The organism is Candidatus Buchananbacteria bacterium CG10_big_fil_rev_8_21_14_0_10_42_9 (genome assembly GCA_002773845.1).
Taxonomy (GTDB): Bacteria; Patescibacteriota; Patescibacteriia; order Buchananbacterales; family 21-14-0-10-42-9; genus 21-14-0-10-42-9.
In genome coordinates this window covers 1-43,126 of record PEZZ01000034.1, presented here as the reverse complement: position 1 = coordinate 43,126, position 43,126 = coordinate 1, and the positions used below count along the sequence as shown (strand labels likewise).

Here is a 43,126-nt window from a genome sequence, read left to right as displayed (position 1 = left end):
CAATTTTAAAACCTTGCCGAAAAGCTCGATAGGTTGTTTCAATTTGAAAATTGTAACCAACCGAGGCTAGCCGATCAAGATTAATAGCCTCCAAAACTTTTCGCCGGTAACACTTAAACCCACCGGTTATATCATGAAAAGACAAGCCTAAAATAAAACGCGCGTACCAATTACCATAGCGACTTATAATGCGTCGCAACCAACTCCAATTTCTAGTGCCACCCCCCAAAACGTATCTTGAGCCTAAAACTAAATCATATTTTTTAGCCGCTTCAATTAGCTTGGGTAAATATTTTGGATCATGCGACCAATCGGCGTCCATAGTGCAAATCAAATCATAACTATTCGCCAAGGCGTACTTAAATCCAGCTACATAAGCCGGGCCAAGTCCTTGTTTTTGAGGCCTAAGTAAAAGGTTGATTTGATGATGATTTTGTTTATAATGGTTTACTGCGTCAAAAGTTTTGTCCGGCGAATTATCGTCAACCACCAAAATGTCTAAATTAACATCCAGCGCCAAAATACTATCCAGCAATCTGATAATGTTTTTAGCTTCATTGTAAGTTGGGATAACAACAAGGCTTTTCATTAAACTACTTCAACTTAAAAACTTTAAACACTACTTCCCCTTTATAATTCTTGATCTCCGTAGCCGGTACTGTGGCTGCGGATTCTATATTTTGAGCTAGGGTATCGGCGGCAGTAAAGTTATTTTGATTTGTCGGCAATCCATCTGGCACAGCGTAAACAAACCACAAGCTCTTGGCTCGAGTAGCATTAAAAAAATCCTCCACGCTAATTCGCTGACCTTGGGTCAGTTGGCTAAGGCTAGTAAAATCTAATATCGGCACATCATAATAAACCATATAACGGGTAAAGTACCACGTCCTGGCAAACCAATTTGCGCGCTCATCAATTAATATAATGTCTCGCGAGGTACTATCAACGCCCAGTAAATCTTCTAATGTGGTCGGACGGCTAGGTGATGCCAAGGGTTCATAAATTTGGTGCCGCAAATACTCATCAAGATCATAAAATCCTGTATCAAAAAATCGATCAGTGGCGTAATGCGTGCCAAGCTGACCGGCTGGATTTTTAACCAAATTGGTATTTATCGCGTAGGCAAATTCAAGAGTCAGACTGGATAACAAAAAAGCCACCAAAACTACCGCCGCTAACATTGAACGACGAACTATTCGCCAAACCTGATTAGCAATGACGGCTAAACTGATTGTAAAAAACGGTAGCACTATTGGTAAAAATCGGGGGCTAGCTTGATTAAAGAAAAACATAACTATTAAAAACAATAAATTCAGCGCCAAGAAACGTTTAAAAAATGAAACCTTACGGTCAGTGGCTTGCCAAATTATTACTACCGCCGATGCAACAAAGGCCAGCAACAGCGGCAAAGACATCATCCCGCTTAAGGTGTTCCCAAAAGCATACAAGTTACCCAAAATGTCAAAGCCCGAACCTCGGCTAGATAAAACGGCATAATCGTCTGGGCTCATGCCCACAATTGAAGATAATGCCGCGTCAAAGTGGCCGCGAGTTTTAAATACCATCACATTATAAACAATTACCGGCGAAAGAACAGCTATAATAATTCCAGCCGCTAGTAGCATCCTCTTTTTTATAAACAACGCCGGCTTGTAAAGCAATATAAAAACAAAAACAGCCGGCAGTAAAAAAAGCGCGGTATACTTACTCATCAACGCAAACCCAGTCGCCGCGGCCCAGCCATACAGATAGCCCCTTTGTTTGGTTTGCCAATAAACCAAAAACCAATAAATGCTTAAAATGATAAAAAATAGCTCCACGGACTCTAGGTAGCCGGTACGGGCAGTCCAAACCGCGTATGAACTTAAACTAAAAAAGCCGGCCCCCATTAAAGCCTCCGTTTTATTGCGAAACCGCAAAAGTATCAAATGAATAATTATTGTGGCGCCTAGTCCGGCGAGCAATGAAGGTAGTAAAACGGCTAAACTGCTTTGTCCGAACAGGCGCATAGACAGATGCATGAGGGCAAACACAAGCGGCGGTTGGTCGTGAAAAGATAAATTGCCCCACCAAGGAATTTGTCCAAACCAAATTATGGGTGAGCTTTGGCCACCACCCAAATAATCAACCCAGCCCAAAGCTCGAAAGGCATATAAAGCCGCATCGCTTGCGACCGCCGTAGTTGAAATGCCCCAAAATCTCAAAACTAAAGCCATTAAAAAAATAAAGATAAAGATTTTATGTTCAGACCAAATTTTTTTAAGCATAAGCGACTATGGCTGTTTAAAAATTTTTCTTACCCGCCACAACTGTTGGACGTATTCTATCACTAAGTTTACCACATTTACTTTGCTGGCTTGATTTTGATCATCAACCCAAGTAATCGGAAGCTGTTTAATTTTCAAATTATGGTGTTCGGCCCGCAACATAAGTTCTGAGTCAAAAAACCAATCCCGGCTTGAAACTTGAGGCACAATCTTATCTAAAACTTTTTGATTAATAGCTTTAAAGCCACAAGGTAAATCATCTATGTGAGTTTGCAATAACAACTTTGCTAACTTGTTGTAACCAAACGAAAATATTTTACGCGTACTGCCACGTTTAACTTTTGACGAACGGTGATGCCGGTTGCCAATTGCCAGGTCATAATTTTCTTTGTCAATAGCATTAATTAATTTTGGCAAAGCCTTCAAGTCGGTAGCTAAATCAGCATCCATAAAACAATAAACATTGTTGTCTGAAAATTTACTAGCGGAATGTTGCCACGCATCTTTTATCGCCCCGCCCTTGCCCTGCGTCGGAATGAACAGGTATTCCACCGGCTTTAAGTTAAAAGCTAATTTTTGACCTATGGCCTGAGTTCTGTCTTGGGAATTGTTATCCGCGATAACAATAAACCAATTTGTTAAATTTTGTTTACAAAAATTATTTAGCTTTATGATATTTGCTTCTAAAATTTCTTCCTCGTTAAACGCCGGTATGACAATAATAATCATAGCCTATAAAACTTGATAAACAGCACTTTCTTGATTTTGAAATACCCGTTTAAAATGAAAATTGTTTTCTATATTTTGTTGCATGGCTTGATGGCCTAAACGATCGATAAACACGTAATCAGCGTTAAAACTTTGACTAATTATATCATACAAACGCTCGGTTGCCCCGCCGGTTGTAACTTGTTGCCAATCCCAATATTTATCCGGATTGGTTTGAAACAAAAACGTTGGGTCAAGGCCAACCAAGTAATAATTATGGTGATTGTGATAAAAAAGAATCGGAAACTCATCCCAGTCGCTATGAAATACAATTGTTTGGGGTTTTGAGTTATGCTCTAACCAGGCTGACGCTTCCTTAAACTTATCAAAGTTAAAAGAATGGTGATATTGCGTGGAAATAGTATAAACATCGCGCGTAATTATATAGGGCACGCTCATGGCCAAAAAAACTACTGCCAACATTGAGGCTAGTTTGTATTTGCCAAAAAATTCAGCCAGTAGTTCAAATTCGCCGGCAAAACGTTTTTCTTTAATCGCTTGAGAAATGACCCACCCCGCCCAAAAAATTGCAAAGGGTACAAAATATTCAACATTGCGCCTTGATTTTAATGTCAGAATATAAAACACTATCATAACCACAAACAAAAACCATTTAATATCTTTGGCTTGGCGAACCGTAGGGAAAAAAACCAGCGCCACAATCATAGTTGAAAAAACTAAGCTAATATTACTTAACAAATTAAGCGGCTTGTAGCCGTACCACTCGCCGCCGACGCCGATAGTCGATTTATAATTAATGACTGCGATTTCCCAAATTTGGGTTAAATAAAAATTAACATTTTGGGGAAAGTAAGGGTTAATTATCAAGCCAGCAGCTAAGCCTAAAAAAGTTAGGCCCAAAGCTTTAATGGCTCGCTGTAATGATTGACTGTCGCGATTAACAAATACCATCACCGCCGAATAAATTAAACTTAGCAATAAAAGTATCGGCCAACCGCCATAGAGCCAAACATAAATCCAACTTAGCGCCAAAAGCCAAGGCCATTTTTGTTTTAGTAACAAATATAAATAAATAAATAAGAAAATGAAGGCTAAATTTTGAGCTTTAGCTAAGTTAATCCTAAACACAAACGAATTTGCGGCCAGCAACAAAAGCGTAAACCAAAAAGCGCCAATAACATTAAAGCGTTGAAGCAACCAATAAAAAACTACTATGACTAAACTAGCGAACAGTATGGAAGCTATTTTCATGCCGACTAGAGGCGGAAAAAATTTAACGAAAGGAATCAATGCGACATGATACAGTAAATGATGGTCGGTAAATTGACCGGCTAAGCTAGTCGCCGAAAGCCACGGCAAGCTATTTAAAGGCCCAAGTTCTGATGTCAAAAGAGAAATTTTGACGTGATAAAAAGAATCAGGATCGGCAAAATGAGGCGAGGCTTGGAAAAATGATGATAAAATCAAAGCTACTAAAAACACCGCTAGGTAAGATAGAGGGTGCCGGTTAAACAGTTCAAACTCTAAAAAAAATTTTTTGACTTTTGGATACATCAACTTAAACTAAAAAGGTCTTTGCCAAGCATGGGCACAAAGACCTTTTGTTTTGGTTTTAAAAATTAATTAACTCGGCCAAAATCATCTTCAAGGCGCTCAATGTCTGCTTCGTCAAATTGTCCAAAGGCAATTTCTAAAATTTTAACGTCTGCGTCTTTGCCAAAAAATCTATGCTTTGCCCCGGCCGGGATAAAAATTTCTTCTCCGGCGCGGGCTTCAAAGTCTTCCTCGCCAACTGTCGCCACCCCTCCGTCATTTAATGGCACCCAAAGTTCGGATCGGTTTTTGTGAGTTTGTAAGCTAAAACGCTTGCCTTTTGCTACCTCTAAAATTTTAACGGTTGTTGGCTCATTTAAAGTAAATTGAGAAAACCCGCCCCAAGGTTTATTGGTGTGCGATGTTTGACCTTGGCGTTTAACTTCTGGCATACAAAAAACAGCCCTTTTGCGACAGGCTGCTTAGTTAAAAAAATAATTAAGCAATGTGGCAGCGCTTAAATTGGTATTTGTTTTTAGCATAGACTCATCTTAGACTATTTATTTGAATAAATCAAGGGTTTAAAAGTAATTATTTATCTTGAAAATTAAGGGTAAATATGCTATAGTATCAATTGTTTTAAATAAATTTTTGGCATGTCCGGTCATTCTAAGTGGGCAAAAATTCATCGTCAAAAAGGTGCGGCTGACGCAAAGCGAGGCGCCCTTTTTACGCGTTTAGGCAACGCGATTACGGTTGCCGCCAAAGAGGGCGGAGGCGATCCGGACATGAACTTTAAGCTGAAATTAGCGATTGATAAAGCTAAGGGCGGAAATATGCCAAAGGACAATATTGAACGCGCCATCGCGCGCGGCACCGGCGATAGCGGCGGAGAAGCTTTAGAAGAGGCTTTATACGAAGGTTTTGGCCCGGGTGGATCTGGCATTCTAATACAAGTCGTAACCGACAATAAAAACCGCACCGTGGCTGACATTAAGCATATTTTAAGTAAGCACGGCGGCAACCTAGCGACTAGCAATGCGGTGGCTTGGCAATTTGAAAAGGTAGGTGAAATTGAACTCAAGCAGCTTAGCGACGAACTTGAATTGGAACTAATTGATCAAGGCATCAAAGATTTAGTTCACCACGATGAGGGCGTCACAATTTACACTCAACCGAATGATTTAAAAAAAATTCAAAACTTTTTAGCTGAAAAAAATATTGGCGTTGAAGAAGCTGAAATTGTTATGCGGCCAAAGGACTCAAAAAAAATTGAGGACAATAAAGAAGCAAATCAGCTAGAAAAATTATTCGCCGCCCTTGACGACAACCCGGATGTCAATAATGTTTTTACGAACGTGGAGCTTTAACGCATGCCCACGGGAACAAAAATCATTTTAGGCGTTGATCCGGGGTTGGCTAATACCGGTTACGGCGTAATTAGTGTCACTGGCAATAAATTAAATCATTTAGAGCATGGCGTAATAATAACCAAAAATTCCGACTCCTTAGCCAAAAGACTTTATCAAATTGCAAGCGGCGTTGAAAAAATTATTATTACCCATAAGCCCAAGTTACTGGCAATTGAAGAAATATTTTTTGCCAAAAATGCCAAAACGGCCATGCTCGTCGGACAAGCCAAAGGCGCAATATTATTAACTGCCGAACGGCACCAGCTAAAAACAGTTGAGCTTACTCCGCTTCAAATTAAAATGGCTTTAATTGGTTACGGCAAGGCCGACAAAAATCAAATCCAACAAATGATCAAAACGCTATTAAAACTAAAGCAAGTGCCAAGCCCGGACCATGCGGCTGACGCTTTGGCTTGTGCGGTGTGCGGTATTCATAAAACTAAGACATATGACTCAAAAAATTAAAGACCTGATTGCCAAAAGCCGGGAGATTTTACTTGACTCGTCTTTATCCAACGGCGCTATCATTGCCGCCAACTCTGATATGGAATACTATCCGCGCCAAGCCAAAGACTACCACTATGTCTGGCCTCGAGACGCCGCTTATATTTGTGTTGCCGCCAAACTGGCTGGCATTACTAACATTCAAGAACCGTTTTTCAAGTGGCTTGAATATCGGCCCCAAGATTTTAAAAAGCGGGGAAAATTATACGCCAACTACTCAACTAACGGTAGAATTAGGGTGCGACAATATCAACCGGATCAAGCCGGCTCAATGCTTTGGGCCATTTATGATTTTTACTCTGAGCATTTAAGTGAGGCCGCCAAACAAGAAAATTTAATTCGCCGATTAGCGGATGGCATTTCTGACAGCTGGAAAAGAACTTACTTTTTTGATAACACCGTTGACCTGTGGGAAGAAGGGCATAGGCAAACATCAACCAAAATGGAAAACAATCACACTTATAGCCTGGCCGCCTGCGCCCGGGGATTACTTTGCGCTGACATGATGCTAAAAGGTGATCGCTGGAAAGAGACTGCCCACCAAATGATTGAACGAATTAATGATGCTTATAACGAAAAACATAAATACTTTTTACGAACCCACGGTAAAATTGACGATTTAAACGTTGACGCCTCAATGCTTGGCATCGCTTATCCTTTTAATATTATTCCGGCCAATGACCCGCGCATGCTAAATACCGCCAGTGCCATTGAAAATAATATAGTGGTTAATGGCGGCGTGCATCGCTACCAGTTTGATTACTACGACGGCGAAGGCTCGGCTCAAGAAGGTGGCGGGGCGTGGCCGCTGTTAAATTTTTGGTTAGCCACTTACTATCAATTAGCCGGACAGCCAAAAAAGGCTGAACAATATTTCAATTGGGTAATTAACCGGCTCGACAACGACCTGTTAATTCCAGAACAGATTTTTGAAGATTTTCGCAAAGGCATTAAGCCGCTCGCCTGGTCTCACGCTATGTTTATTATTGCCGCCGCCAATTTAGGTTATTTAAAATCTGATGGCCAAAAATAAACTTTCAATTGTTCACATTACTTCCGAAGTTTCTCCATTTTCGCAAACCGGCGGTTTGGGGGATGTGGCCAGGTCGTTGCCCAAAGCAATTAAACGGCTTGGGCATGAGGTCATGGTCATTACGCCTTTATACGAACAAATTATTGACGCCAAAAAACAAAAATTGAAATTGTTGTTTGAGGAGGTGGCGATTACTTTGTCTGAAGGCATAGAGACAAAAGTTAACTTTTGGGTAGGCGAACTTATGCCCGGGCTGAAAGTTTACTTCGTCGCCAACAAGCAATACTTTGGGAGGAAAAAAGAATTGTATGGTTCTAAGCACGAAAACGCCCGCTTTATGCTGTTTGATTTGGCGGCGCTTAAGCTGTTGCGGCTGTTGCAAAAAGAGATAGACATTATTCATTGCCATGATTGGCCCACCGGGTTAGTGCCTTACTTTTTAAAAAAGCGATACCAAAAAGATCCGATCTTAAAAAACGCGGCTACTATTTACACTATTCACAATATGACCTTTCAGCTCGGTCAGCCGTGGTGGTTGATACCGCGGCGCTACCGCGATGATGGGTACGGCCGCATGCCGCCGTTTAAACATGGGCCAAAACTTGAGCGCGTTAATTTCGCCAAACGCGCAATTATTAACACTGACATGATTAACACCGTATCCGAACAATACGCCAAAGAAATTTTAACTAAAGATTTTGGGCAAGACTTACATATTATTTTGAAAAATAGAAAAGATCGTTTGTTTGGCATTGTTAATGGCATTGATTACAAAGATTATAACCCCAAAACCGACCCTGGGCTTTACCGCAACTATGACGCCAAAAGTTTAGACAAAAAATATCTCAACAAAACTTACCTGCAAAAATACTTTAAGCTACCACAAAATAAAGATGTGCCATTGGTCGGCATGGTTACTCGGGTGGCTGAGCAAAAAGGTTTTGATTTGCTATTTAAAATTATTGACACGGTGCTAAAAATGGATGTGCAAATTTTTATTATGGGCACGGGCGATAAAAAATATGAGGCCACGCTAAAATCACTAATGAAAAAATACCCAAATAAATTTAGCGCCAATTTAGAGTTTGACGCCAAGCGCGCGACTTTAGCCTATGCCGGATCCGACATGTTTTTGATGCCGTCACGTTTTGAACCATGCGGACTCGGCCAACTTATTTCGTTGCGTTACGGTTCGGTGCCAATTGTCAGAGCCACCGGCGGGCTGGTTGATACCGTGACTGACTTTGACGCCGCTACCGGGCATGGCGATGGCTTTGTATTTATTGATTACAATGCCCAGGGGTTACTAGTTGCCTTAACTCGCGCCTTAGAAACTTATAAACATAAAAAACAGTGGCGTAATTTAGTGCTAAACGGCATGGCCATTTCGTCGTCTTGGCAGGTACCGGCCGAAAAGTACGTCGAACTTTATCGTCGAGCGATTCGATTTAGCCAGCATAACGGCAAATCAAACGGTAAAAAATAATATGTATTGGGCCAACTTTTTACATTTACACCAGCCGCCAAATCAAACCAGGGACGTGCTGCGACAACTGGTTAAAGAAAGCTACCAGTTTATCATCAAAACTTTAAACAAAAGCAGCCAGGCCAAATTGACCGTTAACATTTCCGGCAGTTTAGTTGAACTACTTGTTAACTACAAATTTAACAAAGTTCTGGAAGGTTTTATTGAGCTTGCCAAGCAAGACAAAATTGAACTCACGGGCACTGCCAAATATCACCCCATCTTGCCGCTTTTGCCAAGCGAAGAGATTGCGCGGCAAATTAAACTTAATGATAAAACCCTGCAGACATACTTTGAGTCGGCTTACCAACCGAAAGGATTTTACTTACCCGAAATGGCATACAGCAAAGAGGCGGCCAAAGTGATAGCTGACCACGGCTTTGAGTGGATATTGTTAGATGAGATTTCTTACAATGGCAAACTTGGCGCGGTTGACTTTGACCAAAAATACCAAATTAAAAATATTGGGCTAACAGTTGTTTTTAGAAATCGCAACTGGTCAAAATCATTTCCGCCCACAACCGTAATTGATTTAAATAAACAAGAGTTGCCACCCCGGTTTGTGGTAACCGCCACGGACGGGGAAATGTACGGCTATTGGCATAAAGATGACTGGAAAGCTTGGCCGTACGCCTTAGGCTTGCCCAACGTTAAATCAATAAGCATGTCGCAGCTAATTAGGTTGTATAAAAATAGCGAGAAAATCACCCCGGTTAAAAGCAATTGGGAATCAACCGAAGACGAACTTAAACGCAATCATCATTTTGCTCAATGGGACGACCCGCACAATTTAGTTCAAGTTAAATTAAATGAGCTGCGAGAGTTAGCGATTAAACTGGTAAGTAAACACGAGCGCGACAGCAATCACGATTGGGCCAGGCGGCATTTGGATCGGGGGCTGTGTAGCTGTGCTTGGTGGTGGGCGGCGGGACGACAATTAGATGCTTTTAGTCCCGTCAGCTGGAATCCAGACGAAATAGAAAAGGGGTTGCAAGAGCTAATCAAAAGCGTTCGCTCGTTAAAGGGTGCTTCACCCTACGAAAAAATTAAAGCGGAAAAATTGTATCATTCAATTATTACTTTGGTATGGCAACGGCACTGGGAAAAACAATCCTAAAAAACAACTTTAAAGTTGACACATTTTTTGATCAGGCTAAAATGCTGGATTATTTTGATCGACGCTTAAATGACGAGACAATTGCCGGACCGCTAAAATTATCCTTGAAAAGGTTTAAAAAATACAACCGGCGGGCGGTCGTCAGATATGAATTATCCAATGCGAACAAACAGCAATTAATAGTATTTTGCAGTGCCGCGGGGGACGGTTCGCGCAAAAAAACTTTTGAAATTTTAAAATACTTTTTTGATCATAACATTACTACCCAAAAACCGCTATGGTATGACAAGCGCCTCAAAGGGATGTTTTATATTTCGGCTGAAGGGGATAATTTGTACCAGTATATCCAAGGGCAAAAGAACATCGACGCTTGGGTTGAGAAAGCTGGGCTTAAGCTCAGCCAAATTCACGGCTTAAAGCCGTTGCGAAAATTAAAATTGAAAAAGATAGATTTTAAAAATCAAATTGACCCGGAAAATGTTTTACGACGTTATAAAAAAAATTGGCCTAAAGAAACATCGCAGGCCATTGCCTTTAAAAAAAGGCTATTTGCTGAAATTGACAAGATCAAACCGGAGAAAAAAACTTTATGCCATGGCGATTTTCATCCCGAAAACATAATTATTCAAAAGCAAAACCATAAAATCATAGACGTGATTGATTTTACCGACACTGGACTGTGCGATCCGGCCTACGATTTGGGGTCATTTATGCAGCAGCTTGATTTTATGAGCCGAATTTACACGCCTGCCGCTAAAATAGAAAAATTACAACAGCAATTTTTTAACACCTATTTAAGCAACCGGAATATTGCGGCAAGTGATGAGCTAATTTACAAAATCACGCTGTTTCAAATTTTAACGGCGCTAAAAAGTGCCATCTTTTTTATGCCGTCTTTAAAAAAGCCAAAAAAAACGGCGATTAATTTTCTGCTCCAAGAAATTGAAATTTTATTTAAAAAAATTAGTTAGCCCTACCCGATTTAAGGCGAGCGTTGTATAATTTAAAAAATATGGCAAGATCAGAAATTTATTTAGGGGTTGATGTCGGTGGCACAAAAATCCACGCTGGCTTAGTGTCTCAAACCAAAGTAATCAAACAAATACGCGTTGCTACTGGCGTTAACCAAGGCCGCCCAGCCGTGATTAACAATATCAAAAAAACAATTTCCGAGCTTAACTCAAGCCAAGTTAAGGGAATTGGTGTAAGCATTGCCGGCTCTATATCGGCTGATCGCGGGTCTGTTTTATTTAGCCCAAACTTGCCTAAAAATTTTAAAAATGTGCCTTTAGGAAAAATTTTGAAAAAAACTTTTAAAAAAGAAATTAGAATTGAAAACGATGCCAATTGCTTTACCTTGGGCGAAGCGATTTTTGGGGCTGGTAAAAAATATGACAATGTTGTCGGCTTAACCTTGGGCACCGGCGTGGGCAGCGGCTGGGTGATGAATAGTAAAATTTACAGCGGGGCACAACACTTAGCCACTGAACTTGGCCACACGACAATTGTCGACCATGGCATTGAGTGCAACTGTGGGCAAAAGGGCCACTTGGAAATTTACGCCTCAGGTTCGGGCATGATTAAACTGTACAAGCTAGTCGCCGGCAAAAAAGCAGACGCTTATGAAATTGAAAAAAAAGCCAAACGGAAAGACCGCCAAGCCACACAAGTTTTTCATATCATGCAAGAAGCTTTAGCGGTTGGTTTAGCAAATATTATAAACGGGTTAAACCCTGGCATTGTCGTGCTTGGCGGCGGCCTAATTCGTGTGCCTTTATTTTGGCGCCCAGCCATTGCTTTAGCGCGCAAAAAACTAATTTACCAACCTTCAAAAAGGATCCCGATTGTCAAAGGCAAGCTCGGCGAAAACGCCGCCGTGCTTGGAGCGACATTATTGTTTAAACAATAACATTACCGCCGTGCCCATTCCTCAACTGTCAACTAAAACTCATTCGCCTAAAAACTGGAGCAAAAAACCATTGCGCTCCCGAACTAGCCGCAAGCTGCCAAAAATCACCGGCCATAAGCCCTTCAAAAAACCGCCTAAAATTCCCACGGAATGGTTGGTGTTGGCCATCAAAGGCGCAGCAATACTTTTTGCCGGAGGAGTTATCCTGTTAATCGGCGCATTTATTTGGTACGGCAAGGATTTGCCTCCGCCCGGTGGAATTATTGACCGTGAAGTTCCGTTATCTACTAAAATCTACGACAAAACCGGCGAAACCGTTTTGTTTGATATTTTCAAAAACCAACAACGCACCCAAATTGAACTAAGCGATATTCCAGACTACGCCATTGAAGCGACTATTGCCGCAGAAGACAGAGATTTTTATACTCACTCTGGCTTTAGCGTCCGCGGCATAGTTAGAACTATGATTACTAACATTTTACGCAATGAACGCGCCGGCGGATCAACGTTAACCCAACAGTTAATTAAAAACGCGATATTAAGCCCGGAAAAAAAGTACTCCCGGAAAATTAAAGAGTTAATATTAGCCATCCAATTGGAGCGAAAATTTACCAAGGATGAAATTTTAAGGTTGTACTTTAACGAAATACCTTACGGCTCGGTTGCCTACGGTATCCAGGCGGCGTCTGAAACCTACTTTAACAAACAAGCTAAAGACTTAACCTTGGCCGAAGCGGCAATTTTAGCCGCCCTGCCTCAGTCGCCAACTTATTATTCACCTTATGGCAGCCATTACGATGAGCTAATTAGGCGCCAACATTATGTTTTAGATGCCATGGTCGACGAAGGCTATATTGCCAAGCAAGAGGCCGAAGCAGCTAAAGAACAAGAGCTTAGCTTTCGCAAACGTGAGGAAGGGAATATTACCGCACCGCATTTTGTAATGTATGTCCGCGAATTATTAACCGCTAAGTATGGTGAACGACTAGTTGAGCAGGGGGGGCTTAAAGTAATTACCACCCTTGATTTATCCAAGCAAGAAAAAGCCGAAAAAGCGATTGAGGAGGGAATTGAAAAAATACGCAACTTAGGCGGATCAAATGCTGCGCTGTTGTCGCTTGATCCAAAAACCGGTCAAATTGAAGCCATGGTAGGCTCGGTAGATTTTTTTGACGAAGAAATTGATGGCCAAGTTAACATTACCACCCGCTTACGCCAACCAGGCTCTTCTTTTAAACCAATAGTTTACGCCGCCGCATTTAAAAAGGGCTATACCCCCGGCACTATTTTGTATGACGTTGTTACGCCATTTTCAACTGACATTGAAGGCACATATAAACCTAAAAATTACGACTTAAAAGAGCATGGGCCTGTCACTATCAGAAAAGCCCTGGCTGGCTCACTAAATATCCCGGCCGTTAAAGCAATTTATTTAACCGGAATTAATAATGTGCTGGATTTAGCCGAAGATTTAGGTTACAGCTCGCTTGATAACCGATCTCGCTTTGGCTTGTCGTTGGTACTTGGTGGAGGAGAGGTGCGCATGATAGAACATTTAAATGCCTATGCCGCCTTTGCTCGCGAAGGCATTCAACACGAGGTCAGCGCTATTTTAAAAGTTGAAGACAAGGATGGTAATGTGCTTGAAGAATGGGAAGATAAAAACCAACGTGTTTTAGAAGAACAAACTGCCCGCCAAATAAATAACATCTTGTCGGACAACAACGCCAGGGCTTACGCTTTTGGTGAAAACAATTATCTTACTTTAGGTAGTCGGCCTGTGGCCGCCAAAACCGGTACCACTAATGACTATCGCGATGCCTGGACTTTGGGCTACACACCATCAATTGCCGCCGCGGTTTGGGCTGGTAACAACAATAATGACGCGATGAACCTTGGTGCGGCAGGCGGAGCGGTATCAGCGCCAATTTGGCGAAACTACATGCAATTAGTGTTGGGCGACACGCCCGTTGAATACTTTAAAGAGCCTAATCCGGTTGTGACTGGCAAAGCTGTTTTGGACGGAGAATCATCATCTGGCCCTGGAATTCCGGTTAAAATTGATAGATTTTCAGGCAAGCTTGCCACCCAATACACGCCTGAACACTTAGTCATTGAAAAAAAATTCACCCAAGCTCACAGTATTTTATTTTACATCAATAAAGACGACCCCCAAGGCGATACACCGCCAAACACCAATGACCCGCAATTCGCAAACTGGGAAGGGGCGATCCAACGCTGGCTAGACGAGCAAGGCTTAACTAATGAAACCCAACCAACCGAATATGATGATGTTCATCTGCCAGAATACATTCCCTCAATTATTATTGAAAGCCCAACTAACAACAGTAAAATCTCGAGCCGAGACATAAATGTGCGAGTTAACGCCAGCGCGCCGCGAGGAGTCAGCCGCGTGGAATATTATTTGGAAGATCATTTAGTTGGCACTTCACGTTTACACCCATACGAACTTGACACTTATCTTGGCGCCCCGGCGATAACTAGCGGGTTTTACACCTTAACCGCTAAAGTCTTTGACGATGTAGACAATACGGCTAGCGACCAAATTAGCTTGAATTTACTTTTGCCAAGCCTGCCTGTCACAATTAATTTAACTGAGCCGGCTTCCGGCACGGCCGCAACCGAATCAGACTTCCCGCTAAATATTGCCGCGACCTTATCTAGCCTGGGCGGCATTAAAGAGGTTACCTTCTTTTTTACTAAAACGGGCGGCGCACCGTCGTTTATTAACACCACTAAACAAGTTTCCTCAAGCCCGGTTAAAACTATTTGGCAAGAGATACCTCCGCCAGGGGGGTATGAAGTGTATGCCGTGGCTTTAGACGAACAAGGCCGCCGGTTTGAAAGCCGCCGGGTTAATATTACAATTTCTAAACCTGAATAATACTTATGATATCAACCATCTTTTTTGACTTTGATGGTGTTTTGACCACGGATAAAAACGGCTGGTACACAACATGTAAAAATATTCAAAAGACAATCCCCAAAACAAAACTTCAATCCATTATTGATTGCTATTTAAAGCATACGCCAAATTTGAGTCGCGGTGAAATTAGCCATCAAGAAATGTGGCCAGACTTTTGCGACTGTGTGGGCGAAAATATTGATATTAATATTTTACCTCAAGCCTTGGCCAACGCGCCTAAAAACGAAAAAATGCTTGGCTTGTGTAAAAGGCTAGGCCAAACCTACCGGCTTGGAATTATTACTGACAACAACTTGGCGCGCTTCAATTTACTCAAAACAAAATGGGGCTTATCAAGACTATTTAAAGTTATTTGCTTGTCGGCCGAGCAAGGTGCGCTTAAGACAGACCAGGACTTATTTGAAAAAGCTCTTGAGCTAGCAGGCGTTAAAGCAAAAGATAGCGTGTTTATAGATAACCACGAAAAAAATCTCACTATTCCAAGGCAAATGGGCTTTAAGACTTTTTGGCATGACCATGAGAAAAATGATATTAATCTTTTGGTCACTCGACTTCAAGCCTGGGGTATAAAAATTTAACCTAAAACAAAAACAACCTGCGGATACGTCATCCCCGCGAAGGCGGGGATCTAGTTTTAAATTCTGGATTCCGGCCCACAGGCCGGGATGACAATGCAGATTGCCTTTGTGGTGGCTCTGAACGAATGACTGTCTAAGAGCCGTTGTCCTCGGTCTCGGCCCTCCTAAGCCGATACTGAGAGCACGCGTCAACCACGAACAGCAACGACGCGATTTGTTGAATTGCCAGCAGGGGTTTGTCTTGAATGGTCATTAGAACAGCGTTAGAACTGTTCATGACCATAAACCCGAAGAAGCCTCTTGGGTTTTGGTGCGCGAGTAGGTAGGTGCCAGTCAAAAATCCTACTGACACTCCCAGCTCCAGCCACTGTGTAATACTTGTGACCCCACCAAAGTCGTACAGACTAGAGGTAAAAGCTACCACCCCAAAACTGCACCTAATCCATAACGTACCTCCTCTCAGGTAGCAGACCCCGCATCATAAAATAAAAACTCCCCGCTGTCAACTTAAACAAAAACAACCCAAAAAAGTAAAGCCCCCTGTTAAGGGGGATTTAGGGGGTTCAATTAACGCCCCCAACCACCACTTTAATTACTCTTGAGAGATCTCTCGGCTACGCTCGAGATGACCGATAGGCTGCTTTTTATCAATTATTGCTTAATCGGCATGATGATATAAATGTATTGCTCGTCGCTGCTTGGCCTTACTATGACTGGGCTTGACCCATCTATTACCTCCACCACAACCTCAGAAGTGTCAATTACCTGCAGCACGTCTAATAGATAGCGATAATTTAACACGGTGGAATTACCCTCTCCGCTTACTTCTGTGTTAATATCGGTAGTGTTTTCGCCCAACTGGTTATTAGACGAGGTGATAGTGATTTTGTTGTCTTTGGCTGAAAAATCTAAAGAGATATCAAAAATACCAGAGCGGGTAAATAAACTCGCGGCCTTAACCGCTTTAATTAGATCCACCCGGCTTACAGTTGTCTTGGTTTTACCCTTGTCTGGGATAATTTGTTTATAGTCAGGATACTGCCCTTCAATTAACCGTGAGGTGATATCAATTTCGCCAACATTAAATAAAATCTGGTTGTCGTTAAGATATATTTTCACTTCTTCCACCTCTTCAATTGCGATATCGCTTTTAACACTACCTAAAATGCGAAGTAACTCTAGTATGGTGCGTACCGGCACAATCACCGATTTATTACTACCCCCTTTTTTAACTTCTAAAACGCGTTCTGCGAGCCGATAACTATCAGTCGCGGCTAAGGTTATGTTTTCTTTACTAAACTGCATAAAAACGCCTGAAATTTCTGGCCTGGTTTCATTCACGGTAATAGCAAACGCCACTTCTGACAAAGCTTGACGAAGATCATCAATACCTACAATTATCGGGTTTTCCTTTACCACGTCAGGGATAACTGGAAAATCTGTTGCTGATAAGCCTTTGATTTTAGTTTTATTTTTTTTACATTGGACCGATAAGGTATCCCCCCCAACCACCTCCAGGGTAATATTTTCCTTGGGTAAAAAACTAATGTAGTCGGTTAATAGGCGTGACTGGGTGGTAGTTTCGCCCTTAGACTCTACCTTACCGCGCACCTGGCAACTCACCGCAATCTCTAAATTTGTAGCCATTAGTATAATACCGTTATCAGTGCTTTTGATTAAGACGTTATTTAGGATTGGCAGGTTAGCGCTTTTGGCGGCGATATGCCCAGCTATGGATAATCCGTAGAGCAAATTTTCTTGGGTACATATTAATTTCATTTTATCGTTTATTTATTTAATAATATTAATAATATAACTTGTGGAAATATGGATAAGTTTAAAAATTGTTAAATATACTTCGGATAATTTTAAAAAACCACTTTTTTAATTCCGGACAAACTGCGTAAACATGTGTGTGAGAAGTGCGGGTGGAATGTGGTTATTTTTAAGAGTTTTATTTTGGTGTTGATGAGCTGTTGAGTACTTTTTTTGTTTTTAATAATGTGTGTGTAGTTTGTTAAAGGTTTATACCTAAGCCATCCACATTATATCCAAAAGTTTTTTAACTATAAAGACGTTCGCGGATAAAAGTGATGTCTTGTTTTATTTTTTCATCCTCATTAACCGCTTTGGATATTTTGGAATAAGCGTGCATGGCGGTGGTGTGGTCACGATTGCCAACAAATTGTCCGATCGACGGGTAGGAGGTGTTAATTTCTTCGCGCATTAAAAACATGACAATTTGGCGTGGGACGGCTAAGTTTTTTTTGCGGCAATCACCCAATAAATCATCTATTTCAATGTCGTAAAAATCAGATACCGTATTAATAATTTGCTTGGGCGTGACAGTTTTTTTGGCTGGAGCGGCGGTAAGGCTAGCTAAAATAGTTTTTGCGCTTTCTTTATCTATTTTTTTCTTATATAGCTGTTGGTGGGCCATTAGTTTGTTTAACGCACCTTCTAGTTCGCGAATATTATTTTGAATGTTAGAGGCTAAAAAGTTGATTACCTCGTTAGACAAATTAAAATTTCTTTCTTGGCATTTGGTTTCTAAAATCGCGATACGAGTTTCAAGGTCGGGGATGTTGACATCAGCCATCATGCCCATCTCAAAGCGTGAAACTAGCCTATTTTCTAGTCCGGGTATGGCTTTGGGGGGGCGGTCTGACGACATTACAATTTGTTTGTTGTTTTGGTGGAGTTCATTAAAAGTGTAAAAGAAGGCTTCTTGGGTGCCGTCTTTGCCGGCTAAGAATTGGATGTCATCAATTAAAAGCACATCCACAGAGCGGTATAAGTCTTTAAATTTGTTGGGGTTAGTTTTAACTGATTGAATAAAATCATTGGTAAATTTTTCGCAAGTGACGTATAAGATTTTTCGCTTGGGACTTTGCGTTTTTAAAGCGTTGCCGATAGCTTGCATTAAGTGAGTTTTACCAAGCCCCACGCCGCCGTATAAGAATAAGGGATTATAAGAACCGCCCGGGCGTTCAGCAATTGATTGGCAAGCGGCGCAAGCCAGTTCATTGGATTTACCAACCACAAAGGCAGAAAAGTTAAACCGAGGATTTAATCCGTCCTGTTCAATAACGGTGGCGGTGTCAGTAGCGGTGGCAGAGGAAGCTTCAACCGTCGCCACCCCTGCGTCGCCGTCTTGTCGAGGCATGGTGTTTTCGCTGAATTCTGGTTTTTGGGTTTCAACTTTATAAACCACTTCTCGTACCTCATTGTTAGTGATTTTTTGAAGCGCCCTGATAATAACCATGTGATATTTTTTCTCAAGCCATGCTTTAGTAAAGGTATTGGGCACTGCGACAGTAAGCCGGCCGCCGTCGTAAGCGGTGATAAATGTATTTTTAAACCAGGTGATAAAATTAGCCTTACTGAGCACTAGCTCCAGCTCGCCCAGGGTGGCTTGCCAGAGTTGTTTTTTATTCATGGTCATAGTTAATATAGGCTAGACTTAGCAAAATATTTAGGGGGTGTTAGATGATTACACAGTATAGCATGTGCATACGTTTTGCAACATATCCCCAGCGACTTGTAATGTTATCAAAGTGTTGATAAATTGTGAATACCAATTTAAAATAAATATAGGTAGTGGCAAAAATGTTTTGGATTGACGTTAACGCTTAATTTTAGTACAATTGACCGCACTTGATCATTTGATTATGCCTAAACGAACATACCAACCAAAAACCAGAAGACGCAAGCGTAAACATGGATTTAAAAGCCGCATGAGCAGCCCGGGCGGTAAGCGCGTATTAAAAAGAAGACGCACTAAGCGCCGGTCCAAGCTAAGCGCTTAGGTTCATGTTGGAAAAGGATCTTCGGTTAACGGCGGATAGAGACTTTAAAAAAGTTTTTGCTCGTGGCCACGGGGCGAGGGGCAAGCATTTAGCCATAAAAGTATTGAAAAACAGCCTGGCGGCAAGCCGTTTTGGTGTGGTTGTATCAAGCAAAGTGGCTAAAAAGGCGGTTGCTAGAAATAAATTAAAGCGGCAGTTGCGGGTAATTATTTATAAGCATCTAACACAAGTAAAAACAGGCTTTGATGTGGTGGTGGTAGCCAGGCCGAGCGCGGTAAGCGAGCCTTATCAAGCTTTAAGCGAAGAGTTAGAATATTTATTTGCTCGCGCCAAGTTAGTTAAATGATTACTTTTAAATTTACTTCTCAATTTATCGCGTTAAGGGCAATTCGCCTTTATCAAAAAACATTATCTTTTGACCATGGCTGGCTTCGCGGCTTGTATCCGGACGGGTTTTGCCGTTATTACCCCAGTTGTTCGGAGTACACTTATCAAGCGATTGCTCGCCATGGAGTTTTAAGGGGGTCTAAAATGGGTTTGTGGCGGATTTTAAGATGCAACCCATGGTCACACGGCGGGAATGATCCAGTAAAATAACATGTTTCAAATTTACCAAACATTTTTTTATCAACCCATATTTAACCTCCTGGTATGGTTAGTAAATGTTATTCCGGGCAACGACATCGGAATTGCCATTATTTTACTAACCATCATCATTAAGGGGGTTCTATTTCCATTTTCATTAAAATCTATCCGGTCGCAACGCACGTTACAGCAACTCCAGCCAAAAGTTGAGGCGCTGCGTAAAAAATACGGCAATAAAAAAGAAGAGATGGCTCAAGAGCTGATGAAATTATACCGGACCGAAAAAGTAAACCCGCTATCCTCGTGCTTGCCGCTTCTAATTCAACTGCCTTTTTTTATTGCGGTTTACCGTGTGTTTATTAGCGGTTTGACTAACGGTAGCTTTGATTTGCTTTATCCGTTTATTGAAAATCCAGGCACAATAAGCCCAGTGACTTTAGGATTTTTTGATTTGTCTAAGCCAAATATTATTTTAGCCTTAATTACTGGCGCGGCTCAGTTTTTCCAAACTAAAATGATGGTTGGTAAGCGCCAACCTAATATCCCTGGCGCCGGGGACGAGCGAACGATGGCGGCGATGAATAAACAGATGACTTATATGATGCCGGCAATTACGGTCATTATCGGAATTAGTTTGCCGGCTGGTTTAATTTTATATTGGTTTGTAACCACCTTGCTAATGATTGCGCAACAACATTACACTTTTAAAACCCATCCAGCTGAAAAACCAGCAGTCGTTGAGGGCGAGGTAGTTGAGATGGTGGAAAAGAGTGAAGGGAAAGAAGAATAATATGTTAGAAAACCAGGACTTAGTGAATTTGCCAGTGGAAACCCAAAGCGGTGAGAGCTTGGGGCATATCAACCATTTTGAAATTGATCCGGCTACGCAAGAAGTTGTAAAATATTACGTCAAAGCCGGGCTGATTAAAAATTTGTGGAAAGATCAGCTTGTGATTGACCGGTCGCAAGTGATTTCAATATCTAAAGAAAAAATGGTGGTTGAAGACACAACCTCAAAAGTCACTCAAAGTAACCCAAAGCTAGCGCCAACAGGGTAAAGAGTTTTTATACATCATAGAGCTATACAAAATTCCGGCATAAATATGCACGATTTACACAAAAAGTGGGCACATAGATGGCTGAATCCGCAATCAGAGGCACGTCCTTCCCCTATACAGGGAGTTGGGGTTTTCGCTAAGGATAAAATTTTAAAAGGAGAGGTCGTGGGTGTGCTGGGCGGTGTTATTGTTCATAGAGATGAAATTGAGGAGTATAGATCGATCATGACTCAGGTAGGTATACAAATTGATGAGGATTTTTTTATAGTTCCAACAACTCGCGAAGAGCTTGAGCGCTTTGGAGTTTTTAATCACTCCTGTGAACCAAATGTTGGTTTTTCAAACTCCATCACCCTTGTGGCAATAAGAGACATAGAGCCCAAAGAAGAACTTGTTTTTGATTATGCTTTTTGTGAAACGGCGGAGGAGAATTTTAACTGTAATTGTGGTTCCTCGTTTTGCAGAAAAGTAATTTCTTCTCAGGATTGGAAGAACAAGGAAGTTCAAAATAGATACAAGGAGTATTATTCCCCTTACTTAAGGGATAGAATAAGCTAAACTAATTTTAAAGCTTTTTCCGCTAAAGCTTCGGTTTAGATTGTCAGATTTGGCCTTATAGAAATAAAAACCCCCGGCTGAGGGTCTTTTATTTTTTATCATTAATTAAAAATCTCTTTTTTTGCTGACGATTATTTTACAAAAGATAAAGAGAGCTGGTCAGGCTCTCTCTTGCGTTATTGCGCATGTTTTAAGACCGCTTTTTTGCAGCTTTTTTCTTAGCTGGCTTTTTGTCTGTTTTTTTGGTGCGGCCCTCCGTTAGCTTGTATAAGCTTAGAGATCCTTTCCTGCCGACGCAACCATCACCGTCCCCCATGGCGGTCATCTGTTCCATGAACCGCTCTGGTTGTGAATTACTCCCTCAAGCTCTGTGCCCTTGGCGCAACTCACGTCACCTGGGCCAGCGGTCAAGAAGCTACATGTTTTGCTTGGGTCATCACAGCCGAACTTGCAGACTTCTTTGACATGTTTGGCGGTAAGCTGTTTATTTGCTTCCTTTTTTACAGCTTCGTAGACACCTTTCTTCTCCAGCAGGGGGACGATGGCATCCTTCATTGGTTGATCGAATCCTTCGTAGCCGGAGCAAGCCGACGCAATGTCAGCCAACCGTGTTGGGCTTAAGGATTCGAGCAACCCTTCAGGGAGGTCGTTTTGGCAGGCCATTACTGCCAAGGTAAACCCAATCTCCCCTGCGAGCTTATCAAGGTCGGCTCCGATCCTTTTGACAACTTCCACGGGGCCATGCCTTACATCTCTGTAGAAGAAATCTTTTGTGCCGACGGGGCACAGACGTAGCAGTACACCCTCAAAGTAGATTGCCAAGACGCATGCCGTCACCTCTTTTTTTCACTTACATCTTGACGAGTTACTTTGACGAAGTCGCCGACGCAATACTCTTGAGAGTTTTTCTTTGCTGCATTTTTTTTGGCCACCCAGTCCACCTCCTTCTCTAAATCTAGATGCGTATGTCACCACACCATTATGATGACAGGTTATTTTTATTAAAATTTATTAAAGTGTAAATATGATGATTCATTATTTATAAGAGAATTTATTTAAAATAAGCCAATATTTTTATAATAAAAATAAAGTGTAAGTAATTATTGACACAAATTAAGGATTGTGCTACAAAAAGCTTAGGCGTTTTTATTTATACATTAAAGTAGTTATGAAAAATTTAGTAAGCGATTCAGGTCTGGATGATAATGAAGCTAAGATATATCAGGCGCTGTTAGAGCTTGGGCCTTCAACAGTTAGTCAGGCAACTAAAAAAGCCGGCATTACTAGAACTTTTGGCTATCAAATATTAGAACAGTTAAGTGTCTATGGTTTGGTTAATAAAGTTTCTAGCGAAGGCAAAAAGATACGGTATAGCGCTGAGCACCCTCGACGCTTAGTCCAATTTGTACAAAACAAAAAAAACCAATGGGAGAAGAGATTAGAACGAGTTGAACAAGAACTGCCGGAGCTGGTTTCTTTATATAAATTAATTGATAAACCAATTGTTAGGTATCAAGAAGGCATTGAGGGGTTAAAAGCGATTTATAGCGAATCGTTGGAGACAAAAGATGAAGTTTTATCTATTGCTGACATTGAAGGCTGGAACATGCCTGAATTTAGGCAATGGGGTAAGGACTATAATAAAGAGCGGAGTCGGAGAAAAATTCATGAACGTATGCTACTGCTAGATACGCCTCAAGGACGAGAATGGATGAAAGATTATCGCGGATCTTTTACTTACACTCATTATAAATGGATCAAGGCAGAGCAGTTGCCAGGTATAAAAGAGTTTAGGGGTGAGATTAACGTATATGAAAATAAGGTTGTATTAGCATTGCACCAACAACCAAATATTATGGGCGTAATGATAGAAAGCTTGGCCCTAGTTAACTTACTTAAAGGTTTGTTTAATTTAGCTTGGGAGCAAGGAGTGTCCCCAAAGAAAAATTAAAAATCTCTTTTTTTACTGACGATCATTTTTATTTTTTGGGGAGCGGCTTCAATTTTGACTGGAGTTTTAAAAATTTTTCCGCCATCAGCGGTAATAGAGGCGGTTTTAGGGCCGCGGATAAAAATTCTTTTGAACGGAAAAATGCTTTTAGCAAATTCGGTTCTAAACATGCCTTTGCGGCTGGCGGTTTCTACGAGTAAGTCTAAATAACCATCTTGCGGGTTGAAATGGTTTTGGCCGGCGGCTACATGGGCCGGGCGTAAATTGCAGACATTAATTTTACTGCCGGCATGCTCGGTAGAAACAGCAAATTTATCGTCAAATTCAATTACTGCCTGGCCGTCGGAAATGGTAGCTTGAGAAACAAAATAATCATTATTAATTTTGCCCAAATCAATTTTTTGAATAATTCTAGTGGAAATAGTTTTGGTTGCATCTTCTACAGAGTTAATGCCTAGGTCATGAGCAATTGTGTTGTTTGGCCCAAACGGAACAATACCAAGCACTACTGGCCTGCCAACGATGGCGTTGATGACTTGGAATAAGGTTTTGTCGTTGCCGACCGCTACCACAGTTTTAACGCCGACGCGAACCTCTTCTTCAATTAGTTGTTTGAGGTTTTTTAAGGGCGACAGACGACTAATTTTCCCGCCAATGCCAAGATCTGTCAGTTGCATTTCCATTTTAATAAGTTGCCGCTGATATTTTTTTTCACTCAAGAGACTGTCGTATAAATAAAGATACATAAATTACAGACGCCCGGATTTTAGGCAAGGGGGTCGGGAGGGGTGGCTTCAGCCGCCTTGTTTGTTTTCGAAGCCTTGCCTTTTTTAGTTTTGCCAGAAGTAATTTCACTAGCCTCAGGCTTAGATTTTTTTTGCTCCCCGATTTGGACCTTGCCGTTGACTACCGCCCCGGAAGCAATTGAAGCGGTTTTGCATTTAATATCGCCGAAGACTCTCGCAGAGTTGCTTAAGTCAAGGGAGTCTTGAATCTTAACATTGCCTTGGATTTCCCCGGCTATGTTAGCACTGCCGGCCGACACATTGGCAAAAATTTTAGCATTACTGCCAACTTGTAAATTTCGGTCAGTTTTTAAATTTCCGGTTACTTGGCCTTCAACGACAACATTGCCGGCGGCTTCAAAATCGCCTTCAACTTTAACCGAAGGGCCGATTACGGTATCGACCTCGCGACCCGCTTCATCACCTTTAAACATAGGAGTACATTTAATAGTAATTTTATCTTCATTATTGTAGGCGTTCAGTCATTTTCTGTCAATTTGGTGTCTTGACCCCGTCAGACGGGGTTGACGCGGCGGGCTAGCTGTGATAGCATGCGGTCACTAATAACTAAGTGAAAATAGTGTGCCAGTAAAAAAAGCAGCCATGAAAGATTTGCGCCAAAGTCAAGCTCGGGCAAGCCGCAACAAACAGGCAAAAGAAAATATTGCTTATTTATTAAAGCGTGTCCAAAAATCAGTTGAGGCCAACGACCTTACTAAGGCTGAAGAATATGTGAAGCAAGCGGTCAAAGCGATTGATAGAGCGGTTCAAAAAGGCGTGATGAAAAAAAATACCGGTGCCCGCAAGAAGTCTAGATTGATCAAGTCAGCCAAGCCGCAGGCAAAAAAGTAATTACATTTCAAGCCCGCTATCCGGCGGGTTTTTTGATTATATTTAAAATTATTTTTCCCCCTCACGCACAGTGGGCAAGCATTATTAAAATAAGTGCTAACGTATAACTATTACGCCAAAATGAGCAGATCAAGTAATGCTTGCGGTGAAGTGGCACTGTTTTTTAGGGCTTGGTCGGTTTCTAGTAGCCGATTATAAATAAGCTTTAATTCTTCCAAGCTAAAGTTAGATACTTGTTGGAGTGATTTTTTTACCACAAACGGGTGGAGCTTAGTTGTTTTGGCAATAGCCTTTTCATTTAGATTTTCGCCCGCGAGAGATTTTACGGCCAATAAATTTTTAAATTGCCAGGTGATGGTAGCAAGTAGCGACAAATGATTTATGCCTAAGTGGAATTGGTCTTCTAAAAGCTGTAAGGCTAAGGCGTGCTGACGCTTGCCAATAGCGTCGGTCATATTAAAGACATTGTCGTCAAAAGAACCTATGCTTAAAAGCTCAATTTCGGTTTTGGTTATTTTCTTGCCAGCTGCGTAAGCTTTAAGCTTTTCCATTTCATTAACCAATCGCCACAAATCATTGCCAACCCAGTCAAGCAATAAATCTAAAGCATTAGATTCAATTTTTAAGTTTTTATCTTGGCAATATTTACTGAGCCAGCGTTTTAGCTCATGGGGCTCTAAAGCGCTAAATTCTTGGCTTAGTTTTTCATTTTTTAAATTGTTTAAAAGTTCTTTGCCGGGCTTATGTAAAGGGGTTTTAATTTCTCCGTCCCAAAAAATCAAAATGTTTTCGCTTTGCCGCCGCAAGGCATTTAGAATAGCTTCACAATTTTCCTTGTTTGGCCTCAGGCCAAAAAAGTCCTCCACAATTATCATGCGGCGCTTAGCTAAAAAAGGCGCGGTTAAATAAGATTGTTGGATTGTTTGAGCTGTGGCATTTTTTCCAATTAAAATATCAATATTTAAACCAGACTTATCCACGTCGGCGATAAATTTAGCTTTAAGCTCGTGTAGTTTTTGGCGCGACCGGTAAGTGTCTTCGCCGTATAAGAAAATAAGCATAAAATAACAAATGGCTTAGCAAATAGTATTATAAGCGTTTTTCCATGTAAATAATATCGCCCATCTTTCTAGTTGTGGCAAACCCATTTTTTTCATAGAATTTTATTGCACCGCTAAAAGATTCTGTTGTGTTTAATTTAAGTGTTTTTATTTGTTTTCCTGACAATAGTGAATGACTGCATTAAGAAGGCTTAAGCCCAATCCCATACCACGACAATCCTTGTCTACGTATAGCCTTTCAGTTCTCCTTGGGCGCCTTTTTTCTTTAGGGCTACCGTCCCAATAATTGTATTGTCGTTCGGTATGACCCAAAACATACCTCCAGTCTTCAAGTAGTGTTCTGTTGGGTCGTCCAAGTCTTTATCAAGTTTTTTGTTATATTGATAGCCATATTCTTGAAGCACTTTGGTCACCAGACTAGCCACACTAGGTTGATCAGAATCAGAATATTTTTTTATTTGATACTTTTTCATTGTTTAATTTGACAGCAGGCTCCCTCTCTTTAAGAGAGAGCTCGCCCGACCTAATGGCTTCATAACCACCCTGGCGGGGGAGTAAGAGCGAGGTAATGCATTATACCCCCTCACCTTTGTCCTCTCCCTCCAAGGGAGAGGAGACTATTTATCTACTTTAATTCGCCCCAATTTTGACCTATTTGAACGTGCGTTTCGATGGGGCAACGGAGCTTATAAATATTTTCCATTTTGTCGGTAATAAATTCAGTGACTTTGGTAAGATCATTGTTTGGCACCTCAAAGACTAATTCGTCATGAACTTGAAGTAACATTTTAGCGTCGCGGCTGATTTTGGGCAAGCCTTTGTATATTTCTATCATGGCAAGCTTCATTAAGTCAGCGGCGGTACCTTGAATCGGGTGGTTAACGGCGGCGCGTTCAGCGGCGGCGCGAACTTGGTTTTGGCTGGAACTGATTTCAGGAAAAAATCGTCGGCGGCCAAAAATAGTTTCAGCATAACCTTGTTTGCGGGCAATTTCTTTGGTTTCTTCTAGATAGTTGTGAATGGGCGTGTGCAAATTAAAATAGCGATCAATAAAATCTTGGGCCTGTTCGCGGGGAATGTCTGCGTATTTGGATAAACTTACATAACCCATGCCGTAAATTATGCCAAAGTTAATCGCTTTGGCGGCGTAACGATCTTTTTTGGCCACCTTATCTAGCGGTATTTCATTAATGTCGGCGGCAGTTCGCGTGTGAATATCTTCCCCTTTTTTAAATGAATTAATCATTTTGGCGTCGTTAGCCAAAGATGCGATAATGCGAAGTTCAATTTGGTTGTAATCAGCAGATAATATTTTTTTTCCGCGTCCGGCGACAAAAGCTTTACGAATTTCACGGCCGATATCGGTTCGCATGGGGATATTTTGTAAATTGGGATTGGATGAAGATAGCCGGCCGGTAGCAGCGATAGTTTGATTAAATTGCGTTCGTACTCGGCCGTCGTCATTGACTAGTTCTGGCAAAGCGTCTAAATAGGTGTTTTGCAGCTTGGTTAATTCGCGATATTGGCTAATTAAATCTATAATCGGGTGCTGGCCGCGCATTTTTTCTAATTCAGCGGCCGCCGTAGAGATTCCAGTTTTAGTTTTGCCTAGCCCTTCGGTTGAAATTTCAAGTTTTTCAAAAAGGATTTCTTTGAGTTGCTGCGGTGAACTAATGTTAAATTTAGTGCCCGCCATTTTATAAATTTTAGTTTCTAAGGTTGCAATTTTTTTTGAAAAGCTGCTCGACATTTTTTTCAGAAAGCCGACATCAATTTCAATGCCAACGCGTTCCATGTCCGCGAGTACGCGCACTAGCGGCACTTCAATTTTGAATAAAATGCCTTCGTTATTGCTTTGCCTGAGTTGTTTTGCCAGAGGTTTAATTAAGCGATATGTAAAATCAGCGTCCTCACAAGAATAGTCAGACATTATTTCAATCGGCACAACCGATAAATCTACAGTTTTGTCTTTGGGCGATAATTTTTTACCGGCGATTTCTTCAAGCGTAATCATTTGATGGCCGAATTCAGTAAAAGCTAAATTATCAAGTTTTAATGCGCGGTTACCCGGGTTGGATAAATAGGCGGCAAGCATTGTGTCAAAATGCACTCCTTGCACTTTAAGGCCATGGCTTTCAACTACTTCCAAGTCGTATTTAATGTTATGCCCGACTTTTTTAATTTTTGAATCGTTAAAAATTTTATTTAGCGCGTCTAAATTTTTTTGGATAATTTGGTTGGTCAGATAATAACCTTTTTTGGCTTGCCATGAAAAACTGATGCCTAGCAGATCGGAGAAAAAAGGATCAAGGTAGCTTGTTTCGGTGTCAAAAGCAAACAATTTTTGCCCGGCCAGCTCTTTATAAAAATCATCAAAGTCTTTTTGGCTGTTAATTAAAGTGTAGTCAAACTGTTTAACCCGCGACTTAGTGTCAACCATTTTACCGAGCATTAGTTGGGTTTGCCGTGTTTTTGGCTGGCTAGATTTAGGCAGTTGATTAATTAATGATTTAAACTCAAATTTTTGAAAAATTTTAACTGCCTTATCAACATCAAAATCTTTAGTAATAGTTTCATTTAAAGAAAATTTTATCGGCACGTCGGTTTTGATGGCTGCCAATTTTTGTGACAAGTAGGCATCTTTTTTGTACTCTTTTAAAAGCTCGCGAACACGGTCTTTGATTTTAGGCGAATCAATGTTTTTATAAACACCGTCTAAATTTTTAAATTCGCTAAGCAAAGTAATGGCAGTTTTTTCGCCAATGCCCTTGACGCCCGGAATGTTATCAGACGGATCGCCCCGCAAAGACTTAAAGTCAATTAATTGTTCAGGGGCAAGCCCGCCATATTTTTCTTTTACTTGTGTTGGCCCGTAGTCAATGGTGTCGGTAGCGCCTTTTTTCACGGTCATTACTGTGGTTTCGGCATCAACTAATTGCAGCGCATCCATATCACCGGTGACAATTATTTTGTGAATACCTTTAGTCTTGGAGTGTTTAACAAGCGTGCCGATTAAATCGTCTGCTTCAAACCCCTGTTTTTCAAAAATGGGTATATTAAAAGCGCGGACAACCTCGCGAACCAAATCAAATTGGGCTATTAGCTCGTCGGGCGGGGCTTCCCGATGCGCTTTGTATTCTTTATATTCTTCATGTCGATGCGTTGGCCCTTTTAGATCAAAAGTTAAAACTAAATATTCGGGCTTGATGTCTTTGATAACTTTAAGCAGCATGGCGGTAAAGCCATACACAGCATTAACTAGCGTACCGTCTTGAGTGGTTAGTGGCGGCAAGACATGCCATGCCCGGTGAATTAAGGCATGGCCGTCAATTACCACGAATTTTTTTATTTTCGCCATTCCTTGTAGAAGAATTTCGAAAAGGGCTATGCCCTTCTCAATTATTTAATCCTTTCAATAAAACCATATTTATGTGTTTTTTCTCCCTGTAACATTTTGATCAAAGCATTCGAAATTTTTCTACAGGGCATTGAGTTATTATAGTACACCTGTCATTCCCGCGAAAGCTTGTCCTCGTGAAAACGGGGGCGGGAATCCAGTATTTTTTGGGGTCCCCAATCGGGGTCTGAGACGACATGGAAATATGGTACAATACTACTGCTTTTAGCAGCTATTTATTTTTTCTATGTATTTAAAGAAATTAGAAGCTCACGGATTCAAATCATTTGCTAACAAAATCACGCTTGAATTCCCTAAGCCTGAAAAAAAGCCGGGCGGAAGCCACGGCATCGCTGCGATTGTTGGGCCAAACGGATCGGGTAAGTCTAATATCGCTGAGGCGGTACGGTGGGCTTTGGGTGAACAAAGCATTAAAGCGTTGAGGGGCAAAAAAGCTGAAGATGTGATTTTTTCAGGTTCGGACAAAAAATCGCGTATGAGCATGGCCGAAGTGTCATTGTATTTTGATAATGCGGATAAACAAATCCCAATTGATTATCATGAGGTTGTTCTTACCCGGCGCGTGTATCGCACGGGCGAGAGCGATTACATTATCAACAAGAACAAAACTCGGCTTTCAGATATTCAAATATTGCTTGCCAAATCTAATATTGGCCAGCGCAGTTACAGTATTATCGGACAGGGCATGATTGATTCAATTTTAATCGCCACGCCAACTGAACGCAAGGAATTTTTTGACGAAGCCGTTGGCGTCAAAGAGTTTCAGATGAAACGCGACCAATCGCTCAAGAAATTAGAGCGCACATGGGATAATTTAATGCAAGTGGAAGCGATTTTAAATGAAATTGAGCCACGCTTAAGGTCTTTAACTAGGCAGGTTAAGCGGCTTGAACAGCGCGAAGAAGTTGAAAGGAATTTGCGTTTGTTTCAGCATAGTTATTTTGGTGCGCTTTGGAGGCAGCTACAAAAAGAACGATCTGAATTATCACCGGACGCAAAAAAACATGCCGAGGGATTAAAAATAAAACAGGCTAAGCTGGATCAGATTTCAAACAAACTGCAGCGGTTAGAAAAAGCCGACACCCCAAGCGACGCGATTATGAGTTTACAGCAAGAGTACCAAAAGAAGCTAGAGTCTAAAAATAAATTACGCGAAGAGCAGTTAATTTTAGAAAATAAGATTGTAATTGCCAAAGAGCGGGTTAAGATGGAAACGTCCGTTATGCCAACAGCGGAAATTATTTCACACTTGGAAGAAATTGAAGCCGAGCATAAGTCGTTTTTGGCCATAGCGTCAGATAAAACCCCGCTGCAGGCGATAAAAGAAAAGGTTGAATCAATATATTTTAAAGTCAGCAATTTATTAAAGTCCTTAAAGAACCCAAAAGCCAAAGCCGTTAATGGCGGCGTGGACCCGGCGTTAGAAAAACAGAAGCACAAAATTGACGCTGAGTTAAAAATCCTAGAGGATGAGTTAAGCAGTTTCCAAAAGCAAATTGATGAAGCCTCAAAACAACAATCTTCAGACAAGGGCGCTGTTTTTGATTTGCAACGAGAGTGGCAAGTGATTCAGCGAGAATTAAATTCGCTTAATGCTAAAGCGTCTGACGTGCGAGTGGCATTAGCCAAAGTGGAAACGAGGATTGAAGATTTGGAGCGAGAAATAAAAGAAGAAACCGGAAGTTTAGATTGGCTAAAAAATGAAGGTTCAACCACGCCGAAAGAAAGCGAGCTTAGCGAAATTCATAAATTGAAGCATCAATTGGAACTAATTGGCGGGATTGATCCGGAAACCGTTAAAGAATATAAAGAAATTAAAGAGCGATATGATTTTCTGTCTGGCCAAGCGAACGATTTGAAAAAGTCGTCTAATGAATTAGAGCAGGTGATTTTGGATTTAGATGATACTATTCACCAACACTTTAATAAAGCGTTTAAGACAATTAATGAAGAGTTTAATAAATTTTTCAGAACGCTGTTTAATGGCGGAAAAGCAGAATTACGATTAATTAAAGAAGAGCCGTCAAATAAAAAGACTCGCTCAATAGGCTCCGGGCCAGAAGCCGGGGAAGATGAATTAGAAGACAGCCAAGCGATAGCAGTAGAAGGCGATGATGAAGCGAACGAGATAAAAGCGTTTATTAAAAAAATTCAAAGCGGTAAAACCATTAAAGGCATTGATATTATAACTACGCCACCGGGGAAAAAATTAGCCGGCATTGCGATGCTATCCGGCGGCGAACGGGCGATGGCGTCAATCGCTTTAATTTGCGCGATAATTTCAAACAACCCGTCTCCGTTTGTGGTGTTGGATGAAGTTGATGCGGCGCTGGATGAAGCCAATTCAATTCGTTACGCCGCGATTTTAGATGAGTTATCACATAAAACCCAATTTATAACTATTACGCACAACCGCGCCACGATGGAAAAGGCAACCATGCTGTACGGGGTTTCCATGGGCGAAGACGGTGTGTCTAAATTACTTAGCATTGATTTTGAACAAGCTGAAAAGCACGTGAATCGATAAATTAGACCCTCTCCTAGCAGGAGAGGGTTAGGGTGAGGTAGAAAATAATTTATTCAACCCTCACCTTCTTCCTCTCCCAATCATGGGAGAGGATTATTTGGTAAATAATTCAATTAAAACAAAAAGGCCTGTTGATAACGCAGTGGCCTTGAACTGCGTTGGCGGCCTACTCCTTGGCCACCTCGTACTCGATCACGACGCCCGTGACCACACCCTCTGAGTTGGTTAGCGGGCGAACCCGACGGCCCGACACCGCCGGACTGGCGAGGAACTTGTTGGCGTCATTCTCCACGCTTCGAGGGCTGCTTGAGTGATGGATGATTTTGATTTGCAAAACAAAGCCTTTCCGCGCCCCTGAGGACGTAATTTTTGCCGCCAACCATTTGGCGACATATCATTATAGCTCTAAATTAACAATGCGTCAATCGTTAATCTTGACATTTATCACCTTATCCATTATTCTACGCGTACCGCCTTGCCCCGTTTGACGGGGTCTGGCAATTCATCACGCTCTATTAGATGATAATTAAGAATTTCACATGCTAGTAATCAGATTCAGCCGCATGGGTAAGAAAAAACAACCGACTTACCGTATTGTGGTTTCGGAAAAAACCAAAGATCCCTGGGGCGACAATTTGGAAATTCTAGGGAATTATAACCCCAGATCCAAAGTCACTGAAGTGAAGAAAGATCGGATTTTGTATTGGATTAGCAAAGGTGCTAAACCCTCCCCGACCGTGCACAATCTTTTAATTGATCAAAATGTAATTGAAGCTGAAAAGCAAGTCGCGAGTTCCGGCAAGAAACGCCGCAAGAAAGCGGAAGCTGAAAAAGCGGCTGAGGCGGCAAAGAAACCGGAAGGCGAAGAAGCCAAGCCAGCTGATGACAAAGTCAAGACTGAAGATAAATCAGCAGAAGACAAGCCTGCCGAAAAAGCACCTAAGGAAGAAAAGAAAGATGAAGCGCCCAAAGAGGACAAGCCAGTTGAAAAATCAGAAGAGAAAAAGGAAGAATAATAATGTCATTCCGGACTTGATCCGGAATCTCTATTCAGATAGAGATCCTGAAACAAGTTCAGGATGACAATTGTCTTGACAAACAAATTGTTTTTAGATATCCTGTAGGGTATTCTTTTGCTGAAATGGTAAAGGAAGCACATTAATAAATAAGTACATACACAAATCGTATGGCTGAGAAAGACCAAGAATTTGTTGAATACATTGTCAAAGGTATCGTCGGACACCCTGGTGATGTAAAGACAGAACGCACCGTTGATGAAATGGGCGTACTTATTACCTTACATATCAATCCAGAAGATATGGGGTATGTAATTGGCCGACAAGGCCAAACCGCGCGAGCTATTCGCACCTTACTCAAAATTGTAGGTGCCAAAGCCAACGCGCGAGTTAACCTCAAGATCGCTGAACCAGAAGGCAGCACTCGTCCGCAACGAGCAAAAGCTGACATTTCAGCCGACACGGAGACTTCAGTTGTAGATAATCTTCAAATCTAATTTCTCTTATAAAGAGTCTTAAAGCCCCGCTTAGCGGGGTTTTTTAGTTTATGGTATAGTTTAGCTATGCCAAAAAAGAAGTCCATTCAATTTGACATTGTTACAATTTTCCCAAACGTATTTAGTGAATATTTTAATTCAACCATTTTAGCGCGGGCACAGAAAAAAAAGTTGATTAAAATTAACATTTTAGACTTGCGAAAGTTCGCTAAAAAATCTGATCCGCATAAATCAGTTGATGACCGCCCGTACGGCGGAGGGCCGGGGATGATTTTAATGTTTGAACCAATTGCCAAGGCGCTAAAATCAATTAAGCGCACAAAGAAAGCGCGAATAATAATGACCGCACCAGAAGGCAAAAAGTTAACCCAAAAAGAAGCTAAGCGCTTGTCGCAATATGACCAGCTCATAATTTTATGCGGGCGATACGAAGGTTTTGATTCGCGGGTAGAAGAATTAATTGATGAAAAAATTTCCATTGGAAAATATGTGCTGGCTGGCGGGGAATTGCCGGCCATGGTAATTACTGAAACCGTCGCGCGGCACGTGCCCGGGGTGGTTGGGCACGATGAGGCGTTGACCGAAGAAACGTTTTCCAAAGGTGATGATTACGTTGAGTACCCCCAGTACACAAGACCTGAAACCGTTAAGCACGGCCGAAAAAAGCTAAGCGTGCCAAAAGTGTTGCTTTCAGGCGACCACGCTAAAATAAAAGACTGGCGGGATAAGAATAAGAAAAAATAAAAGTGTTGTCATTCCGGCCTTGAGCCGGAATCTCTATCTATTAGAGGTTCTGTAACAATACTCAGTCAAGCCGAGCGCATGGTTTGGGACGACAAGAGAGGGGGCTGCTAAAATACTGTCGTCCTGAATTTAATTCAGGACCCAGTTGTTTTCATCTCCGCTTAGGTGAGGATTTTAGTTAAAAATTCTTTGCCACAGTGATTTGAAGAAATTGCCTATACCATGGGCGATTTTTTTTAATGAGATTGTTTTTTCCGCGCTTGATATTTCTTCGGCGTACTCTTCCCCTAAAACTTGAGAGATTACAATATCGTCGTTACTTCTGGGCAACAGACGAAAGCCGGAGCGCGTTTTATCTACAATGCCAGTGATAGAAACCATGTCGCCAACCTCTGGTTGTTGTGTAATGTTAGTAGTGGATTTTATAACCACTCGAATTTCGCCGGTTTCATCGTCAACCCAAAATGTGCCTTTTTTACTTTCTACTACCTCGCCGCTAATTGAAATTAACTGACTCAATAAGTTTTCTTCTATATCAATCACCTCAACTAAATTTGGTTCAATCAATCCATTTGATGAAATTACCCCAATCGCTTCTTTGCCTTTTAGTTTTATTCTAGTTCCGTTTTGAACAATAGAAATTTCGCCTTGGACTTGAATTTCATCGCCCAAATCAATTTTTGGCCAATCAGCTTTATGCATATACACTTGCAATCCGTTTATATACATAATTTTGGAACCAAGTATTCCGGGCGGAACGGTAACTATGCCAATTGTTAATATTTTGTCGCCAGCGGTAAAGGCATCAGCTTCGCTTGTTACGGCTTGAGTAAAATCCAACGATTCATCAATTTCTATATTTTCAGTTATAACGTTTGGCTGTCCAGGAGTAGGCGTTGAGGTTTGCTGTATGGCGTTATCGATTTTAGAAATCGCTATGCCTGTGTCAAGTTTGTCGTATTCAATTAAATCAACCAACTCGCTCGAGGGATTAAATAATCTAACCGAGTCGCCGTTATTGTTTAGCGTTAGTCGAGTTGTAGGGGCGAAAAACACTTTATAGCTAAGGGCTTCAATTTCACCGGTTGCAATTTTGAACGGTCGACTGCCGCCCTCAGCGTCATCAAGTTGCCAGTCTATCAAGCTGACCGTTGTAGTATTAGGGTTGAATAGCTCGATAAATTCCAATTCATGGTCATTGCCTTCAGGGTCAGGCAAGAATTCGGAGATTTGCAGAGGAGGATATTGGATAGGTCTTAATACTGCGGGAGTTGTTGTCGGTTGACTAGATTCAGAGCGAGTCTCCGCCAAAGGCGGATTAGCCTCTGGCTGAGAGGGTTTTTCTTCTGGCTTAGTAATGTAATTAGCTTGTCCTTTAGTCGGAGTTGCGGTAATTTGGTAATTATTTTTATCCTGGCGCCGTTGAGTTGCATGTTTAATTCGCGCGACTGAAAATGGGTCACTTGCTACCGGCCCATTGTCTTTAACATTGCCGTCATCCCATTCGCCATACGTCAGCTCAAAAATGATTTTTTCTTGCGGATCTTTAAGAATTATTATGTCGCCTTTGTTATTGAGATTGCCCTTGAGTTTTTCTACTACAAAATAAGTATAAGCGCCTAGCGTACCGGCGAGTTTAGTTTTTGCACCAGACCCTTCTTCAATTGCCCAGCCCGCAAGGTCAATTGGATAATCATATAATGAATATAGCTCCACCCATTCTTCTTCGCCGTCGCTAGGGTCAGATACAAACTCGCTAATCACAATTTCTCCTGGTTGCGGCGGGAGAATTTTGGGCTTGCTGCCATTACTTTCTGGGCTTATTTCTTCTTCGAGCGGAGTTGAGTTGTCTTCAGGGGCTTTGGGGTCCTCAGGTTCCTCGATAGGCTCGGACAATAAATAATTTGAGTTTTGTTCTCCGACAGTATTGGAATCAGCATGTTCTTGCCAATTGCTGGGGGTGTAATCAGCCAATAATGGATCTTTGCGTTCAAGGGAAAAATTAGGCGCTTCAATGTAAGTAAATAATTCAACTACTTTTCCGTCGTTGTCTTTAAGCCCAACTTCTTCGCCACTTTCTTTTAAAGTGCCCCACGAGCTGTCAATAATTGTTCCATTAAAACCAGAATGATCGGTTAAAAATATATCGGCTTTTTGGGCAATGATGGCGTATTCCCCAGGCTCAATAATAAGGTCGCCTTGAGATTCGTTAAGCCCATGGTTCGTGTCGTTTTCCCAAAATTTCCAGCCGGTAATATCGACCTCCTCCGATGACATATTATAAATTTCTATCCATTCGTGATCAGTCGTTTCATATGCGCCGATTTCATTGATGACAATTGTCGATGCCGCTTGGGCTAAATTTGCCCAAACAAAAAAACTGCTAACTAGCAGCGCCGTTACCCTTACGCGCCGTCGCGTAAAAGTAAGCATAGGATTTTCTTAATGATAAAAGGCGCCCAAGGCGCCAGTAAAAACAGTTTAGTTTAAGCAATAGATTTTGTCAATAAAAGAGAACGCCCCGTCGGACACAGACCGGCGGGGCGCGGGAGGGATGAATTGGTTTCATCAGCACTTCTCCGCGCTGATGATTTCGAGCAAGCCATAAGGGCCATAGTCGAAGTACCATCCACCTTTGTGGCGGCGGATTTTTCGCCCACTTTGTTCGACTGCATAGACCGTCCGGGTGCGAGCGGTGACTGCCTCGATGCGACAGTGCGCCTGCCCCAACACGTCCACCTGGAGACAGAACACGTCCCCAACTGCCGCATCGTCGAGCGGACTAACCTGTAGCGCGGGCGGCATATATGCCTCCTTCTACGCGTAGACAGTGCGTAGGGTTTTCACCGTGCCAAGCCGCTGGCCGGTATCGGTGCGGATTAGGGTGGGCACGTGGTTAGGCCACGTTACCAGCGCCGGTATGGTGTTGTTGCCATCTTCAAGGGTTATCTCGTAAGAGGGAGGCGCAAGGCTACCCTCAGAGGCTTCACCCGGCTTGACCATGGTGGCCCGCCAGTGGGTTTTCGCCCCGGCTGCACGGCCAGCCAAGACGAGCGTGCGGGTCCAACGCTTTCGCCAGCGTTGAAATTGAATAATCAGTGTTCCGTCCATGATACACCTCCTGGTTGGCGGATCTAAGTGACCTTATACTTTTCTCAAGAACTAGTCAACTTGTGTTATAATGTATTCAATATGTCAAAAAATGTAATTGTAATAGATGCGCGGTACGCCAAAGTGGATACTAAAAAATTTAACTTTGGCGCTTTTAAAAAAAGATTAGCAAAGTTAGAGCTGCCATCTTTTCAAACACATAAACCAAATTATAATAAAATTGCCCGTACTTGTAAGCCGTATCAAAAGTATAAAAATATTATTGTAATTGCTAATGGTGGCTCACGTACTAGCGCTTTGGCTTATTATCAGGCCCTACAAACCAAGCGGAACAAAAAAGACGTTTTCTTTTTAAGCACGATGGAGCCGCAGTTAATTACCGAGCTGAAAAAGAAATACAGGCCAAAAGATACTTTAGTCATGCCAATTTCCAAATCAGGTACTAATTTAGATGTGCTTGAGCCCCTGACCGCTTTTTGGGATGAGTACAAAATTTTACCTGTTACTTCTCCGCATAAAGGCACATTGTGCGAGGTGGCTAAAAAAAGAAAATGGGATATTTTAGAGCATCCTGAGGTTGGCGGTCGTTACAGCGGGCGCAGTGAGTGCGCTTACGGCATTGCTTACTTGATGGGTTTAGATATTAAAGCCATTGATAAAGCCGCCAATATTGCGTACAAAGATTATGGTTATCGCGCTAACCTAAAACAAAACCAAGCTTTTTTGTCGGCCCTGTATTGTTATTTATTGGAACGCAAAGGTTATACCGAAATTTTTGCGCCGATTTATTCATTTGAGTATGCCGGATTTTTACCATTGATGATTCAGCTTATTCACGAAAGTACAGGCAAGGGCGGCAGGGGCCAAACTATTTTTGGCGATATGGCACCAGAGAGCCAACACCACACTAACCAAAGATTTTTTGGCGGTCGTAAAAATGTATTAGGATTTTTTATTGTAAATGACCGTTTTATGCAACAAAATAAGATGGCTAATAAAATCCCGGAGGATTTACGCGACGTGCCATTGCGAGACGGGATATTGAGTGATATTCATAAAGTGCCATTTGACGCCGGGTTGCATTTTGATTATCAAGGTGTGCGTGAAAACGCGGAAGCACGCGGCATTCCGCATATTGTGATGACAGTTAAAGACACAAGCTACGAATCAGTTGGTTGGTTTTTATCTTTTTGGCATTACTTTACCGTGTACTCGGCACTGCTTCGCAACCAAAATCCATTTGACCAGCCAGAAGTAGAAGCGGCTAAGCAAATTAGTTTTGAAAAGCGGATTAAGTTTCAGGCTTTAAAAGATTGATATTTAAACACCATTGTTTTTACCAAAGATGGTGTTTTATGTTTGACAAAGCAATTTGCCTGGAGCAAGATTAATATAGGAGTGTCCTCTCCTAAAGGAGGTGTTTCATGGAGGACCCGATGTTGGTTCCAGAGTGGAACCCTGAAGATGCGAGATGTCCAAGCTGCAGGGAGTATTGGGACCAGCCTCAACTGCCACCAATGAACCTTGCACTCTTTCCTTGCAAGTGTGGCGAAGCCCGCTTGGCTTTACTCGGTCTGGCGTGGCCGGTAGACGGCAAAGTCTTACTGTCGGAAGATGTAAGTACGGCAGAAAAACTGTACTGCTTGGAAAGGGCAGTTGCTGTACTGATAAAGAAACGCCTGCGCGATTTTTTTTACGCCGACGAAAGCCCAGAGGGCATTACGTGGGCAACAAAAATCCCGTCAGGAGAGATGGTTCTGCTGTTCTATGGAGAAATGGTGCCAATCGACAAGGATGCCTTGCTGCATGCCGGCAGGGATGAAGCCATAGAACACTTCACTAGCCTGATCCACAGGGGTGTGCTGGAGAGGGCGAGGGAGTATCTCTACGGCCTAGAGGAGGCCGGCAAGGCGATAGAACTTTTTCGCCTCACAGAGCAAGACGAACAGAGCGTTCCGTCGATACCAGACGAAGAGGTGCGGGAGCTTAAAGGGGCAGACCCGCACGACTTGTTTGACCTCATCATGGGCAGTGGCGGCCCATAATAAGTGTCTCGGAGGGGACACAATTCGCGGGCGGCCGATTTCCCTTCGGGGGTACGGCCGCTTTGTCACGTTTATCAATTGACACAATGTCTTTTTTTGTTTACAAATAGAGGGTTGTGTGGCATGCCGCGGTGGTGAAATTGGTAGACACGCTAGCCTTAGGAGCTAGTGCCTTCGGGTGTGAGAGTTCGAGTCTCTCCCGCGGCACCAATTAATAAAATAAATGTATGATTGAGCGAGCCAACAAACCAAACTCTGAGTTAGAACAAAATATGGATAGCCTATTCCAAGAAGCTATGATAGCAGAACAGGTGCTGAGCGATTTAATGGCTCAAGTGAAAGAAATTCAAGCCCAACATGAACCCGCAAAGGCTATGGAAATAATGGAAAATGAAGGGTTGCTAGAACAAATTGATAGAGCTAGCTCAGAGTACGGCAAGGCTTTGGCGGCTTGGAGTGAAGCTGTTAAAAAAGCCGGCGAACAGCGGAACAAAGAAGTATAAGAATGGTTAAGTTTAATGAGCAAGCGTAAGCGCCAACAAAATGCTTGGTCTGTAGACAGTGTTAAGCCGCGGCAGACAAAATCTCGGCCGCGAAATATTTTTAGATTTAAGCGGATTGTCGGTAATTCTTTGTTTTTAGTCGCCTTAACGATCGTGGGCGGTTATTTAATTTTTGTTGTTCGCGAAAGTTATTATGCCAAAAAATGCGATACTAAAATTTGTGAGATTGTTAAGTCAGTTAGGCAAAAGTATGGGCCATCGAATAATAATAAAGTGCCAGACAGCCAGCCCGGGGTATTAGCACCGTTATCAAATTGCGCTGAGCTTGGCGGTAAGGTTTGTTTAGAAGCTGATTTGTGTAATGGCGAAAGCGTTGAGGCGTGGGACGGAACATGTTGTCTGGGAGAGTGTAAATTAGTTCGGCCAGGAACTATCAAGGGAGAATTAGGCATTGCCGGAATTGTAGCGCCGTCACGGGAATTATTTCAATTTCTAAGCGGTGAAGAATTTGATGAATATTTGAATCGCAGCTTGGCGTTGATAAAAGAATCGGGCGCGAGCTACTACCGCTTAAGTGCTAGCGAAGTTGGCGGCTTTGATTTTACTTTAGCCGAAAGCGAAAATGGAGTTTATGATTTTTCACTGCAGGATAAAATAGTCCAAAAGTTTAATCAAAATAAAATTCCATTAGTTGTGATGATTTCGCCGTGGCCACGGCCAAGCGTGGTTAACTCCAACAACCGCCAAGTTTTAAATTATGATATAGATGATTACCAAAATTATGTTCAGCAATTGGTTGAGCGCTATGATGGCGATGAAGTTGAGGATATGCCGGGCTTAACTCAAGCGATAAATTACTTTGAGGTGGCGACTGATCCGGATGCTTATAATCAGTTTACTTTGGGCGCTCTTTCGCCCGGAAAATATTTTACTACCTTACAGGCCACCAGCGAAGCGATTAAAGAGGCGAACTCTGATGCGCAAATAATTTTTGGCAGCGTAAGTTTTAGTATTAGTGATAGTGCCGAGTCTAGGGAAGAAAAAATTGATTATTTAAGTCAAGTATTAAATTTTAATGCTGTCGAAATGTTTGACGCTTGGAAAGTTTCTTATTTAGGAAATAGTGCTGATGATTTAAATTCAATTTTACAAAGCCTAGTTGAGCTCGAGCGAAAACCAATTTACGTTGACCATTTATGGTGGGATGACTCAATTGAAGGCGAGTCAGAGCAAGAAATTGATCAAGCGGATGCATTTTTAGAAATTTATAAGGTGGCAAAATCCTACGGGGCTAAACTTGCTTACTACGGCGTTCAAGACACGCCGCCTGATATTTTGCCTCCCTTTCGGGTGCGGGGATTGTATAGATGTCAGGAATTTGCTAAAACTAGCCAAAATATTTCATATTGCACGTCGGCCTTGGTTAAAAAGTTGGGGACAACCTATTTAGAACTTGCTAACAGATAATCCTTGACAGCCTTTTAGAATTACCCTATAATACAGGAGATATATGAAAAAACTAACTTACATGAACGGAAGCTAAGCGGGACCGCGCACTTTTAACTTGTGGGGTAAACCGCTACGAGGCGGTTTTTTTAATTTCTGACGAGTGTCCTCAAACATTTTGAAGCCACTGGCCGGAAGCTAAAGACTGCAACTTAACAATTTAGTGTCATTCACGGGCGAGCCGCCCGCGGATGACAACGTATAATTATACGTATACCAGCATCTAATAATGCACATTATGCATGCATAAGAACGTAAGCAATGCGATTCTTATGATTATATGACGTAAGGGCATATGGTGGATGCCTCGACATTAAACGACGACGAAGGACGTAGCAGCCTGCGAAAAGTCTCGGTGAGGTGGCAAGCAACCTTTGAACCGGGAATCTCCGAATGGGGTAACCCGCTTTGATGGAAGATCAAAGCATCATGCACTGAATTCATAGGTGTATGAAGAAGACCCAGCGAATTGAAACATCTTAGTAGCTGGAGGAATAGAAAGAAACAATGGATTGTTAGTCAGTGTTCGCAGATGTTTGCGAGTAGTGACTAATAATCTTCGATTCCCTTAGTAGTGGTGAGCGAACAGGGACGAGCCTAAACTTTTAGAACTAAACTTGTTGTGGTACTTCGGTATTACAATGAACGGAAGGATGCAAGTCCATATGTTCTTTAAGGGTTGTAAGGTGATTACTTTTGAGCTCTTGCAGGCTCAAGGTAGAGCGCACGAATTATAACTTCCATAGTTGAATCCGTCTGGAAAGCGGAGCCAAAGAAGGTGATAGCCCTGTAAGGCGAAATGGGTTATAGCTCTACGGTAATTTCTCTTGAGTACCACGGGTGCCGTGAAACCCTGTGGGAACCTGGCGCGACTATGCGCTAAGGCTAAATACGTTTAGTGATCGATAGTGAACCAGTACCGTGAGGGAAAGGTGAAAAGCACCCCGGTGAGGGGGATGAAATAGTATTTGAAACCATATGCTTACAAGGAGTCGGAGTCCCTCACCTTTTTTGATGACACTTTGTGGATGAATGTTTGTTGAAAGCGCAGTAGCGCCTTCGGCTCTCGTTCATAACTAACCCACATTGAGTGGTCGAAAAAGGTGAGGGATGACGGCGTGCCTATTGAAGAATGAGCCAACGAGTTTGTGCTTACTGCTTGTTTAATCCCGTAGAGGGAGAAGGCCAAGTGAAAGCGAGGGTTAATAGCCCGCCCCTATTTTTAATACTCGGTCACGCGATCGAGTATTGAAAATAGACCGCAGTAAGTACAAGACCCGAAGCCAGGTGATCTAACCATGGCCAGGATGAAGGTTGAGTAACATCAACTGGAGGTCCGAACCCACGCGCTGTGCAAAACGCGGGGATGAGCTGTGGTTAGCGGTGAAATGCTAATCGAACCTGGCAATAGCTGGTTCTCCTCGAAATAGTTTTAGGACTAGCCTTAAGTAAATAGATCACGGGGGTAGAGCTACTGATTGGGATAGGGTGGCTTTTAGCCTACCTACCCCAAACAAACTCCGAATACCGTGATTCTGTATCTTAG

42 protein-coding genes, 1 tRNA gene, 1 pseudogene and 1 other annotated feature (1 of these 45 cut by a window edge) are annotated in these 43,126 nt (G+C 42.0%); of the genes and pseudogenes, 26 read left to right on the top strand and 18 right to left on the bottom strand.

Annotation, left to right across the window (positions count from 1 at the left end):
- The 5 genes and pseudogenes from COT81_04355 to COT81_04335 all read right to left on the bottom strand — a co-directional run.
- A pseudogene (locus tag COT81_04355) lies at positions 1 to 589 on the bottom strand (dolichyl-phosphate beta-D-mannosyltransferase); it reaches 68 nt to the left of the window's first position.
- 4 nt (positions 590 to 593) lie between these two features.
- A complete protein-coding gene (locus COT81_04350; GenBank protein PIS04860.1) occupies positions 594 to 2,267 on the bottom strand; it encodes a hypothetical protein in 1,674 nt (557 codons plus the stop codon).
- Positions 2,268 to 2,273: 6 nt separating this feature from the next.
- Positions 2,274 to 2,996: a hypothetical protein gene (locus COT81_04345; protein ID PIS04859.1), complete on the bottom strand. Its 723-nt coding sequence runs from the start codon at positions 2,994 to 2,996 to the stop codon at positions 2,274 to 2,276.
- Positions 2,997 to 2,999: 3 nt separating this feature from the next.
- Entirely contained in the window at positions 3,000 to 4,550 is a 1,551-nt protein-coding gene (locus COT81_04340) for a hypothetical protein (GenBank protein ID PIS04858.1), read from the bottom strand.
- A gap of 65 nt (positions 4,551 to 4,615) precedes the next feature.
- On the bottom strand, positions 4,616 to 4,981 hold the full coding sequence (locus COT81_04335) for a mannose-6-phosphate isomerase (protein ID PIS04857.1): 366 nt from the start codon (positions 4,979 to 4,981) through the stop codon (positions 4,616 to 4,618).
- A gap of 204 nt (positions 4,982 to 5,185) precedes the next feature.
- Between COT81_04335 and COT81_04330 the strand changes: the two genes are divergently transcribed.
- From COT81_04330 to COT81_04290, 9 genes are read left to right on the top strand one after another with little or no spacing between them, the layout of a single operon-like run.
- On the top strand, positions 5,186 to 5,899 hold the full coding sequence (locus tag COT81_04330; protein PIS04856.1) for a YebC/PmpR family DNA-binding transcriptional regulator: 714 nt from the start codon (positions 5,186 to 5,188) through the stop codon (positions 5,897 to 5,899).
- Between the two features lie 3 nt (positions 5,900 to 5,902).
- Positions 5,903 to 6,406, top strand: a complete 504-nt coding sequence (locus COT81_04325) for a crossover junction endodeoxyribonuclease RuvC (protein ID PIS04855.1) — start codon at positions 5,903 to 5,905, stop codon at positions 6,404 to 6,406.
- Positions 6,336 to 7,478: a hypothetical protein gene (locus COT81_04320; protein ID PIS04854.1), complete on the top strand. Its 1,143-nt coding sequence runs from the start codon at positions 6,336 to 6,338 to the stop codon at positions 7,476 to 7,478. Before COT81_04325 ends, COT81_04320 begins: the two co-directional genes overlap by 71 nt.
- Positions 7,465 to 8,964, top strand: coding sequence for a hypothetical protein (locus COT81_04315; GenBank protein ID PIS04853.1), 1,500 nt, complete (start codon positions 7,465 to 7,467; stop codon positions 8,962 to 8,964). The genes COT81_04320 and COT81_04315 overlap by 14 nt, the downstream gene beginning before the upstream one ends.
- 1 nt (position 8,965) lies before the next feature.
- Positions 8,966 to 10,120 carry a hypothetical protein gene (locus COT81_04310; protein ID PIS04852.1) on the top strand — a complete coding sequence of 385 codons (1,155 nt, stop codon included), beginning with the start codon at positions 8,966 to 8,968 and terminating at the stop codon, positions 10,118 to 10,120.
- Positions 10,090 to 11,091 (top strand): hypothetical protein, encoded by a 1,002-nt coding sequence (locus COT81_04305; GenBank protein PIS04851.1) that lies wholly within the window; start codon positions 10,090 to 10,092, stop codon positions 11,089 to 11,091. The genes COT81_04310 and COT81_04305 overlap by 31 nt, the downstream gene beginning before the upstream one ends.
- A gap of 41 nt (positions 11,092 to 11,132) precedes the next feature.
- On the top strand, positions 11,133 to 12,029 hold the full coding sequence (locus COT81_04300; GenBank protein PIS04850.1) for a hypothetical protein: 897 nt from the start codon (positions 11,133 to 11,135) through the stop codon (positions 12,027 to 12,029).
- Positions 11,965 to 14,934 (top strand): hypothetical protein, encoded by a 2,970-nt coding sequence (locus tag COT81_04295; GenBank protein PIS04849.1) that lies wholly within the window; start codon positions 11,965 to 11,967, stop codon positions 14,932 to 14,934. Before COT81_04300 ends, COT81_04295 begins: the two co-directional genes overlap by 65 nt.
- 5 nt (positions 14,935 to 14,939) lie before the next feature.
- Positions 14,940 to 15,554 carry a hypothetical protein gene (locus tag COT81_04290; GenBank protein PIS04848.1) on the top strand — a complete coding sequence of 205 codons (615 nt, stop codon included), beginning with the start codon at positions 14,940 to 14,942 and terminating at the stop codon, positions 15,552 to 15,554.
- A 133-nt stretch (positions 15,555 to 15,687) separates the two neighbouring features.
- Here the strand turns inward: COT81_04290 and COT81_04285 are convergent, their stop codons facing one another.
- The 3 genes from COT81_04285 to dnaA all read right to left on the bottom strand — a co-directional run bounded on the left by COT81_04285 (position 15,688) and on the right by dnaA (position 18,999).
- Positions 15,688 to 15,978, bottom strand: coding sequence for a hypothetical protein (locus tag COT81_04285; GenBank protein PIS04847.1), 291 nt, complete (start codon positions 15,976 to 15,978; stop codon positions 15,688 to 15,690).
- A 227-nt stretch (positions 15,979 to 16,205) separates the two neighbouring features.
- Positions 16,206 to 17,333, bottom strand: coding sequence for a DNA polymerase III subunit beta (gene dnaN / locus COT81_04280; protein ID PIS04846.1), 1,128 nt, complete (start codon positions 17,331 to 17,333; stop codon positions 16,206 to 16,208).
- Positions 17,334 to 17,616: 283 nt separating this feature from the next.
- Positions 17,617 to 18,999 carry a chromosomal replication initiator protein DnaA gene (gene dnaA / locus COT81_04275; protein PIS04845.1) on the bottom strand — a complete coding sequence of 461 codons (1,383 nt, stop codon included), beginning with the start codon at positions 18,997 to 18,999 and terminating at the stop codon, positions 17,617 to 17,619.
- Positions 19,000 to 19,225: 226 nt separating this feature from the next.
- Between dnaA and COT81_04270 the strand changes: the two genes are divergently transcribed.
- The 6 genes from COT81_04270 to COT81_04245 are packed head-to-tail and all read left to right on the top strand — an operon-like array spanning position 19,226 to position 21,564.
- Positions 19,226 to 19,363: a 50S ribosomal protein L34 gene (locus tag COT81_04270; protein ID PIS04844.1), complete on the top strand. Its 138-nt coding sequence runs from the start codon at positions 19,226 to 19,228 to the stop codon at positions 19,361 to 19,363.
- Between the two features lie 4 nt (positions 19,364 to 19,367).
- Positions 19,368 to 19,709, top strand: a complete 342-nt coding sequence (gene rnpA, locus COT81_04265; GenBank protein PIS04843.1) for a ribonuclease P protein component — start codon at positions 19,368 to 19,370, stop codon at positions 19,707 to 19,709.
- Positions 19,706 to 19,960, top strand: a complete 255-nt coding sequence (gene yidD / locus COT81_04260) for a membrane protein insertion efficiency factor YidD (GenBank protein PIS04842.1) — start codon at positions 19,706 to 19,708, stop codon at positions 19,958 to 19,960. Before rnpA ends, yidD begins: the two co-directional genes overlap by 4 nt.
- A gap of 1 nt (position 19,961) precedes the next feature.
- Positions 19,962 to 20,738 carry a hypothetical protein gene (locus COT81_04255; protein ID PIS04841.1) on the top strand — a complete coding sequence of 259 codons (777 nt, stop codon included), beginning with the start codon at positions 19,962 to 19,964 and terminating at the stop codon, positions 20,736 to 20,738.
- 1 nt (position 20,739) lies between these two features.
- The gene (locus COT81_04250; GenBank protein PIS04840.1) at positions 20,740 to 21,006 is read left to right on the top strand and encodes a hypothetical protein; all 267 of its coding nucleotides are present in this window, start codon (positions 20,740 to 20,742) and stop codon (positions 21,004 to 21,006) included.
- 45 nt (positions 21,007 to 21,051) lie between these two features.
- A complete protein-coding gene (locus COT81_04245) occupies positions 21,052 to 21,564 on the top strand; it encodes an SET domain-containing protein-lysine N-methyltransferase (protein ID PIS04839.1) in 513 nt (170 codons plus the stop codon).
- Positions 21,565 to 21,885: 321 nt separating this feature from the next.
- On the opposite strand, the gene COT81_04240 is transcribed toward COT81_04245, so the two are convergent.
- A complete protein-coding gene (locus COT81_04240) occupies positions 21,886 to 22,386 on the bottom strand; it encodes a hypothetical protein (GenBank protein PIS04838.1) in 501 nt (166 codons plus the stop codon).
- A gap of 346 nt (positions 22,387 to 22,732) precedes the next feature.
- Between COT81_04240 and COT81_04235 the strand changes: the two genes are divergently transcribed.
- Complete coding sequence (locus COT81_04235) at positions 22,733 to 23,515, top strand: hypothetical protein (GenBank protein ID PIS04837.1); 783 nt, start codon at positions 22,733 to 22,735, stop codon at positions 23,513 to 23,515.
- Here the strand turns inward: COT81_04235 and COT81_04230 are convergent.
- Entirely contained in the window at positions 23,512 to 24,261 is a 750-nt protein-coding gene (locus COT81_04230; GenBank protein PIS04836.1) for a hypothetical protein, read from the bottom strand. The genes COT81_04235 and COT81_04230 overlap by 4 nt on opposite strands.
- A gap of 20 nt (positions 24,262 to 24,281) precedes the next feature.
- Complete coding sequence (locus COT81_04225; GenBank protein PIS04835.1) at positions 24,282 to 24,734, bottom strand: hypothetical protein; 453 nt, start codon at positions 24,732 to 24,734, stop codon at positions 24,282 to 24,284.
- 169 nt (positions 24,735 to 24,903) lie between these two features.
- Here COT81_04225 and rpsT point away from each other — a divergent pair, with 169 nt between their 5' ends.
- Positions 24,904 to 25,152: a 30S ribosomal protein S20 gene (gene rpsT / locus COT81_04220; GenBank protein ID PIS04834.1), complete on the top strand. Its 249-nt coding sequence runs from the start codon at positions 24,904 to 24,906 to the stop codon at positions 25,150 to 25,152.
- 110 nt (positions 25,153 to 25,262) lie between these two features.
- On the opposite strand, the gene holA is transcribed toward rpsT, so the two are convergent.
- The 3 genes from holA to COT81_04205 form a co-directional block, all read right to left on the bottom strand.
- Positions 25,263 to 26,213 carry a DNA polymerase III subunit delta gene (holA, locus tag COT81_04215; protein PIS04833.1) on the bottom strand — a complete coding sequence of 317 codons (951 nt, stop codon included), beginning with the start codon at positions 26,211 to 26,213 and terminating at the stop codon, positions 25,263 to 25,265.
- A 224-nt stretch (positions 26,214 to 26,437) separates the two neighbouring features.
- Entirely contained in the window at positions 26,438 to 26,686 is a 249-nt protein-coding gene (locus COT81_04210) for a hypothetical protein (protein ID PIS04832.1), read from the bottom strand.
- Between the two features lie 152 nt (positions 26,687 to 26,838).
- Positions 26,839 to 29,571: a DNA polymerase I gene (locus COT81_04205; protein PIS04831.1), complete on the bottom strand. Its 2,733-nt coding sequence runs from the start codon at positions 29,569 to 29,571 to the stop codon at positions 26,839 to 26,841.
- 286 nt (positions 29,572 to 29,857) lie between these two features.
- Between COT81_04205 and COT81_04200 the strand changes: the two genes are divergently transcribed.
- A complete protein-coding gene (locus COT81_04200) occupies positions 29,858 to 32,158 on the top strand; it encodes a hypothetical protein (protein ID PIS04830.1) in 2,301 nt (766 codons plus the stop codon).
- A gap of 166 nt (positions 32,159 to 32,324) precedes the next feature.
- Here COT81_04200 and COT81_04195 read toward each other — a convergent pair whose 3' ends face one another.
- Positions 32,325 to 32,537, bottom strand: a complete 213-nt coding sequence (locus COT81_04195) for a hypothetical protein (GenBank protein PIS04829.1) — start codon at positions 32,535 to 32,537, stop codon at positions 32,325 to 32,327.
- Between the two features lie 160 nt (positions 32,538 to 32,697).
- Between COT81_04195 and rpsP the strand changes: the two genes are divergently transcribed.
- The 3 genes from rpsP (at position 32,698) to COT81_04180 (ending at position 34,415) form a co-directional block, all read left to right on the top strand.
- A complete protein-coding gene (gene rpsP, locus COT81_04190; protein PIS04828.1) occupies positions 32,698 to 33,174 on the top strand; it encodes a 30S ribosomal protein S16 in 477 nt (158 codons plus the stop codon).
- A gap of 170 nt (positions 33,175 to 33,344) precedes the next feature.
- Positions 33,345 to 33,671: an RNA-binding protein gene (locus COT81_04185; protein PIS04827.1), complete on the top strand. Its 327-nt coding sequence runs from the start codon at positions 33,345 to 33,347 to the stop codon at positions 33,669 to 33,671.
- Positions 33,672 to 33,737: 66 nt separating this feature from the next.
- Positions 33,738 to 34,415, top strand: a complete 678-nt coding sequence (locus tag COT81_04180; protein PIS04826.1) for a tRNA (guanosine(37)-N1)-methyltransferase TrmD — start codon at positions 33,738 to 33,740, stop codon at positions 34,413 to 34,415.
- A 174-nt stretch (positions 34,416 to 34,589) separates the two neighbouring features.
- Here the strand turns inward: COT81_04180 and COT81_04175 are convergent, their stop codons facing one another.
- The 3 genes from COT81_04175 to COT81_04165 all read right to left on the bottom strand — a co-directional run bounded on the left by COT81_04175 (position 34,590) and on the right by COT81_04165 (position 37,526).
- The gene (locus tag COT81_04175; GenBank protein ID PIS04825.1) at positions 34,590 to 36,848 is read right to left on the bottom strand and encodes a hypothetical protein; all 2,259 of its coding nucleotides are present in this window, start codon (positions 36,846 to 36,848) and stop codon (positions 34,590 to 34,592) included.
- Positions 36,849 to 36,983: 135 nt separating this feature from the next.
- The gene (locus COT81_04170; protein ID PIS04824.1) at positions 36,984 to 37,220 is read right to left on the bottom strand and encodes a hypothetical protein; all 237 of its coding nucleotides are present in this window, start codon (positions 37,218 to 37,220) and stop codon (positions 36,984 to 36,986) included.
- 12 nt (positions 37,221 to 37,232) lie between these two features.
- Positions 37,233 to 37,526 (bottom strand): hypothetical protein, encoded by a 294-nt coding sequence (locus COT81_04165; GenBank protein PIS04823.1) that lies wholly within the window; start codon positions 37,524 to 37,526, stop codon positions 37,233 to 37,235.
- A gap of 81 nt (positions 37,527 to 37,607) precedes the next feature.
- Here COT81_04165 and COT81_04160 point away from each other — a divergent pair, with 81 nt between their 5' ends.
- From COT81_04160 to COT81_04140, 5 genes are all read left to right on the top strand, one after another.
- The gene (locus tag COT81_04160; GenBank protein ID PIS04822.1) at positions 37,608 to 38,843 is read left to right on the top strand and encodes a hypothetical protein; all 1,236 of its coding nucleotides are present in this window, start codon (positions 37,608 to 37,610) and stop codon (positions 38,841 to 38,843) included.
- A gap of 107 nt (positions 38,844 to 38,950) precedes the next feature.
- Positions 38,951 to 39,571 carry a hypothetical protein gene (locus COT81_04155; GenBank protein ID PIS04821.1) on the top strand — a complete coding sequence of 207 codons (621 nt, stop codon included), beginning with the start codon at positions 38,951 to 38,953 and terminating at the stop codon, positions 39,569 to 39,571.
- A 125-nt stretch (positions 39,572 to 39,696) separates the two neighbouring features.
- Positions 39,697 to 39,781, top strand: a tRNA-Leu gene (locus COT81_04150).
- 17 nt (positions 39,782 to 39,798) lie between these two features.
- Positions 39,799 to 40,074, top strand: coding sequence for a hypothetical protein (locus COT81_04145; GenBank protein ID PIS04820.1), 276 nt, complete (start codon positions 39,799 to 39,801; stop codon positions 40,072 to 40,074).
- A 15-nt stretch (positions 40,075 to 40,089) separates the two neighbouring features.
- The gene (locus tag COT81_04140; GenBank protein ID PIS04819.1) at positions 40,090 to 41,541 is read left to right on the top strand and encodes a hypothetical protein; all 1,452 of its coding nucleotides are present in this window, start codon (positions 40,090 to 40,092) and stop codon (positions 41,539 to 41,541) included.
- Positions 41,542 to 41,851: 310 nt separating this feature from the next.
- Positions 41,852 to 43,124, top strand: a sequence feature (possible 23S ribosomal RNA but 16S or 23S rRNA prediction is too short).
- The last annotated feature ends 2 nt before the right edge of the window (positions 43,125 to 43,126 follow it).

What these genes read in the sequence shown, in the direction of transcription:
- COT81_04350 (PIS04860.1), bottom strand. Translation starts at nt 2,267, where the DNA reads ATGCTTAAAAAAATTTGGTCTGAACATAAAATCTTTATCTTTATTTTT.
- COT81_04345 (PIS04859.1), bottom strand. Translation starts at nt 2,996, where the DNA reads ATGATTATTATTGTCATACCGGCGTTTAACGAGGAAGAAATTTTAGAA.
- COT81_04340 (PIS04858.1), bottom strand. Translation starts at nt 4,550, where the DNA reads ATGTATCCAAAAGTCAAAAAATTTTTTTTAGAGTTTGAACTGTTTAAC.
- COT81_04335 (PIS04857.1), bottom strand. Translation starts at nt 4,981, where the DNA reads ATGCCAGAAGTTAAACGCCAAGGTCAAACATCGCACACCAATAAACCT.
- COT81_04330 (PIS04856.1), top strand. Translation starts at nt 5,186, where the DNA reads ATGTCCGGTCATTCTAAGTGGGCAAAAATTCATCGTCAAAAAGGTGCG.
- COT81_04325 (PIS04855.1), top strand. Translation starts at nt 5,903, where the DNA reads ATGCCCACGGGAACAAAAATCATTTTAGGCGTTGATCCGGGGTTGGCT.
- COT81_04320 (PIS04854.1), top strand. Translation starts at nt 6,336, where the DNA reads ATGCGGCTGACGCTTTGGCTTGTGCGGTGTGCGGTATTCATAAAACTA.
- COT81_04315 (PIS04853.1), top strand. Translation starts at nt 7,465, where the DNA reads ATGGCCAAAAATAAACTTTCAATTGTTCACATTACTTCCGAAGTTTCT.
- COT81_04310 (PIS04852.1), top strand. Translation starts at nt 8,966, where the DNA reads ATGTATTGGGCCAACTTTTTACATTTACACCAGCCGCCAAATCAAACC.
- COT81_04305 (PIS04851.1), top strand. Translation starts at nt 10,090, where the DNA reads ATGGCAACGGCACTGGGAAAAACAATCCTAAAAAACAACTTTAAAGTT.
- COT81_04300 (PIS04850.1), top strand. Translation starts at nt 11,133, where the DNA reads ATGGCAAGATCAGAAATTTATTTAGGGGTTGATGTCGGTGGCACAAAA.
- COT81_04290 (PIS04848.1), top strand. Translation starts at nt 14,940, where the DNA reads ATGATATCAACCATCTTTTTTGACTTTGATGGTGTTTTGACCACGGAT.
- dnaN (PIS04846.1), bottom strand. Translation starts at nt 17,333, where the DNA reads ATGAAATTAATATGTACCCAAGAAAATTTGCTCTACGGATTATCCATA.
- dnaA (PIS04845.1), bottom strand. Translation starts at nt 18,999, where the DNA reads ATGACCATGAATAAAAAACAACTCTGGCAAGCCACCCTGGGCGAGCTG.
- COT81_04270 (PIS04844.1), top strand. Translation starts at nt 19,226, where the DNA reads ATGCCTAAACGAACATACCAACCAAAAACCAGAAGACGCAAGCGTAAA.
- rnpA (PIS04843.1), top strand. Translation starts at nt 19,368, where the DNA reads ATGTTGGAAAAGGATCTTCGGTTAACGGCGGATAGAGACTTTAAAAAA.
- yidD (PIS04842.1), top strand. Translation starts at nt 19,706, where the DNA reads ATGATTACTTTTAAATTTACTTCTCAATTTATCGCGTTAAGGGCAATT.
- COT81_04255 (PIS04841.1), top strand. Translation starts at nt 19,962, where the DNA reads ATGTTTCAAATTTACCAAACATTTTTTTATCAACCCATATTTAACCTC.
- COT81_04250 (PIS04840.1), top strand. Translation starts at nt 20,740, where the DNA reads ATGTTAGAAAACCAGGACTTAGTGAATTTGCCAGTGGAAACCCAAAGC.
- COT81_04245 (PIS04839.1), top strand. Translation starts at nt 21,052, where the DNA reads ATGCACGATTTACACAAAAAGTGGGCACATAGATGGCTGAATCCGCAA.
- COT81_04235 (PIS04837.1), top strand. Translation starts at nt 22,733, where the DNA reads ATGAAAAATTTAGTAAGCGATTCAGGTCTGGATGATAATGAAGCTAAG.
- COT81_04230 (PIS04836.1), bottom strand. Translation starts at nt 24,261, where the DNA reads ATGTATCTTTATTTATACGACAGTCTCTTGAGTGAAAAAAAATATCAG.
- COT81_04225 (PIS04835.1), bottom strand. Translation starts at nt 24,734, where the DNA reads ATGTTTAAAGGTGATGAAGCGGGTCGCGAGGTCGATACCGTAATCGGC.
- rpsT (PIS04834.1), top strand. Translation starts at nt 24,904, where the DNA reads ATGAAAGATTTGCGCCAAAGTCAAGCTCGGGCAAGCCGCAACAAACAG.
- holA (PIS04833.1), bottom strand. Translation starts at nt 26,213, where the DNA reads ATGCTTATTTTCTTATACGGCGAAGACACTTACCGGTCGCGCCAAAAA.
- COT81_04210 (PIS04832.1), bottom strand. Translation starts at nt 26,686, where the DNA reads ATGAAAAAGTATCAAATAAAAAAATATTCTGATTCTGATCAACCTAGT.
- COT81_04205 (PIS04831.1), bottom strand. Translation starts at nt 29,571, where the DNA reads ATGGCGAAAATAAAAAAATTCGTGGTAATTGACGGCCATGCCTTAATT.
- COT81_04200 (PIS04830.1), top strand. Translation starts at nt 29,858, where the DNA reads ATGTATTTAAAGAAATTAGAAGCTCACGGATTCAAATCATTTGCTAAC.
- rpsP (PIS04828.1), top strand. Translation starts at nt 32,698, where the DNA reads ATGCTAGTAATCAGATTCAGCCGCATGGGTAAGAAAAAACAACCGACT.
- COT81_04185 (PIS04827.1), top strand. Translation starts at nt 33,345, where the DNA reads ATGGCTGAGAAAGACCAAGAATTTGTTGAATACATTGTCAAAGGTATC.
- COT81_04180 (PIS04826.1), top strand. Translation starts at nt 33,738, where the DNA reads ATGCCAAAAAAGAAGTCCATTCAATTTGACATTGTTACAATTTTCCCA.
- COT81_04175 (PIS04825.1), bottom strand. Translation starts at nt 36,848, where the DNA reads ATGCTTACTTTTACGCGACGGCGCGTAAGGGTAACGGCGCTGCTAGTT.
- COT81_04170 (PIS04824.1), bottom strand. Translation starts at nt 37,220, where the DNA reads ATGCCGCCCGCGCTACAGGTTAGTCCGCTCGACGATGCGGCAGTTGGG.
- COT81_04165 (PIS04823.1), bottom strand. Translation starts at nt 37,526, where the DNA reads ATGGACGGAACACTGATTATTCAATTTCAACGCTGGCGAAAGCGTTGG.
- COT81_04160 (PIS04822.1), top strand. Translation starts at nt 37,608, where the DNA reads ATGTCAAAAAATGTAATTGTAATAGATGCGCGGTACGCCAAAGTGGAT.
- COT81_04155 (PIS04821.1), top strand. Translation starts at nt 38,951, where the DNA reads ATGGAGGACCCGATGTTGGTTCCAGAGTGGAACCCTGAAGATGCGAGA.
- COT81_04145 (PIS04820.1), top strand. Translation starts at nt 39,799, where the DNA reads ATGATTGAGCGAGCCAACAAACCAAACTCTGAGTTAGAACAAAATATG.
- COT81_04140 (PIS04819.1), top strand. Translation starts at nt 40,090, where the DNA reads ATGAGCAAGCGTAAGCGCCAACAAAATGCTTGGTCTGTAGACAGTGTT.